The following is a 54864-nucleotide window of genomic DNA, read 5'->3' on the forward strand; positions in this document are numbered from 1 at the left end:
AGGATGAGATTGGCGAGCGTGGTCTTGCCGGCGCCCGACGGGCCAACAATTCCGACCTTCTCGCCCGGCTTGACGACAAGCTCGATGCCGTCGAGCACGCCGCCGCCCTTGCCATAGTGGAAGACGACCTTGTCGGCGCGGATCTCGCCGCCCTTGACCACCAGGTCACCTGCGTCGGGATTGTCGACAAGACCGAGCGGCTGGCTGATCAGCGCCTTGGAGTTTTCCAGCACGCCGAGGTTCCTGAGGATACCGTTGAGCTGCATCATCAGCCGGCCGAGCAGCATGTTGAGGCGCAGCACGAGGCTGAGCGTGAAGGCGACGGCGCCGACTGATATCGCGCCCTCGATCCATAGATGGATCGAGTACCAGGCGATGGCCGTGATCATGACACCCGAAAGTGCCGTCAGCGCCAGGCGCACGCCGGTCAGCCTGCGGGTGAACGGCCGGAGCGCATCGAGATAGATGTCGAAGCCGGAGCGGATGTAGCGGTCGTCGCCGTCGGCGGCGAACAGCTTCAGTGTCTGCACGTTGGAATAGGAATCGACGATACGGCCATTGATCATTGAGCCGGCCTCGGCGGTTGCCTCGGCATGCTTTCGGATCGACGGCAAATAGTGATTTGCGAGGAAGCCGAAGGCGACGATCCATACGACCACCAGTGCGGCGAGCCGCCAGTCGAGGCCGGCGACCACGGCGAGCGTGGTGACGGTGTAGACAAGCATGAACCAGACGACCTCGATGAAGCTTTCCATCAGGTCGCCGGTCGCCTGCCCCGCCTGCCAGACCTTTGTCGCGATGCGGCCGGCAAAGTCGTTCTGGAAAAAGGAGTAGGACTGGCGCGACACGTGGCGATGCGCCTGCCAGCGTACGAGATTGTAGAAGCCGGGCGTGATCGTCTGTTCGTCGACCAGCGCCGACAGGCCGACGACGAGGGTGCGGATGACCAGCACCACGAGCGCCATGAACAGCACTTCGGGGCCCGCGACATCCCACAGTGCCGCCCAGCTGCGGTCGGCAGGCAGTCCGTCAAGGATGTCGACGAGGCGGCCGACGAAATAGAACAGCCCGGCCTCGACGAGCGGCGCGATGCCGCCGATGACCAGCATGGCGAAGAAGGCGAACTTTGCCTGGCCGACATAATGCCAGAGGAAGCCCCAGACAGTTGCGGGCGGCCTGAGGTTTTTCGGCTCCCGGAAGGGATAGACCCAGCTTTCGAACCATTTGTAGATTCTGTTCATCAGCTCTCTGGGCTATCTGGCGGCAACGACTCACTATTTTCGGCCCAACCGATGCACGAGGCAACCGCAGCCTGGCAGGAGAAACGTGCCGCCAAGCCGGGCGAATGTTGGGCGGTGCGTTCACAATGATGTGGGCTGATATCGCCCTTGAAATGAAAGAGGCCTCCGCACTGGCAGAGGCCTCGATCTTTGCCTGCCCTACTCCGCGGCCTGGCCCTTGGCTTCGGCGTCGTTGGCAGCCTCGCCGGCGACGTCGTCGAGCAGGAAGCCGCCGGACTGGCGCTGCCAGAGCGAGGCGTAGATGCCGCCCCTGGCGACCAGCTCGTCGTGGCTGCCCTGTTCGACGATGCGACCCTTGTCCATGACCACAAGGCGATCCATCGCGGCGATGGTGGACAGGCGGTGGGCGATGGCGATGACGGTCTTGCCTTCCATCAGGCGGTAGAGGTTTTCCTGGATCGCCGCTTCGACCTCCGAGTCGAGCGCCGAGGTCGCCTCGTCGAGGATCAGGATCGGCGCATCCTTGAGCATGACACGGGCAATCGCGATGCGCTGGCGCTGGCCGCCGGACAGCTTGACGCCACGCTCGCCGACATGCGCCTCGAAGCCCTTGCGGCCCTTGGGGTCGGCAAGGGTGGCGACGAAGTCGAGCGCTTCGGCGCGCCGCGCCGCCTCAATCATCATCTCTTCGGTAGCGTCGGGACGGCCGTAGAGGATGTTGTCGGCGACCGAGCGGTGCAGCAGCGAGGTGTCCTGAGTCACCATGCCGATGCGGGCACGCAGGCTGTCCTGCTGGACGGCAGAGATGTCCTGCCCGTCGATCAGGATGCGGCCGCCTTCGATGTCGTAGAAGCGCAGCAGCAGGTTGACCAGCGTCGACTTGCCGGCACCGGAGCGGCCGACGATGCCGACCTTTTCGCCGGGCCTGACGGTCAGGCTGAGATCCTCGATGACGCCTTTCTTCTTGCCGTAGTGGAAGCGCACATTGTCGAAGGCGATGCCGCCCTTGTCGACGACGATCTCCTTGGCGTTGGGCTTGTCCTCGACCAGGCGCGGCATCGAGATCGAGGTGATGCCGTCCTGGACGGTGCCGATGCTCTCGAACAGGCCCGAGACCTCCCACATGATCCACTGAGACATGCCCCACAGGCGCAGCACGAGGCCGAGCACGACGGCGACAGCGCCGATCGAGACCGCACCATTGAGCCACAGCGAGATCGACAGGGCGCCGACCGACAGAAGCAGCGTCGAGTTGAGCAGATAGAGCGCGCCATAGAGCGAGGTCACCAGCCGCATCGAGCGGTAGACCGTGTCCATGAACAACGACATGCCTTCGCGCGCGAAAGACGCTTCACGGCGCGAATGCGAAAACAGCTTGACCGTCTGGATGTTGGTGTAGCTGTCGACGACGCGGCCGGTCATCGTCGAGCGTGCATCGGCCTGCTCTTCGGCCAGCTTGCCGAGGCGCGGCACGAAGTAGCGCAGCAACAGCACGTAGCAGATCAGCCAGACGACCAGCGGTGCGGCCAACTTGATGTCGGCAGATCCGACGATGAACAGCACGCCGAGGAAATAGACGATGACGTAGTTGAGCACGTCGATCAGCTTGACCACGCATTCGCGCACGGCGAGCGCGGTCTGCATCAGCTTGGTGGCGATGCGGCCGGCGAATTCGTCCTGGTAGAAGCTCATCGACTGCTTGAGCAGGTAGCGGTGCACCTGCCAGCGGATGCGCATGGGATAGTTGCCCATCAGCGTCTGCTGGTTGACCAGCGACTGCAGCACCACCATGCCCGGCAGCACGACCATGACGATGAAGGCCATGCCGGCGAGCTTCCAGCCTTCATTCTGAAGGAAGGTCTCGCGGTTCTGGGCCGACAGCCAGTCGACGATGTTGCCGAGGAAGCCGAACATCCACACTTCGGCGAGCGCGATCAACGACGTCAGCACGGCGGCGATGACGATGTAGGTCCAGGCGCCCTTGGTGTAGTGCAGGCAGAAGGCGACAAGCGTCTTCGGCGGCTCGACCGGCTCCTCCACCGGGAACGGATTCAGTCTGTTTTCAAACCAGCGGAACATTTCAGTCTCTCAGTTCGGTATGCGCTACGCGGCGAATTCCGCGTGGGACGTATCTTGGAGGGCCACTGGCACGGCCATTATTCGCCGGATCACTGGAATCAAAAGCCGGCGGGGCCATCAGAATGTAGGGGGCCGCTGAGGATTCGGCGAATCCTCAGCGGTTGCCTCCTGACATCGTTCTGGCAGCAGGCCGGGCCGCACCTGAGCGGCCGGCAAGCCGGCCGATCAGGGCAACGAAACGGCCGAAGAGCGGCTTGTAGCTGGGGTCGACGACGACATTCGACATGTCGACATCGGGCAGCATGCCGCGATGCGGCCGCTGGCGAACAGGAGGGTTCGCCTTGGGCTGATGCGCGCCGAGCGCCAGCATCATGGCATGGTGCCTGGCTGCGGCTATCTCGTTGCGGTGGGCAAAAAATGCAGAGTCGTGTTCGTTACGGGCGTTGTGCCCGTTGGGGATATTGGCAAACATCGGAATTGTCCTTCGAAAACCGGATAAGGGCTTCTGCGGACCGCGATGCGAAAATACCTGGAATTGTCAGGAAAAGTCGTCGAACCGGTCCGCCCTCAGGCAGTACGTCGCCCACAGTCGGGGCGGTGTGTGTCAAGCAGCATCATGTACCCCTCCATCGGTTCGGGTTGACAATGCAGGCCGTATACTCCCCTTCGCGGCAGAACGCCACAGCATCATCTTCACTTTTTGCTTGGGCACGACTTGCTGTGGCCTTGCCGCCACAGATTAGGACATCGACATGAACGGCACATTCCGCATCGCGCTCTACCAGCCCGACATCGCCGGCAACACCGGCACCATCCTGCGCATGGCGGCCTGCCTCGGCGTCGCCGTAGACCTGATCGAGCCCGCCGGCTTCGACATTTCCGACCGGGCGCTCAAACGCGCTGGCATGGACTATCTCGAAATGACGGCCCTGACCCGGCACGTCGACTTCGATCGCTTCGAGGACTGGCGGCGCGGCGAAGGCCGTCGGTTGGTGCTGCTGTCGACGAAAGCCACCTTGCCCTACACGGATTTCCGCTTCGAACCAGGCGACATCGTCATGGTCGGCCGCGAATCGGCGGGGGTTCCGGATCACGTCCACGATCTCGCCTTCGAGCGGCTGCTCATCCCGATGCGAGGTGGCGGCCGCAGCCTCAACGTCGCGCTGGCTGCCGCGATGGTGGCCGGCGAAGCGATGCGCCAGCTCGGCTGACAAGGCGGCTGCGAGTCGCAGCGCCGCGGTGGCGAAACAGCCTTCCGGCGCACTGTCGTTCCAGTTGTCTGAAGCCGGGCTCGCCATGTCGTCATCCTTCCTTGCACGGTGGAGGATATCCTCGTACAACCTCAACTAATATTGAGGTCAAGCGGGAATTTTCGATGGCTAGCGAATTGACTGTCGGCGAGGTCGCCAAGCGCAGCGGCGTCGCCGTTTCAGCACTCCACTTCTATGAGACGCGCGGGCTGATCCACAGCCACAGGACTTCCGGCAACCAGCGCCGATATGCGCGTGATGTGTTGCGCCGGGTGGCGGTGATCAGGATCGCCCAGGATGTGGGCATATCGCTTGCAGACATCGCCGCGGCCTTCGCCGCCCTGCCCGACGGCCGCACACCGACGCGCGAGGATTGGAGTCTGCTTTCAACGGGTTGGCGCCACGACCTCGACCACCGCATCGAACAATTGAAGAAGCTGCGCGACGGCCTGACCGACTGCATCGGCTGCGGCTGCATGTCGATCGACAAATGCCCGCTGCGCAACCGCGAGGACAGGCTGGCGCGCCAGGGCCCGGGACCACGGCGGTTGATGGTGACGGATTAGTCCGATGTCGGCAGGCGGCGGATGGTGAACTCGATGACGTCGCCGGGGCGCTCGAACCAGCTTTCGATCTCGGTCCAGTAGGCTTGCTTCGGCCAGCGGGAGAACCACTCCTGCGCCTTGAGTCGCGCGTCGTTGCGCGGCAATACGAAGGTCTCGCGCAGGAACCCGTCGCGCGGCCTGCGCTCACGTTCGGCCCGGCTGCGCTGGAGCCTCTTGGCGAGATCCTCCAGCGGCGGTCTGGTCGGTGTGCCCATAAAGAACTCCTTGACCCATGCGAGAAGGAGATTAGGGATCGCGCCGGACAATTACGAGTCATTTTGTGCGGAGCCTAAATTGCAGCGTCCTGAAATCCCGGCGGGACTGCCGGCCGACATCGAAGACAGGAAGGCGCGCGCCCGCGCCTGGTTCGAGGAGCTGCGCGACCGCATCTGTCTCGCCTTCGAGGCACTCGAGGATCAGGTCGAGGGACCGCTGGCGTCGTGGGCGCCGGGCCGCTTCGAGCGCACGCCCTGGCAGCGCGACGAAGGCAAGGGCGGCGGCGGCATCATGTCGATGATGCATGGTCGGGTGTTCGAGAAGGTCGGCGTGCACACTTCGACCGTGCATGGCGAGTTCTCGCCCGAGTTCCGCAAGCAGATGCCGGGTGCCGAGGAAGACCCGCGCTTCTGGGCCTCGGGCATCTCGCTGATCGCGCACCCACAGAACCCCAACGTGCCGGCCGTGCACATGAACACGCGCATGGTGGCGACCTCGCGCTGGTGGTTCGGCGGCGGCGCCGATCTGACGCCGGTGCTCGACCGCCGCCGCACCCAGGAAGACGCCGACACGGTCGCCTTCCACAAGGCGATGCAGTTTGCCTGCAACAAGCACCCCGGTGTCGCCGACCACCAGAAATACAAGGACTGGTGCGACGAGTATTTCTTCCTGCCGCACCGCAACGAGCCGCGCGGCACCGGCGGCATCTTCTTCGACTGGCAGCATTCGCCTGAGGAAAAGGGCGGCTGGGATGCCGACTTCCGTTTCGTCCAGGACGTCGGCCGCGCCTTCCTCGTCACCTACCAGCATCTGGTGCGGCAGAACTTCAACACCAACTGGACCGATGGCGACCGCGACGAACAGCTGGTGCGCCGCGGCCGTTATGTCGAGTTCAACCTGCTTTATGACCGCGGCACCATCTTCGGGCTCAAGACCGGCGGCAACATCGCTTCGATCCTGTCGAGCATGCCGCCCGAAGTCAGGTGGCCCTGAGCCCGACGCATGGCTGCCCTGCCCGCCGTCGCATTGACGTGCGGGCAGCAAAGCTTTAGAGAGCGCGCTTTCCTTGGCCCTCGTCCTATAGTGACGGGCCTTGCTCTCATTGGAAGATTTTCGTGACGATTTTCGACAACATGGTTCCGGCGCTGGCCGGGGCGCTCGCCGCGCGTGGCTACGAAACGCTGACCCCGGTGCAGACTTCAGTGCTGGCTCCCGAGGCGGAAGGCGTCGACCTTTTGGTCTCGGCCCAGACCGGCTCGGGCAAGACGGTGGCCTTCGGCATCGCCATCGCCCCGACGCTGCTTGACGGCCGCGAGCGCTTCGACCGCGACGGCGCCCCAAGTGCCGTCATCATTGCCCCGACCCGCGAGCTCGCCATCCAGGTGCGCCGCGAGTTCGAATGGCTCTATGCCGGAACCGGCGCGCGCATCGCCTCCTGCGTCGGCGGCATGGACATGCGCAAGGAACGCCGCACGCTTGATGAAGGTGCCGACATCGTCGTCGGCACGCCGGGCCGCCTGCGCGACCACATCACCCGCGGTTCCCTCGACATCTCCGGCCTGCGCGCCGTGGTTCTCGACGAAGCCGATGAGATGCTCGACCTTGGCTTCCGCGAAGACCTCGAATTCATCCTGGCGGCTGCACCGCAGGAACGCCGCACGCTGCTGTTTTCGGCAACAGTGCCGCCGCAGATCGCCCAGATGGCCAAGCGCTTCCAGCGCAACGCGCTGCGCATCACCGCAGCCGGCGAAAGCCGCCAGCACGACGACATCGAGTACCGCATGGTTCTTGTCGCGCCGCCCGAGCGCGAGAACGCCATCATCAACACGCTGCTTTATTTCGACGCCCAGAGCACCATGGTGTTCTGCGCGACGCGCGAAGCGGTCAAGCACTTCTCGGCGCGGCTTGCCAATCGCGGCTTTGCCGTGGTGGCGCTGTCGGGTGAGCTGAGCCAAGCCGAGCGCAACAACGCGCTGCAGGCGATGCGTGACGGCCGTGCCCGCGTTTGCGTGGCGACCGACGTTGCCGCCCGCGGCATCGACCTGCCGAACCTTGATCTCGTCATCCACGCCGACCTGCCGACCAACCCTGATACCCTGCTCCACCGCTCGGGCCGTACCGGCCGTGCCGGGCGCAAGGGCGTGTGTGTTCTGATCGTGCCGTTCCATCGCCGCGGCAGTGCGACCCGCCTGCTCAAGCTGGCGAAGCTCGAGGCAACGACGCAGTCAGCGCCTGGCCCAACCGAGATCGACGCCCGCAACCGCGAGCGCATGCTGGCCGAACTCAACGACATCGAGGCGGCTGGCGAGGACGAGGCGGCGATCGTCGCCGAAGTCCTCGCCGCGCATTCGCCCGAGACGCTGGCTCTCGCCTGGCTGCGCCAGCAGATGGCGTCACGCCCGGCGGCCGAAGAGCTTTCCGACCGCCCGATCCCAGCCTTCGATGCCGCCAAGGCCGAGCGTCCGGACAACCGCTTTACCGACGGTGTCTGGTTCTCCGTCTCGGTCGGCCGCAAGCAGCGCGCCGAGCCGCGCTGGCTTTTGCCGCTGCTGTGCAAAGCCGGTCATGTGACCAAGACCGAGATCGGCTCGATCCGCATCTTCGACACCGAGTCACATTTCGAAATCGTGGCCAACCGCGCCGACAACTACGCCCGGACCGTCGAACAGAACGGCTCTGGCGAAAAGGGCGTCGACATCAAGCGGCTCGCAGGTGCACCTGGCGGCGGCGACAGCGCCGGCAAGCCGAAGAAGCAGCACCGCAAGGGCCAGTACGACCCTTCCGACAAGCCGCCCTTCAAGAAGAAGGCCTTCGAAAAGAAGCCCTACGAGAAGAAGCCGTTCGAAAAGCGCTCCGGCGACAAGCCTGCCTTCGACAAACCCGCTTATGCCAAGCCGGCCTATGACAAGCCCGCTTACGACAAGCCGGCGGGCACCGGCGCGCCAAAGAAGTACAAGCCGAAGAAGAAGTTCGGCGAGTAATCGCCAAGCTCTCACTGGGTCTTACTTTTTCGTAAGGTTCGCACTTGCCACATTCGGCGCCACAAAGAGAGATTTGGGCGCCGAATGTGGCTAAGTCACCGTTTGAAAATATGTTTTTCGTCTAATATGCCTCGACACCGGCACCGCTATTTCTAGCGCCGGGGCCGGGAAACGCCGGCGGTTCGATCTTTTCGACCGCGACGCGACGTGACTGGACGGCCCTTCACCAGGCGGGTCGTTCCGTTCGGACGCCCGCATTCGTCGGAGAGCATGCCATGCGCAAGCTTCTTGTTCCCGCAGCCGCAGCTGCCATTCTCGCAACCTCTGCCGTAGCCTTCGCCGCCGTCCAGCATACGGACGGGACGATCAAGACATTCGACGCCAAGGCGATGAGCCTGACGCTCAACGACGGCACAGCCTTCGTGCTGTCGAAGAAGTTCAAGGATCCTGGCCTCAAGGCCGGCGAAAAGGTCTCGGTCATGTGGGACATGAGCGGAACGAACAAGGTGGCAGCGTCGGTGAAGATCATGAAGTAGCGCCACAGCGCGCGCTGCAAAAAGGGCGGACCACGAGGTTCCGCCCTTTTTCATTGATGCTGCGCTTGAGCCGGCGGAATCATTTTTTCAATGCGCAGCGGCAATGCACTGACAACGCGAGGCTTTTCCGCGAATGCGCGAGCGGGCCATCTCAAACTGTCGGCTGGCATAGTGCTGGGCGCAACCAATTGCCCGATTGCGTGTTATAGTGCACCCCCGAAACGGACGAGGAAGGAGACATCCGATGAAGGAATTTCAATGCGGGTCGCTTGTCCCCGGCTGCCAGTGGCACACCCGCCACGAGGACGAAGCTGAAATCATTCGCCGCGTGGCCGAGCATATGCGCGAGACCCACGGCGAGACCATCATCCGCGAGACGATGATCGAAGCGATTCGCTCGCGTATCGAGAAGGTCCGCGACGCAGCCTGAGCTAGACCTTGAGCCTTTCAGCGGCGCGCTCGAGCAGCGCGTCGCGCGTGAGCGCAAAGCCGCTGTCGACCCACTCCCCCTCCAGAGCCTTGAGCAACGAACCGAGTGCCGCGCCCTCGACGCCGTGCGGTGCCAGGTCGCCGCCGCGTAACGGGAAGTCGGGCTTTTGCCATTTGCCGGTGAAGGACAGCAGGCGGAAGTAGCCGCCGGCCTCGATCAGCGCCTTGTCGTCCTGCTCGGCGCGGCCGCGCGCCGAGGCGAGGTCGAGACGCAGCCGGTCGCCAAAGGCCTCGACATTGCCGCGATAAAGGCGCTTGGCCAGTTCGCCCTCGGTGACAACAGGCTCGACCTTGGCGGTTGCCGCCCACTGGACCAGTCTGTCGGTTTCGACATTGGCGAGCCTGAGGCGGTCGCCGAGCGTCTTCATGCGTGCTGCATCCGGCGGCACGATCGCTTCGAGCCGCAGCAGCGGGTCGGCCTTCCAGCCGAGATCGTTTTCAGCCCGGACCAGCGCGTGGATGGCATCGATGCCCCATTTCTCGCTCTCGGGCAGTGCTGCGGTCAACACGCCAGCCTGGCGCATCCACAACAGCGCGCGCGACGGGTCGGGCGCGCCAAGCAGACGCTTCAGCTCCGACCAGACACGCTCGGCCGATAGCCGCGCGATGCCGTCCTTGAGCCGGGCGCAGGCCTTGAGCCCTTCGGCATCCGGCCGGCCTTTGCCATACCAGGCGAAGAAGCGGAAAAAGCGCAGGATACGTAGATAGTCCTCGCGGATGCGGGTCTCGGCGTCGCCGATGAAGCGCAGCGTGCGGCTTTCGAGATCGGTTAGCCCGCCGACAAGGTCGATCACGCTGCCGTCGGCCAAGGCGTAAAGCGCGTTGATGGTGAAGTCGCGCCGTTCGGCGTCCGCCTTCCAGTCGCTGCCGAAGACGACTTTGGCGCGGCGGCCGTCGGTCTCGACATCGGCGCGCAAGGTGGTGACCTCGAACGGCTTGCCGCCTGCAATAACGGTGATGGTGCCATGCTCGGCGCCGGTGGGCACGGTCTTGAAGCCAGCCGCTTCAGCGCGACGGACGGTCTCGTCGGGCAGATTGGTGGTGGCGATGTCGACATCGGCGACGGGCTCGCCGAGCAGCGCATTGCGCACGGCACCACCCGCGATGCGCGCCTCGCCGCCATCGGCGTTGAGGACAGCGAGCAGCTTCTGCAGCTGCGGGTCGTTCAGCCAGGTTGATCCGGCGATCGTTGCGCTCATGTGTAGAGCCTTTCATAGAGCGCGCGGATGATGCCGGCGGTGACGCCCCAGATGTAACGCTCTTCATAGGGCATGGCGTAGAAGAAGCGCTCCTGGTCCTGCCAGGTGCGGCTGGCACGGCCATGATTGGCCGGGTCCATCAGGAAGCCGAGCGGCACCTCGAAGACATCGTCGACTTCACCCTCGTTGACGGTGAGCTGGAAGCCGGGGCGGACGATGCCGAGCACCGGCGCGATGCGGTAACCGCTGCCGGTGACGTAGTCCGGCAGGCGGCCGATAACATCGATGTAGTCGGAGGTTATGCCGATCTCCTCGACCGTTTCGCGGAGCGCTGCCGCCTCCGGCGATACGTCGGTTGGGTCGATGCGGCCGCCGGGAAAGGCGATCTGGCCGGAGTGGCTCTTCAGCTTCTCGGCGCGTTTGGTCAGGATGACGGTCGAGGCATCGCCATGGTCGACGACAGGGATCAGCACGGCGGCGTCGCGCAGCCGGTCGTGCACGAACAGCTCGCGCATGTCGGGGTTGAGCACATGGTCGCCATAGTCGGCGACGGCATCGTTGAGATGCTCCTGTGCGGCGCGCTGGCGAAAATCCTGCGCCGAATAATGCGCTGGCCGGGAATGAACCATCACGCGCTCAGCCGCTCCAGCCTGTCCCAGGGCATCACGGGGTAGACCTCACCCTTCGAGCGCACGGCAAACATGTCCTTGCCATCGATCTCGATGCGTTCGCCAATTTCGGCGAGCTCATACATGACCGGACGCGCGACAAGCGCCTCGAGGCGACCGCGGACGAGCAAATAGGGCTTGAGCCCGCCGGTCTCGGGCTCGTCGACGAAGCGCAGCGGATGCTCGGGCCCGGCTTCGACGACATCGCCGACATTGGTGCGGAAGGTCAGAACCTGGTCGGTGCCCTCGCCCGTGACGTTCATCTCGACGGCGACGAAATGCGCGTCGACGACGCGGATGCCGACCTTTTCCACCGGGGTGATCAGGTAGGTCTTGCCGTCCTCGTCCTTGCGCAGGACGGTCGAAAACAGCTGCACCAGCGGCATGCGGCCTATCGGCGTGCCGAGATAGAACCAGGTCCCGTCGGGCTTGATTTCCATGTCGAGGTCGCCGCAGAAATCGGGATTCCAGCGCTCGACCGGCGGTAGGCCCTTGCCGGCGCGGGCGGCGCGCGAAATCAGCGCCTCGAGGCCCGCCGCGTCGCCGGCGCGGGTCAGCCCAAGGTCGGTTGCCGCCGCGCGGCTATGGTCAAGGTCGCCAGTCATGGTCACGAAATAGTCACTGTTGTTGCGCTTGTCAGCATAGGCAAGTGATTTAAGTTCAATGCCATGACCTCGCAAAGGTGCGGGCATGGAGATCGCGACGCCCGGGATCGTTTGACCTCTGGGGATTGGGCGGCAGGCACGACGTCCACACGGACGACGCACCGGACCAAGAGGCAAATAATCCTTGTAGATTGACGAAGCGGCGCCCTGTTCTAATGGACGAGAGAGGCACGCTGTAGCATTTTGAGTGAGCGCATCGGCGGTCCGAGAATCGGTTTCGATTTCGGGACCCGGCGCCAGAAGAAGGATCCGGCCCGCATGAGCGTGATGATCAAGGAAACGGCGATGAGCGAGAGCGAGATGATCGCCGCAGCCGAACGTGCGCTTGCCGACATCGCCAAGATCCGCGCCGGCGTCGGCCGCGTCATCTTCGGCCAGGAAAGCGTCGTCGAACGCACGCTGGTGGCGCTTTTGGCCGGCGGCCATGCGCTGCTTGTCGGCGTGCCCGGCCTCGCCAAGACCAAGCTGGTCGAGACACTCGGCATCGTGCTCGGCCTCGACTCGCGCCGCATCCAGTTCACGCCCGACCTGATGCCGTCAGACATTCTCGGTTCCGAGGTGATGGAGCAGGACGACCAGGGCAAGCGTTCCTTCCGCTTCATATCGGGTCCGATCTTCGCGCAATTGCTGATGGCCGACGAAATCAACCGCGCCAGCCCGCGCACCCAATCGGCGCTGCTGCAGGCGATGCAGGAATATCACGTGACGGTGGCCGGCGAACGCCACGACTTGCCCGCGCCTTTCCACGTGCTGGCGACCCAGAACCCGCTGGAGCAGGAAGGCACCTATCCGCTGCCGGAAGCCCAGCTCGACCGCTTCCTGATGCAGGTCGACATCCTTTACCCCGAACTCGAGGCCGAACGGCGCATCCTTCTGGAAACCACCGGCATCGAGGACGCCAGGGCACAGAACGTGCTCGACCCCGAGCGGCTGAAGGACATCCAGCACCTGATCCGGCGCATGCCGGTGCCCGAGACCGTCGTCGAGGCGATCCTCAAGCTGGTGCGCTCGGCGCGACCCGGCCAGGGCAACGCCGAGACCGACAAGCACGTCTCCTGGGGTCCCGGCCCGCGTGCCAGCCAGGCGCTGACTTTGTGCGCCAGGGCGCGCGCGCTCTATGACGGGCGCCTTGCGCCATCGATCGACGACATCCGCGCGCTGGCGGAACCGGTGCTGCAGCACCGCATGGCGCTGACCTTCGCCGCCCGCGCCGAAGGCATGACGGTCCGCGACGTGGTGGCGCGGCTGGTCAAGGACATCTGATGGCGCGCATCGGCGAGGCATCGGCACCGGTTGCGACCAGCGATGCGCTTGCCCGTGGCAGGTTGCGCGCCTCGCTGGTGCCTGACCTCCTGGTCGAGGCCCGCCGCATCGTCAACACTGTGATCGCCGGCTGGCATGGCCGCAAGAAGCGCGGTATCGGCGAGAATTTCTGGCAGTTCCGGCCTTATGTCCAGGGCGAGGCGATGGCCCGCATCGACTGGCGCCGCTCGGCCCGCGACGACCATACCTATGTCCGCGACCGCGAATGGGAAGCGGCGCACACCGTCTGGTTGTGGGCCGATCTGTCGCCATCGATGCTGTATAAATCGAAGACGGCGACCGTGTCGAAGGAATCGCGCGCGCTGGTGCTGGTCTTTGCGCTGGCCGAGCTTCTGTCGCGCAGCGGCGAGCGCATCGCCTGGCCGGGCCTGACCGATCCGTTCAGCGCCCGCAACGGCGCCGAGCGGCTGGCCTCGCATCTGGCGCAAGCCATGTCGCTGCCGGCGAAGCCCGATCTTTCGAGCATCCGCCGTTTCTCCGACATCGTCATCATCGGTGACTTCCTCGACCCGGTCGAAGAGACGATGGCCTGGCTCGACACCTTGGCCCGCCATGGCGCGCGCGCGCATCTGATCGAGGTCGCCGACCCTGCGGAAGAGAGCTTTCCCTATGCCGGCCGCACAGAATTCACCGACCCAGAGACAGGCGAAAAGCTGACCGCCGGCCGCGCCGAGCAGTTGTCGGACGCCTACCGCAACCTCTATTCCGCGCGGCGCGAGGAACTGGCCGCCTGGTGCAAACGGCTCGGCTGGAGCTACACGGTCAACCACACCGACCGCCTTGCCTCGGACGCGCTTGTGCATGTGCATATGGCATTGACCGCCGAAGGCCACGGACCGGGAGGGCGCCGATGAGCTGGCTGCCGCTTTCGTTCGGATTTCCGGCTGTCTTGTGGGGCCTGCTCGCCCTGCCCGTCATCTGGTGGCTGCTCAGGCTGACCCCGCCCAAGCCGCAGGCCGAAATCTTCCCGCCGCTGAAGATCCTGGCGCGGGTGTTCAAGAAGGAAGAGACGCCGCACCAGAGCCCGTGGTGGCTGACGCTGCTCCGCCTGTTGATGGCGGCACTGGTGGTGCTGGCGCTGGCCGAGCCGGTGTTCAATCCGCGCGAAAAACTGCCGACGGGTGGTGCTGCCCTGGCACTTGTGGTCGACAATGGCTGGGCAAGCGCGCCGGACTGGAAGCGTCGCGTTGCTACCGCCGAACGGCTGATCGCCGATGCCGGTGCATCAGGACAGCCTGTCGTGCTGGCCTTCACCGCCGAGAAACCCAATGCCGAGATCGGTCCGTTCGATGCGCAGGCAGCGCTCGACCGGCTGCGCGCCGCCGAACCACGGCCGGTACCGACCGACAGGGGACCGGTCTACGCACGCGTTGCGACCGTCCTGGCGACGCTGCCCGGCACGAGCGTCGCGGTACTCGACGACGGGCTGGCGGGTGCCGGCGACGAACAGGCGTTTGCGACGCTTCTGGGCCAGAACCCGGCCAACGTGCTGTGGGCCTCGCCTGATAGACTCGACACCAAGGGACTGACGGCGGCCGAAAACGAGATGGACGGCTTTGCGCTGACTGCGATCCGCGCGCCGGGCGATCCCGCGCCGGGCGCCGTGACCGCCGGCGCCTTCGACGACAAGGGCCGCCGCATCGCCGACGCGACGCTGACTTTCGCGCCGGGCGAGACGGTGGCGACCGGCACGATGGCCGTGCCTTTCGAACTGCGCAATGATTTCGCCTCGATCGCGCTCGACGGCCAAGGCCAGGCGGGCGCTGTGAGGGTGCTCGACGACAGCTCCAAGCGCCGTCGCGTCGGCCTGCTGTCGCAGTCGGATGCCGAAGATTCACAGCCGCTGCTGGCGCCGCTCTATTACATCCGCCGCGCGCTTGAACCCTTTGCTGACCTGAGCGAACCGACGAGTTCGGATCTCGCCGAAGCGATCCCGCAAATGCTTGAGCAGAAGCCGGCAATGATCGTCATGGCCGATGTCGGCACCATCCCGCCGCAGGCGCGCGAGAAGCTGCTGACCTGGCTCAAGGAGGGCGGCACGCTCGTGCGCTTCGCCGGCTCGCGCCTCGCTGCTGCCGGCAATGACGAGGAGTTGCTGCCGGTGCGGCTCAGGCTCGGCGAACGTTCGCTCGGCGGCGCCCTGTCGTGGACGGCACCGCAACCGGTCAGCGACTTCCCTGGCACCGGCCCGTTTGCCGACCTGTCGCCGCCCAACGAGGTGACTGTCAGCAAGCAGGTGCTGGCCGAGCCGACACCCGACCTCGCCGCAAGCACCTGGGCCAATCTCGCCGATGGCACGCCGCTTGTGACGGGTGCCCGACGCGGCAAGGGAACGCTCGTGCTGTTCCACATCGCACCGCAGGCGACGTGGTCGAACCTGCCGATCTCGGGCAGCTTCGTCGAGATGCTGCGCCGCATCGTGCAGCTGTCGCGCAACCAGGGCACGGCAACCACAGGCGCCGAGGGCAAGCCGGCGTCGCTGGCGCCCTACCGGATGATTTCCGCCGACGGCCGCATCGTGCCGCCGACGCCGGATGCCCGGCCCCTACTCGCAAGCGCCGGCGCCCTGCCCGTCACGCTCGAAAACCCGCCCGGCCTCTATGGCAGCGAAGAAGGCGTGCTCGCCCACAATCTGCTGAAACCCGACAGCACGCTGTCGCCACTGGTGCGGCCGCAGGTTTCTGCACCGGTGACCGAAATACGCTACGCTTTCGACGAATCGCGCGACCTGAAAGGCTCGCTTGTGGCAGCAGCACTGGCATTGATGGCGCTCGACACGCTGGCCGTGCTGTGGATGGGCGGCATGTTCTCACGCCGTGGCGCGAAGCGCGGGCGGACCGCCGGCACAACCGCGGCAGTGCTGCTCTGCCTCGGCGCGCTGATGGCGCAGCCCGATCTGGCTCGTGCCGACGATGCCAAGCCGGGCGACGTCGAGGCGGTCGAGGCGATCTCGAAAACCCGCATCGCCTATGTGTTGACGGGTGAGTCCTCGGTCGACGCGATCAGCCGTGCCGGCATCACCGGCCTGACCAGATTCCTGGTCGAAAAGACAGCGCTCGAACCGGGCGAGCCGGCCGGCGTCGACATCGCCAAGGACGAGCTTGCCTTCTACCCGCTGATCTACTGGCCGATCGATCCGGCAGCCGCGATGCCGAGCGAAGCGGCGATCGCCCGCGTCGACGCCTACATGAAACAAGGCGGCACCGTGCTATTCGACACCCGCGACCAGTTCGCCAACGGCATCGGCGCCGACGCCGCGAGCCCGGCCACCGAGCGGCTGCGCGATATCCTCTCCAGCCTCAACGTGCCGCCGCTAGAGCCGGTGCCGGCCGACCACGTGCTGACCAAGGCGTTCTTCATCCTTCCCGAATTCCCCGGCCGCTTCAATGGCAGCCCGCTTTGGGTCGAGGCGTCGCTCGAGGCGTCGAACGCCGAGGGCCGGCCGGTGCGCACCGGCGACGGCGTCACCCCGATCATGATCACCGCCAATGATTTCGCAGGCGCCTGGGCGATCGACGAGAATGGCGATCCGATGCTGCCGACGGTGCCGTCGGATCCGATGCAGCGTATTTACGCGCTGCGTGCCGGCGTCAACATTATGATGTACATGCTGACCGGCAACTACAAATCCGACCAGGTGCACGTACCGACACTGCTCGAACGGCTGGGGCAGTAGCATGAACTGGTCCGTCGCCTTCGAGCCCCTGCTGTCATGGCCGATTTTGGCCGCCCTGCTCGTGCCCCTCGCCCTGCTCGCGCTTGTCGGCCTGTGGTTTCGCCAGCGCGGCGCATGGCTGCGTCTGGTGGCGCTCGGCGCGCTGGGGCTGGCGCTGGCCAACCCGGTGATCCTTGACGAGGAGCGCGAGCCGCTGAAAAGCGTCGTCGCCATAGTCGTCGACCGCAGCCAGAGCCAGGACATCGGCGACCGCACCGCGCAGGCCAATGCGGCGGTCGAGGGCCTCAAGGAACGGCTGGCACGCTTCAGGCAGTTCGAAGTGCGTGTGGTCGAGGCCGGCCGTGCCGACGCCGCCGACGACCGCACAGAAACGCGGCTGTTTGCGGCGCTCGAAGGTGCGTTCCGCGATGTGCCGCCTTCGCGTATCGGCGGTGCCGTGATGGTCACCGACGGCCAGGTGCACGACGTACCCGGCACGCCCGCGATCAGCGCGCCACTGCACGCTTTGATCACCGGCGAGGACAACGAACGCGACCGCCGCATCCGCTTCGAGAACGCGCCGCGCTTCGGCATCGTCGGCAAGCCGCTCGATATGACCTACCGGGTGATCGACACCGGTGGCGAGGCAGGCTCGGTCGACGTGCGGGTCTCGATCAACGGCAACCAGGTGTCGGTGCAGCGCGCTTTTGTCGGCCAGGAGATGCCGCTGCAGATCACGGTGCCCTCGGCCGGACGTAACATCGTCGAGCTGTCGATCGACCGCGTTCCGGGCGAACTGACCGACACCAACAACCGCGCCATAGCGCTCGTCGACGGCATCCGCGAGAACCTGCGCGTGCTTCTGGTCTCGGGCGAACCGCATGCCGGCGAGCGCACCTGGCGCAACCTTTTGAAGTCGGACGCCTCGGTCGACCTGGTGCATTTCACCATTCTGCGGCCGCCGGAAAAACAGGACGGAACGCCGATCAATGAGCTGTCGCTGATTGCGTTTCCGACGCGCGAGCTGTTTGTCGAGCGCATCAACGACTTCGACCTGATCATCTTCGACCGCTACCAGCACCGCGACGTGCTGCCGATCCTTTATTACGACTACATCGCCGAATACGTCGAAAAGGGCGGCGCGCTGCTGATCGCCGCCGGCCCCGAATATGCCGGCGAGCAGTCGATCGCCAATACGCCGCTGATCTCTGCCCTGCCCGCAATGCCCAATGGCGACGTCATCGAAAAGGCGTTCTATCCGCGCCTGACCGAGCTCGGCCAGCGCCATCCGGTGACGCGCGGACTCGAAGGCTCGGCGCAGGAGCCGCCGCGCTGGAGCCGCTGGTTCCGCCAGATCGGCATCGAACAGCCGGAGGGCGAAGTGGTGATGAAGGGGGCCGATGACAGGCCCCTACTCCTGCTCGACCGCAAGGGTGAAGGCCGGGTCGGCATGTTCCTGTCCGACCAGGGCTGGCTGTGGGCGCGCGGCTTCGAGGGCGGCGGCCCGCATGTCTCGCTCTACCGCCGCATCGCGCACTGGCTGATGAAGGAGCCTGAGCTCGAGGAAGAGCGCCTGACCGCCGACGGCCGCGGCATGGTGCTCGACATCCGCCGCCAGACGATGCGCGACGAGGCCGGCCCCGCCCGCGTCATCACGCCGTCGGGCAAGACCCTCGACGTCCAGCTCGCCAAGAGCGACCCCGGCATCTTCACCGGCAGCGTCGAGGTCGGCGAGATCGGCCTGTATCAGGTCGGCAATGGCGACCTGACAGCACTTGCCCATGTCGGGCCGGTCAACGCGCCTGAATTCGCCGATGTGGTGTCGACCGAGAACGTGCTGCGTCCGGCGGCCGAAGCAACCGGCGGCGATGTGCGCCGCCTCGCCGCAACAGGCATTTCGGCCCTGTCCAACGGAATCTCGCTGCCAAGCATTGTGCCGGTGCGCGGCAACGCCGATGCCTCCGGCCGCGACTGGCTCGGCTTCCGCACCACCGACGACAGCGTGCTGAAGTCGGTGTCGCGGGTGCCGCTGTTCGGCGGCTTCCTCGGGCTGGGTTTGCTGCTGCTGGCGCTCGGCGGGATGTGGTACCGCGAGGGGCGCTAGCCCCTCGAAATCAGTCAGCGCAGACGGTTGTCTTCCATCATTTGCAACTCGCGACGTCGCGAGCCGTCGCTGTCGGCGAGCCGCAGCCGTGCGATCTCGTCCTTGCGCGCGGTCAGCTTGGCCGGCTTGACCAGCGGCACGGGCACCTTGACGGCTGAAATCTTCGGCCTTCTCGTGAACATCATGGCTTGTCCTCGCATGGGGAATGCAGTCCGCCGCGAAGGACCAACGGTCCTGCGGGAAAGCAACTGCCAATTGTCTGCTAGTGCTGAAACCGTATCAGCATTCCATGCTCGCCGCCATACGGACGGCATCGAAATAAATATAGGAATAAAACCTATCTTGTAAAAAGCACCTTACATAAACCGTAATTAAGGTGTAGACGTAATCTATCGTTTTTTGGGCCAGCTTGGCTATCGCGGCGTCAGAGGTTCTCGACCCGCCAAACTCTTTCCAAATAGTCGATCTATTGATGTGCGGCAATACTTGCCGCGCGACGACTTTTCTCATTCGAAAGATACTCACATGAACACTGGAACCGTGAAGTTCTACAATGGCCAGAAGGGCTTTGGCTTCATCGAGCAGGCCGGCGGCGGCAAGGACGTTTTCGTCCATGTCAGCGCGCTCGAGCGTGCCGGCTTCTCCGGCCTGGCCGAAGGCCAGAAGCTGAATTTCGAGCTGGAGCGCGACAACAAGGGCCGCGAGTCGGCCACCAATCTTCAGCTGCTCTGATTTCATTTGATCGGATCGACGGGGCTGACCACGGATGTACTGGCAGCGCCCATCCGATCCGATCCGAGCACGCTTGAAGCGGGGAAAGCGGGGCATTGCTCCGCTTTTCGTTCATTTCGGGAGGCATCGATGACCGGGCGTACCAAACGTTCAACCGTCCATTTCGACAGGCCGTTCGCCTTGCGCGGGATCGAGGAGGTCCAGCCGGCAGGCGACTACGACATCGACCAGGACGAAGAGATGATCGACGGCATCTCGTGGATCGCCTACCGGCGCGTCGCCACCTACATTCACCTGCCCGCCCGCTCATCCAACCTGCTGACCAGCCAGGTTCTCGCCATCGACTATGCCGAACTCGAAGCCGCGCTGCGGCAGGACCAGGAAAAAGCCGCATGATCAGGTTCACAAAAGGACCGGCTTCGGCCCCGCGCGTGGAAAAGCCGTCGCATCGCTTCACCGTCGGCCAGATGGTGCGGATCAAAAGCCGGATCGGCATCGCGGTGAAGGACGCCGAAACCTTCCACGTCAAGGCGACGCTGCCGGCCAAGGACGGCTCGCCGCAATACCGCATCCGCAGTGACCGCGAAAACCACGAACGGGTGACCACGGAAGACAATCTCGAGGGGGTCGAAGCGGTCGCCGAATAAGCCCGCTTCGCAACAGGAAGGACACGACCATGGCCAAGGGCCAGCAACGCAGCAACCGCGAAACCAGGAAGCCCAAGAAGGAAAAGGTCGAGGTTAAAGCCGCGTCCGCCTTCGGTTCGCAGGTCAAGCAGGCGGAGACCACTTCCTACAAGGGCAAGCCGAAAGGCTGACCTATCCGCAAAAGCGGCTGGAGGCAGATGTGAATTTCGTCATCGAATTCTATCGCCTGCGCGAAGAAGACGGCGCACAGGCGACGCTCGACAGGGTTTCGCTCGAGGCGCCCGATATCGATGCAGCCGTCGATGTCGCCAGCTCGCTTTTCCATACGCTCGCCATGCCGCAGGTGCCGGACCAGGTCCGCATCTGCGACTGGGGCGGGCGCGAACTTTACGTCGGCCCGGCCTCGGGCATGGAGCCAGCAACGCTGTAGCGGATTGGCGATAGTCCGCCTGCAGGCGCCCTGGCTCCGCTTTGGCTCTGGGCATTCGACGTTCGAAAGCCAATTCTAGGCTTTCCGTCCGCTGCGCGGGCCGCTCCTCACTCCTCCGGCTCTGTCGTGAACTGCAGCGGATAACCCTTGGCCTTGCCGGCCTCGGTGGCGCGAGTGGCCTTGGTCTCGGCGACATCCCTGGTGAACACGGCGACGACGCAGACGCCACGCTGGTGGGCGGTGATCATCACCCTGTAGGCCTGATCCTCCGACATACGAAATTCGCCCTTCAGCACCGTGACGACGAAGTCGCGCGGCGTGAAGTCGTCATTGACGAGGATGACCTTGTGCAGCTTCGGCCGCTCGGTCTTGGGACGGAGTTTGGTGCGTGGAGCCGTGGTGGTTTCGGGCATGGCAATCGCGCCTCGTGCTCGCCTGCCCATAGTATGGGATCGATCGCAGCGCGCCGCAACGATTTCGGAACCCGCCGCCCTGCCCGGCCATTGTGCTTGCAGGCGCTGCGAGATCCCCGGAAGAAAAATCGGACGACATTGTAGGATTGGGCAGCAGTCGTTCGTCCTTGCAACGTCATAACACGAGGAGAAGAAGCATGTCTTATGTCGATGGGTTCCTGCTCGCCGTGCCGAAAGGCAAGATCGAGGCCTACAAGGAGATGGCGCGGCTCGGAAGCGAGGTCTGGAAGGACCACGGCGCAATCGCCTATGTCGAGTGCCTGGCCGACGACGTGCCCTATGGCGAAGTCACCTCGTTTCCCCGCGCGGTGCAGGCCACCGACGACGAGATTGTCGTCTTCTCATGGGTCGTCTACCGCTCGCGCGAGGACCGCGACGAGATCATGAAGAAGGTGATGGCCGATCCGCGCATGAAAGGCGAGCCGTCGGAATGGCCGTTCGACGGCAAGCGCATGATCTATGGCGGCTTCCAGCCGTTCGTCGAAAGTTGATCACGCTCGAAGTAATGGCGGTTGCCGGCAGCAGCCGGCGGCCGCCCGCTTGACCGCACCAACCGTTCCGTGAATAACAGCAACCCGCATAGGCTGAATGCGCAACCAGCTTCGCGCATAGGTAGTTGATGCACGCTGAGATGGAACCGTTCGATGCAGCGCCTTTCGACCTTTGATGTTCCCGCGCGCGACCGCCTGGCCTACCTGCACGATTTTGTCGCCCGCCATGTCGCCGGCCTGCGCTTCCGGCCGGAGGACGCCGACAACTTTGCCTTCGACGTTTCCGCCTATTTCCTCGACGCCGGCACGACCGTCGGCACCGCCTGCTATTCGGCCGTGCTCGGCGAGCGCCCCAAGGACCTGATGGCAGCCGACGGCCGCCAGGATTATTTGATGACGATCCACACCACCGACTATGAGGTGGCGGTGGCAGGCAAGCCGCCCTTGTCGATCAAGGCCGGCGACATCACGCTACTCAACGAAGCGACGTCAATGGCCTTCGCCTTGCCCAACACGCTGCTGAAGGTGGTGTCCCTGAACGAGGCAAGGCTGGCAGCGCTCGCACCGCGCATTCGCCAGAAGGCGTTTCATCATATCCGTGCCGACGCCGCCGGTGCCGGGCTTCTGACCGGTTATGCCGACCTGTTGCGGTCGCAGGCGCCTGAGGGCGAGGCCGGGCGACGGCTTGCCGGCAACCACATCTACGATCTCGCAGCCCTCGTCGTGCAGGGCGCGACCTCGGCCAACACCGAGCCGGTGCGTGCCAGCCTCGGTGCTGCCCGGCTGCAACTGGTCAAGGCCGAGATGCTGCGCCGGGTGACCGACCCGGAGCTTACCGTCACCACGATCGCACGGCGCCAGGGCGTAACGCCTCGCTACATCCAGCGGCTGTTTGAGCAGGAGGGGCTGACCTTCTCCGAGTTCCTGCGCGATGCGCGGCTCGACCTCGCCTACAACGCACTCGATCTTGCCAGCGCCAGCACGGTGTCAGCGATCGCCTTCGACGCCGGCTTCAACGACCTGTCGCATTTCAACCGGGCCTTCAGGCAGCGCTTTGGCGCGACGCCGTCGGAAGTGAAGGCCGCAGCCCTGCGCCGCTGCCAGTAAGACGCCGTGCGTCCGGACGGACGCACGAAGACGCTCCACCTCATTGAAATCTGCGCATCGGCCCGGAAATCGTTTCCGGTTTTCGGGCCGATGCGTTTGCCTCACAGGCCTGTTCGCTCCAGGCCGCACCTGTTCGCCCCACGCCAAGACGGCGTCCCTGCTGTCGTCGTAAATCGGCGCCGTGGCGGACCGATGCATCCGACGGGCGGGGGCGCTCTTCGAACGCATGCGAGGCCGGCCATCGCCGGACCGTCGACTGGGCAGAGTCGACGGTCCGCGCATGGCCCGCCCCACGGAGTTCGCGCCTTCTCCAGCGAAATCGAGAGATCCATGAAAAGAGCGATTGCATTGATGATGTGCGGCGTGCTCGCCGCCTGCAGCCAGACGACATCGACCACCAGCACCACGACAACAGCGGGCGCACCCAAGACGGCAGGCCAAGTCGCCTCCAAGGGCAAGAAACTGACGGCGGCGCAGCGCTGCGAGGAAGCGATGCGCAAGGCGACCCAGGCGCAGACAAATGCCGCCATGCTCGGCGGCGCGCTGTCGATGGTCGGCGGCTTCGGCGGACTTGGCCGCGGCGGCGCAATCGCCGGCTCGGTGGCCTCGGTCGGCGGCTCGCTGATGCAGGCCAAGGCGCAGAACGACGCCGACAAGGCGCTCGATGCGGAGTGCATGGGATGAGCGCCGCCCTCAGACGCCGCATCACCGGTGGACTGCTGGCGGTCAGCCTGGCGCTTGGCGCACTCGTGCTGCCCGCCTGGGCATTGACGCTGGAAGAGGCCGGCAAGGTGGTGCAGCTATTGGGCGAACTTGAGCCCGAACTTGGCCGCCTCGCCTATGACGAGGAAGAAGCCGACCAGTGGTTCGACGACGATGCCGGGCTCGAAGGCCGTATCACCAAGGCTGGCTTTACCAGGGAAAGCTGGAAGGAAGCGCTCGGCGCCACCTTCCGCGGCTATCTCGCGACGATCGCCGCCGAGCGCTTCGAAGCGACGTTCTCGGGGCTGACTGAAAAGGTCGACGCCAGCGACCTGAACGCCGAGCAGAAGGCCGAGATGCGAAGCTTCGTCGAGGAAAAGATCGCCGAGACACGCGCCCTGCGCGCCGAAGGCGAGCAATATTTCGACGTGGTGCAGCCTTATGCCGTCAGGCTGAACGAGCTTCTGGGTGATGAGGAAGAGTGAGAGGTTTTTCCTTCTCCCCGTTCACGGGGAGAAGGTGGCCCGAAGGGTCGGATGAGGGGCAGCTCCACGTCCGGACAACTGCGTGCCGGCATCTTCTCCCGTGAACGGGGAGAAGAAAGCTGTCACCGCCTCAGCACCGCGCTCAGCACATCACGAATGCCAATCGCGCCGACGAAGCGGGACTGGTCGTCGAACAGCGCCACGGGCGATGTCTGCGAACGGTGCATGGCGAGCATGACCAGCTTGAGCGACGTGCCTGGCTTGGCCCAGAAGACGTGCGAGGCCTCGTCGCCAGACTTGTCGATGTCGTCGACCGAAACCCAGACGGCCGGCTGGCCGTTGCGCTCGGCGGCAGCGACCAGGCCCCGCGCATCGATCTTGAAGCGCGTCGTCTTGCGCCGGTCGAGCCAGACCCAGCCCTCGCCGGCATCTTCCAGGTCGCGGCGGTCGCGCATGACGTTCCATGCGGTCAGCACCGACAGCGGGTTCACATTGGCGATGAAGTCGCGGACATAGTCGTTGGCGGGCCGGAGCACGATGTCTTCGGGCGGCCCGGACTGGACGATGCGGCCGCCCTCCATGATGGTGATGGTGTTGCCGATCTTGAGCGCTTCCTCGAGATCGTGGCTGACGAAGATGATGGTCTTCTTCAGCGTCTTCTGCAGCTGCAGCAGCTCGTCCTGCAGCTTGGTGCGGATCAGCGGGTCGAGCGCCGAGAACGGCTCGTCCATCAGCAGGATCGGCGCTTCGGTGGCGAAGGCACGGGCCAGGCCGACGCGCTGCTGCATGCCGCCCGAGAGCTCATGGGCGTACTTCTTGGCCCAGGGCGTCAGGTTGACGAGGTCGAGCTGCTTGCCGACCTTTGCCTTACGCTCGGCGTCGGGCATGCCGGCAAGCTCAAGGCCGAGGCCGACATTCTCCTCGACGGTGCGCCAGGGCAGCAGGCCGAACTGCTGGAACACCATGGCGACCTGATGCTGGCGCAGGCGGCGCAAGGTCGCCTCGTCGCAGGAGACGACGTCGACCATTTTGTCGCCGTCCTTGACCATGACCGAACCGCGCGAAACGATGTTGAGCCGGTTGACGGCGCGCAGCAGCGTCGACTTGCCGGAGCCGGACAGGCCCATCAGGACCGAGATCTCGCCCTCGTTGATGGTCAGGTTGGCGCCGGCGCAGCCCAGCACATTGCCGGTCTTTTCGAGGATCTCGGCGCGGGTAGCACCCTTGTCGAGCATGGCGAGCGAAGCGGAGGTGTCGGCACCGAAGACGATATCGACATTCTTGAAATCGACGGCAACGTTCATTTCTTGCCTCCCACGCCGATGCGCGTCATGCGGTCGAGAACGATGGCCAGCACGACGATAGCCAGGCCCGCCTCAAGTCCGAGGTCGATCTTGCGCGAGCCGAGCGCGCGGTTGATTTCGGTGCCGAGGCCGCCGGCGCCGATCAGCGCGGCGAACACCACCATCGACAGCGACAACATGATGCACTGGGTGAGCCCCGCCATGATCGTCGGCAGCGCCGCCGGCAGCTCGACCTTCCACAGCAACTGGCGCTTGGTGGCGCCGAAGGCCTGGCCGGCCTCGATGATCGCGGTGGGCACCGAGGTGACGCCGAGATGGGTCAGGCGCACCGCCGTCGGGATAACGAAGATGATGGTGACGATCAGGCCGGGTGCGTTGCCGAGGCCGAACAGGGTGAGCACCGGGATCAGGTAGACGAAGGTCGGCAGCGTCTGCATCAAGTCGAGGACCGGCAACATGATCCGGTAGACCTTGGGCTTGTGCGCGGCCCAGATGCCAAGCGGCACGCCGATGGCCATCGAGGCGGCAGCGGCCGCGACGACCAGCACCAGCGTTTCGACTGTCTGCTTCCACAGGCCCTGATTGATGATGAACAAGAGGCCGAGCGCAACGCCGATTGCCAGCGCCCGCGAGCGCTGCAGGTACCAGGCAAGCAGCGCGACCAGCGCTACGACAGCGACCGGCGGCAACAGCAGGAGCCCGTCGACGAGCCCGTCGAGCAACAGGTTGAGCCCGTTGGAAAAGCCGCGGAAGATGGCGTTGAAATTGTCGGTCAGGAAGGTGAAGAACGCCTTGCCCCACAGGCCGATCGGAATCTTGTAGGCGGCCAGCAAGTTCGATACCGGATCCATCTGTCCCCTCTCTATTGCTTTCGCAGGCACCGGTCGCGCCGGCGCTTCTCGCTTAACTTGATACGAAAAAGGGCAGCTGTCTCGCTTCGCTGCCCTTCATCATGTCATTTGCAGGCAGGGATGCCGGCTTAGCTCGCCAGCGCCGCCTTCACCGCAGCCGTTGCGTCGCCGCCGTCGAAGGTGGTGACGCCGTCGAGCCACTTGGTGGCGGCATCCGGATTGGCCTTGAGCCAGTCCTTGGCGACATCGTTGGCGTTGCCGCCCTTGAGGATGCCGTCCATCATGGTGCCTTCCATCTCAAGGTTGAACTTGAGGTTGCCAAGGAACTTGCCGACATTCGGGCACTCGGCGACATAGCCCTTGCGGACGTTGGTGCTGACGGTGGCAGCGCCAAAGCCCGAGTCACCCATGCCGTCGAGATAGGCGATCTTCATCGCGCCCATAACCGGATGCGGCGTCCAGCCGAGGAAGGCGATCCACTCGTTCGACTTCATCGACTGCTCGGCCTGAGTCAACATGCCGGCTTCCGACGATTCGACCAGCTCGAAGCCGGTGAGATTGTTCTCGGGCTTGGAGATCATGTCGAGGATGATGCGGTTGCCGTCATTGCCGGCTTCGATGCCGTAAATCTTGCCGCCGAACTTGTCCTTGAACTTGCCGAGGTCGGTCAGCGTCTTGACCCCGCCTTCGGCGACGTAGCTCGGCACGACGATGCCGTAGCCGGCACCGGACAGGTTTTCGCCGATGGTCTCGACCGAGCCGTCGGCGACATATTCCTTGATGTCGGCGGTCATCGACGGCATCCAGTTGCCCAGGAAAACGTCGAGATCCTTGTTCTTCAACGAGGCGTAGGTGACCGGCACAGAGAGCTGGATGACCTCCGGCTCGTAGCCCAGTGCGGTCAGAAGCACCGAAGCGACGCCGGTTGTGGCCTGGATGTCGGTCCAGCCGACATCGGACAGACGCACCTTCTTGCAGCTTTCGGCATCGCCCGCAAAGGCAGCACCGGCAGTCATGACCGCCGACACGCCGACAGCGGCGGCGAGTAGTTTCATGCGCGACATATGGAATCTCCCATTCGTATTTTTGACGGCAACGCGGTATTGTTGTTGTTCGTCTTTGTCGCGAGCCAAACACCATTTTCCTTTGGATTCAAGTGACATGACGCAACGACAGACGCCGCCGGCTGATCCATCAGCGACATCGCAGAGGTTTTTTGCGGTGGATGGCAGGGCTGGCCCCTCCCCGCGCCCAACGGCTTCTGATTAGAAGAACCATGGCCAAGCTCTATTTTCATTACGCCACGATGAATGCCGGCAAGACGACGATGCTGCTGCAGGCGTCCTACAACTACCGCGAGCGCGGCATGACGACGATGCTGTTCGTCGCCGGCCACTACCGCAAGGGCGACACCGGCTACATCTCCTCGCGCATCGGGCTGGAGGCCGGCGCCGAGATGTTCCGCGGTGGCGACGATCTTTATGCTCGCATCGCCGAGCATCACCAGCACACCACAGTGCACTGCATCTTCGTCGACGAGGCGCAGTTCCTGGAGGAAGAGCAGGTCTGGCAGCTGGCGCGCGTCGCCGACCGGCTGGGCATACCGGTCATGTGCTACGGCCTGCGCACCGACTTCCAGGGCAATCTGTTTTCGGGCTCGCGCGCGCTTCTCGCCATCGCCGACGACCTGCGCGAGGTGCGCACAATCTGCCGCTGCGGCCGCAAGGCGACGATGGTCGTGCGGCTCGGCCCGGACGGCAAGGTCGCCCGGCAGGGCGAACAGGTGGCGATCGGCAAGGACGTCTACGTCTCGCTCTGCCGGCGCCACTGGGAAGAGGAAATGGGCCGCGCCCAGCCCGACGACTTCATCGGATTTGCCACGCCAGGCTAAGTGGCTTCGGCTTAATTGCTTTCGCCTGCCACTGCTTGTCTTTCAATCGCAAGATGCGCCACATATATTCGGCGCCACTGTCCCGCATTCGACACCGGAGGAACTTATGGCAACGCTGCAGAATTTCGATGCCGAGATCGCCAAGACCAAGCAGGTCGTGGAGGACATGCGGAGCAAGATCGAGCAATCGGGCACCGTGCTCGACAAGATCGCCACGACTGACGCCAAGATCGGCGCCTCCGATTTCGACATCGAGAATGCGCGAATCCAGGATGTGCTCAAGCAGCAGAAGGTGATGGAAGGCAACATCGCCGACCTGATCATCGGCCTGGAAGACGCCACCAACGTCTTCGGCTCGGAATTCGAGAGCATGAAGAGCTTCACAGGCTGGGAAACCTTCGTCGGCATCTTCTCCGATTCCAGCAAGCAGCGCATGCGCACCGACCGCGTCCGCAACATGTCGCTGGCCGGCAACCTGCAGGAACTGCTGGTCAAGTCGGACACCATCGTCGGCATCCTGAAGGCGCAGAAGCAGGTGCTCGACGAGCGCTACAAGACTTCCGAGGCCAGCCTTTCCCAGGTGATCGAGCGCCGCAAGGTGACGATGTCCAATCTCGAAGCGACCCAGAAGCGCATCGAGGAGCTGAACCCGCTGCTGCTCGACATCGAAAACAAGATCGCGGCCTCGACCAGCCAAAAGGAGCGCACCGAGCTCGAATCCGAGCGCTCCAAGCTCGCCACCGAATACAACGAGAAGCAGGCCAAGGAGCAGGAGATCCTGGCCGAGAGCCAGACGCTCGAACGCTACACCTCGATGTTCCAGACCTTCGTCGATTCGTTGAACAACCAGATCGCGGCTCAGGCGACGCTGATCAACAAGCTGACCATCGATACCGAGCAGCGCATCGTGCTCTACAAGGCGCTCGAAGACTCGCTGAAGACAGCCGCACAGCAGGACGTGGCCCACAAGATCAACACGCTGGGCTCCAAGGTCGACAACACCGCCGAGGAGACGATGGCCGGCATCGGCGCTGCCGCCCAGAAGCACATCGGCGACCTGCTCGAACTGCACGAGAAGAACATGGTGGCGACCGCCGACATCCAGCGCCGCAAGAAGCTGGCCGACGACGCGTTTGCCCGCCGCTTCGATGAGGTGCTGAAGAAGCACAATGCTTCGGACTACGTGCAGAGCTGAGGCGGCAACATAGATAAAGCTTCGCGCTCTATGACACCCCCCTCTGTCCTGCCGGACATCTCCCCCGCAAGGGGGGAGATCAGCAGTAACCTCCGCCTCGCCCATTTTCGAATGTCCAGGATTGGCCGAGGCCGGACTGAAGGCCGATCTCCCCCCTTGTGGGGGAGATGTCCGGCAGGACAGAGGGGGGTGGGACAGAACGCAAGCACAGCAGGCACGGCAGCATGACCCCCACCGACGATCCCGCAGTCCGCTATTTCGACGCGATTGCGGCGGCACTGAGCGGGCTCGAAATCTTCATGCGCGACGACCGCTCGCCGCTCTACCGGCACGGCATCGTGGCAAAGGTGGCGGCTGCCTACATCGCGCGGCTGGAACGCTCCTTCGCCTGCTGGCGCAACCGGCTGGGCTTCATGGAGACGTTTAAGATCAGTCGCGCCGAAAGCGGCTTCCCGGTGTTCCAGAACGTGCTCGAACTGGAAAACGACCGCAAGACGGCGGCACAGCGGCTGGCCAGCATCCCGCCATCAGGCGAGTTGCGCGAGGAGATGGCCGACTTCATCCTGCGCCACAAGGAATTTCCCGAGGCGCTGCAGCGCTCGATGGCCGAGCGGCTCTATCTCGAGGACGTCAAGGATGGCTCGACCTTCTCGCCCTTCATCTTGGCGCAGACCGCCAAGGTGTCTGTCAATCCGAAGTCGATGCGGCCTTATTATCTCGTCCACTGGGGCAGCTTCGACGGTACCGCCAACCTGCCGCTGATCTACATGGCGACCGTCGAGGATTCGTCGGAGGCAATGGTCGAGCAACTGGTCGACGCCGAAAGCGGCAAGCTCAACGAGCGGATCGAAATCCCGCTGCCGGTGGACGGCCTGCTCAATCCCGACCTTGCCCACCGCTTCGACGACTTCACCGAGAAGAACTCGGCCTATTCGCTGTCGCCCCTGACGGTGGCGACAAACCTCGACAAGGATTTTCCCGACCTGCACCCCAAGCAGCTCAGGCGCATGGTGCTCGGCCCGTTCTATTCGGCCGGCATCACCGAGCACAATTCGACCGTGAGCGAGGTGCTGTCCAAGGTACGCAAGGCCGAAAACGCCTGGCTTCTGACCTGGACCATCCAGGAGGTCTATTCCAAGGCGGAAAAGCCCGGCCGCAAGGGCCTGTGGTCGAGCGAACCGTCGAGCGAGGAGTTCTTTATCAACACCGACGACCTCGAAGCCGCGCGCCAGGGCGTGTCGAGCTACGAGAAACACGCGCTGATCCCGCACGAGGCCTACCAGGCGCTTTATGCCGCCGGCGAGGCCGAGAAGATTTTCGCGGGTTACAAGGTGCACATCCTGTCAAAGGGGCAGGTGATCTCGGATGTGTAGCGCGCGAACAGCTAGCGTTGGCGCAGCCCCTCACCCTTACCCTCTCCCCGTGAAGAACGGGGAGAGGGAGGCATCGACGTTGCGGCCAGCCTCCTTCTCCCCGTCCTTACGGGGAGAAGGTCTGGCAGGGGATGAGGGGCAGCGCCAACGCTCCCCTGAACGAGCGAGGATTTTATGGACACCGGCCTGACCACGATTTCCGAAGCCGACATCGAAAAGCACCGCGCCACCGCGCAGAGCTTCATCACCCGCATCGTCGTGCTGGAAGATTCCTCCGGCCAGTCGGGCACGGCACTTGCCGGCACCAACCGGCGCTTCGTCTCGACAGTTTCGGCCGGCTCGATCCGCAAGACGCGCGAGGTCGAGCTGCAGAAGACTGTCACGGCGATCCGCCCCGACGACCAGCTGATGTCGATCCCGCAGCACACGCTTTTGTTCCGCGCCCGGCGCGGCATCGCCGTTGCGCTTGCCGTCTCCGACGTGTTCTCGCGCTCGACCGATCTTGAGGCACTACAGGCCAAGAACGCGCGCAGCCCGCTTGAGGGCGATGAAGCCAGCCACTTCAAGAAGCTGCTGTCGGCCTCGGCCTATGTCGCCGGTTTCACCCTTGCCTCCTACCTCGCCCAGCTGATCGACAGCGACGGCGAGGCACCCAATGACGTCAGCGAACCCGACTTTCTGTTCGACACGCCGCAGGACGCCGTGAAGTCGATCATCTCCGGCCTCGACCGGGCACTGTCGGGCGCCAAGGACGACGCTGATCTTCTGACGCGCGGCCGCGCCTTCGCTCGCGTGGCCATCGAGGGCCTGCTCCAGCGCAAGGGCCGCTTCGACGGGCTCGGCGCCTTCGAGAACGCCCATATCCGCATCGATGCCGACGACTTCACCCTCGACGGCTTCGACGTGGTGCCGGGCAAGAAGTCGAAGCCGCTGGTGATGACCTTCAAGAAGCCGCAAGAGGTCGTCGGCAACCACATCGCAAAATTCCAGTCGGTCCGACTGGCCAAGATGCTGATGGCCTATGACTTCGAGCGCGAGCTGAACCCCTTCGTCGAGCTCGGCGGCTTTTTGTTCACCTTCATCGGCGACGGCGCGCCGGGCACCGGCAAGACGACGCTGATCCAGATGATCGCCGGCCTGGTCAACAATTACTGCCAGGTCGCCGGCTATCCCTTCGCCTATGAGAATTTCGGCGTCGACCAGATCTCTTCCTACCAGGGCAAGTCGGGGCAGAACTGCCGCCAGTTCATCAACAACGTGCTGAACCCGCGCGCCATCGGCTTCGGCACCATCGACGACATCGACCAGGTGGCGGCCAAGCGCTCAGACGACCGCGCTTCTGCCGGCCAGCAGGAAATCACCGGCGTTCTGATGGATGCCTTTGCCGGCGCCGGCACCGTGGTGCGCGGCAACTGCTCCTTCGGCATGTTCTCCAACTATCCCGAGAATGTCGACGACGCGCTGCGCCAGCGCGCCGGCGCCCGCTGGCTGGTCGACGGCCCGCAGACCCGCGACGACTACATAGACATCTTCGTGCTGCTCGCCGGCAAGAACCACAAGATCCCGCTCGGCGAGCACGAGCTCTATGCCGCGCAGGAAATCCAGCGCGCCGTCACCGAGGCCTATGAAGAGCATGCCAAGCCGCAGGAAGACGGGCTGGAAAAGGTCTACGACCGCTTCATGAAGGACAATGGTGCGCCCAAGACGCTGGCCGACGTCGGCACCTATCTGCACATGATCAAGGAAGCCGAGCCGCGCTTCACCGGCCGCGCCATCAAGAACGTCACCGATGCGATTAAGATGCGCGCCATGGACATCGAGCTGCCGGAGGAGTGGTTCGAGAAGCCTGAGACCTTCATGCACAAAGGCTACGACGAGAAAAAGGCGATGATCGAGGAGCTGCGCGGCCCGTTCTCGATGGACATGGTGATGCAGGAGATCAATCGCTACGCCGACTCGGAATTCCGCTACTCCGACAAGTCGGACGACGCCGCGGTGTCCAAGCTGCTGCGCGACGCAAGGCTGCGCGAACGTGCGGCGAAGGAGATGGAGGAGCTGAAGGCGAAGGGGCTGTGGAATGCTTGAAGCGCGCCAACCTTCCCTACTCCCCTTGAACGGGGAGAAGGAATAATGGACCTTCTCCGCGACAACGAGCTCATCTACGGCCGCCTGCTGCCGGTCGACGAACCGCATCTGATCGACCGTTACAACAAGGCGCTGAAGGCGTTCGGGCTGGAGCCGACGAAGCTCAAGAGCTTCGAGATCGACCGCACCGGCTTCTCGCCCGAGATCGCCGAGGAGCTGGGCGACTACCAGTATCTCGACCCCAACGAGGTCAACCGCCGCTTCATCATCCTGACGCCGTCGCAGATCGACCTGCCGGTGGTGCACACGGCGTTTTCCAACACCTCGCAGTTGCTGTTCGAGTTCATGTCCAAGAACCAGCGCGCCATCGACGCGCTGACGATCAAGGACGTGATCTACGGCGAGATCGAGGATTCCGTATCCAAGGTCGAGGACATCGAGGACCTTTTATCGATCAACCAGGTCGAGTTCCGCGTTCTGTCGGCCGAAGACGTGCTCGGCAAGGCGGCCGAGCTCGGCAAGCTTGTCGACAAGCTGAAGCAGGAGCCCGAGGCCTGGCGCGACGACGCCATGCTCCAGCGCATGGTCGAGCTTGCCAAGATCTGCGGCGACATCCGCGAGAACGCGCTGGTGCCCGACCAGGTGATCTTCCGCCACAACGCGTTTTGGACCAGCCATTTCGGCGGGCTCTATGTCTTCGTCGACCCTGACGTGACAACCGTCATTTCCGACCCGTCGGCGCCCGGCTTCCGCCGCTCGCGGCCGTGGCAGGTGAGCTACCTCTCGATCAAGGACGCCGACAAGGTGTTCAAGTTCCTGGCCTCGACTGGCCGGCTCGACCTGCCCCGCGCCTCGTGGATCGAAAGCTCCGGCTATCTCGAGCATCGCGCCGAAATGGCGGTGCGCGCGCTGATCCGCGAGGCCGAGCCGAAACGCGACATCGGCAAGGTCGACAAGGTCTGGCTGCAGACCTGGATCCACAGCCATGCCGATGCGATCAACCGCGACGGCACCTTCCCCTTCCTCAACGGCGCCAAGCGCGAAATCGCCCAGCTCGGCCAGTTGCGGCTGGAAGAGGTGTTTCCGCTGCACCGCTTCCTCGTCGTACGCGCCAAGACCGACCATCCTGACGCCTGGCTGACCAACCGGCTGATCTCCGAATTCGTGCCGTCGGATTTCGTCTCGCGCTATGTCTTCAACAAGCAGGGCTTCTACAAGGACTATGAAGAGCTCAACGAGACCTGGCGATCCAATGTTGTGGACACGCTGAAAAGCACATATCTGAAAGACAAGGCGGCGTTCCGCGCACAGCTCTACGGCCTGACCGACTGAGGGGGTTCCATATGCTTGATCCGATCGTGAATTTCTTCACCCGGATATTCCAGCTGATCGGCCGCGGCCTCGGCTTCGTCATCGGTATATTGCTGTGGCCATTCATGTGGCTCGGGCGCTGGTACCTGCAGCGCGGCTTCGTCCTCAAGGCCGTGGTTGGCGCTGCGATCGCCGGCCTTGTGGCGCTCTACGGCTACTTCATCTGGAACACACAAGCCTGGACGAATTTCGATCCCGACTATGTCGCCAAGCATAATTTCGAAAACCGCAACGTCTCGGCCGGCGAGCAGATCGTCGCCGGCGGCGGCACCGACACGGCCAAGACCTGCGGCCGCTCGGCGATCGCCGACATCTCCGCCGAGCTGACCAACTTCAACGTCAACGAGAACGCCTGGATCTCGTCGATGATCCTCTACAAGACCGGCCTGTTCGGCCTGCCCTGGGATCACACGCCATTCCTCGACAACAAGGCCTCGTTCCAGCGCGGCATCAACCAGGCCATCCGCCGCACGACAACCGAACTCGCCGACAATCTCGGCCGCGTGCGCGGCACCAGCCAGGTCGATTCCGACCTGCAGGATGCCCGCGGCAACATGCAGTTCGACGAATACACTTGGTATTTCGGCCTGACGCCATTCGGTCCGAAGACGCCGACGCCGAGCTACTACCGCTCGGCCATCAAGAGCCTCAACAATTTCAACGGCCGGCTGGAGAAGTGCCAGGCGGTGTTCGACGCCCGCGCCGACAATCTGATCCAGTTCATCGACCGCATCTCCAACGACATCGGCGCGACATCGGCGATCCTCAAGGACCGGGCCGAGAACTTCAACAATGGCTGGTTTGACCCGCGCGCTGACGACCGCTTCTGGTTCGCCTACGGCCAGCTCTACGGCTATTACGGCCTGCTCAAGGCGACCCATGCCGACTTCGAGGACGTGCTGCGCACCCGCAACCTCGACAATCTGTGGGACACGATGGAGCAGCAGACGCGCTCGGCGCTGAACATCCAGCCCTTCATTGTCTCCAACGGCGCCGAGGATGGCTGGTTCATGCCCTCGCACCTGATCACCATGGGCTTCTACATCCTGCGCGTCCGCTCGAACCTGGTCGAGATCAGCAACGTGCTGAGCAGGTAAGCGAGTAGCGAATAGGGAGTAGCAGGGTAACGCAGCACGCTCGTCGCGCCCGCAGCCTTCCTTGCTCTCTATTTTCTATTCGCTATTCCCTACTCCCTAGTCGCTCTCTTGCCCCTGTCGCAATCCGTGCATTGGGCGGCTGTTTTGAGACGGCAGGCGAGACCGATGTCGCGCTTCTATGGCGGCGACTGCGATGGCCGTGGCGCCATCGGGACAATCACTGCGGAGGAGCCGTCATGGCCGAATTCAAGACCGACATCGAGATCGCGCGTGCGGCGAAGAAGAAGCAGATCCAGGAGGTCGGCGCCAAGGTCGGCATTCCGACCGAGCACTTGCTGCCTTATGGCCACGACAAGGCGAAGATCTCGGCCGAGTTCATTGCCAATGCGCGCAAGAACAAGGACGGCAAGCTGATCCTTGTCACCGCCATCAACCCGACGCCGGCAGGTGAAGGCAAGACCACGACCACGGTGGGCCTCGGCGATGGCCTCAACCGCATCGGCAAGAAGGCGATCGTGTGTATCCGCGAAGCGTCGCTCGGGCCGAACTTCGGCGTCAAGGGTGGTGCTGCCGGTGGTGGCTATGCCCAGGTCGTGCCGATGGAGGACATGAACCTCCACTTCACCGGCGACTTCCACGCCATCACCACCGCGCATAACTTGCTCTCGGCGCTGATCGACAACCACATCTACTGGGGCAACGAACTCGGCATCGACACCCGCCGCGTCGTCTGGCGCCGGGTGATGGACATGAACGACCGCGCATTGCGCGAGATCAACTGCTCGCTCGGCGGCGTCGCCAACGGGTTTCCGCGTGAAGCTGGCTTCGACATCACGGTGGCTTCGGAAGTCATGGCGATCCTGTGCCTGGCGACCGATCTGAAAGATCTCGAAAAGCGCCTCGGCGACATCATTGTTGCCTATCGCCGCGACAAGACGGCCGTTTATGCCCGCGACCTCAAGGCCGATGGCGCGATGGCGGTGCTTCTGAAGGACGCGGTCCAGCCGAACCTGGTGCAGACGCTGGAAAACAACCCGGCCTTCGTCCATGGCGGCCCGTTCGCCAACATCGCGCATGGCTGCAACTCGGTGGTCGCCACCACCACAGCCCTCAAGCTCGCCGACTATGTCGTCACCGAAGCCGGCTTCGGCGCAGACCTCGGTGCCGAAAAGTTCTTCGACATCAAGTGCCGCAAGGCGGGCCTCAAGCCGGCAGCCGCCGTCATCGTGGCCACCGTGCGCGCCATGAAGATGAATGGCGGCGTCAAGAAGGAAGAGCTCGGCAAGGAGAATGTCGAGGCGGTGAAGAAGGGCTGCGCCAACCTTGGCCGCCACATCGAAAACGTCAAGCAGTTCGGCGTGCCGGTTGTCGTGGCGATGAACCACTTCGTCTCCGACACCGACGCCGAAATCGCGGCGATGAAGGACTATGTCGCCGGCATGGGTGCGGAAGCGATCCTGTGCAAGCACTGGGCCAAGGGTTCGGCCGGCATCGAGGAGCTCGCCCACAAGGTGGTGCAGCTGGCTGAAAGCGGCGCATCGCAGTTCTCGCCGCTCTACCCCGACGAGATGAAGCTGTTCGACAAGATCGACACCATCGTCAAGCGCATCTACCGCGGCTCGGAGGCGATCGCCGACAAGTCGGTGCGCGACCAGCTCCATGCCTGGGAACAGGCCGGCTACGGCCATCTGCCGGTGTGCATGGCCAAGACGCAGTACTCGTTCTCGACCGACCCGAACCTGCGCGGCGCGCCAACCGACCACGTCGTGCCGGTGCGTGAAGTGCGCCTGGCAGCCGGTGCTGGCTTCATCGTCGCCATCTGCGGTGAGATCATGACCATGCCCGGCCTGCCCAAGGCACCGTCGTCCGAGAAGATCTTCCTCAACGAACAGGGCCAGATCGAAGGACTGTTCTGAGGACAAACCAACATCCCAAACGACGGGGGCGAGGCCGCAAGGCCCCGCCCTTTTCTTTTCGGAACACTCACTCTGATCGAGACGCAGCTCCGTCCATTCGCCGGTGTAGTTCCCGACGAAACTGCTCGCATCTCCCGGAAATGGCTAAGCAGCCTGGCGCCGTGCCCAGGCCTTCATCGCCGTCGGCAGCCAGCGGGCGAAGCCCGGCGCGAGCGTCTCGTAACGCCTGGCGAAGTCAGGGTGGTCGTAGATGTCGGCAAGGCCGGCATAGGCATCGATCGTACAAGGCTGGGGCCACATGCGACTGACCCAGCGGTGGTGGCGTTCGACCAGCATGTCGAGTTCGCGCGCCTCGGGCACGATCCCCTTCTCCATCGCCGAGGCCAATGACTGCTCGATATCACGCAGCTCGGCCATCGCGGCCTTGCTCTGCTCTTCCGTGAGCTTCGGCGCTTGGCCCATGGACTTACGCATCGGCTCGCCATAACGCTCGACCAGCCAGTCCTCATATTCTTCCTGTTTGTCGGAAAAGCCCTTGTACAGTTCTGCATGCTTCATCGCGCGATCTCCTTCGAGTTTGGCGATCGTGCGGTCGATCGTCCTGACAAGCTGGCGGTAGCGGCTTGCCTCGGCTTCGAGCCGCCGGCGCTGCTGCTGCAATGCCGTGAGCCGATTGAAACCGGGGGCATCGAGGATGGCAGCGACCTCGCCGAGCGGGATGCCGAGTTCGCGGTGAATGAGCACCTGCTGCAGCCGCAACAGCTCCTCTTCGCCATAGCTGCGATAGCCGTTTGCGCCGACATGAGCGGGCTTGAGCAGACCGATGTCGTGATAATGATGCAGCGTCCGGACCGTCACGCCGGCAAGCCGCGCCAGTTCACCCACAGTATATGCCTTCATCCGACCATGCCTCCGCAGGACCGGATGAGTAGTCCCTCACGCCGCGTGAAGGTCAAGGCGTGCAAAAATCGCGTTTGAAAAATGAAAACAGCCGCCGCGACTTCTCGCGGCGGCCGGCAGTCCTGGGAGTTATGCTCAGAAGATAGTGTCGATCGGCAGCCCCAGCGCCATGGCGCCGGCATATTGCGCCTGCGGGCCAGCCTGGAGCGGGTGGAAGCGTGCGGCCTGCATGTCGCGAAAGCGGCGTTCGAGGCCCTTGTCGCGGTAGAAGGACGAGCCACCGGCGAGTTCCATCGCCAGTTCAACGACCTCGAGGCCATGGCTGGCGACCAGCGAGCGGCCGATCATCACCTCGTTGACGCTTTCCGCCGACGGGCTGTTGCGCCCGACCTCCTCGATCATCGCGCGATGGGCCATCTGGGCGGCACGCAGCGCCGTATCCATGCGGCCGGCGAGGTTGAGCACCGTCTCGCTCGTCGGCTTCTTCTTCGCGATCTCCAAAGCAATGTCGCGCGCGCTTTCGGCGACGCCGAGGTAGACGGCGTAGATCAGCGGGAAGGCGACGGTGGCGATGATCTGGAACACCGGGTGCCAATGGCCCGCCGCACGCGAGAAGGCGACGGAAGCATCGGGGATGAACAGCCCCTCGATGACGACATCGTTGGAACCGGTGCCGCGCATGCCGAGCGTGCGCCAGTTGTCCATCACGCTGACCTCGGGAGCGCGCATCGGCACGCCGAAATGGATGACCTTTTCGCTGCCGTCCTCGGCACAGGTGATGGCCCCGGTCATCAGGATGTCGCCCGCGGCAGCACCCGAGGTGAAGACCTTGCGCGCGGTGATGCGGTAGCCACCCTCGACCTTCTCGGCCTTGCCCGAGCCGCCGATCCAGTCGGATCCGCCTGACGACAGCAGGATCAGGTTCTCGGCGGCGACACGCTTGAGCAGCGGTTCGACGGCGGCGACCTTCTGGTGGCGCCAGCGCCAGGCGGGGATCGCCACCTGATGGGTGTGCATGGCAAAGGCGAGCGCAGTCGAGCCGCAGGCCCGTGCCATGATGCGCAGCATTTCGGCAAGTTCGGCGATGTCGGCGCCGCCACCGCCCAGTTCGAGCGGCACGCCGGCGCTGGCGAGGCCGGCCTTTTTCAAGAGGGCATAATTGTCGGCGACGAAGATGTCGCCCTCGTCAAACTGCCGTGCCCGCTCGGAAAGGGCCGGAACCAGATCGTGGGCCGCAGCAACCACATCGATCGGCATTGCACCTGTCACGCCGGCAGGTGCCAGCGCAGCGTTATCAAGACTTCTCATCAAGTCGTCTCCTGTTGACCGGCAGGTCAGGCGCAAGGATCGCGCCAAGAGCCGCTGCGGTCCAGTTCAGGAACTGTACCGGTGCGCGAGGCTGTCATCCCTATGGGCTAGGTGCGAGCATGCTGGTTTTGCGCTATAAGGCGCGGTCCTCCTGCGAATGGTGCAAGATGAGCGATCGCGGCGGTTACGGCCAGTTTTGCCCGGTTTCGATGGCGTCGGAGGTGCTGTGCACCCGCTGGACGACGCTGGTTGTGCGCGAAATGCTGATGGGATCGAGCCGTTTCAACGACTTGCGCCGCGGCGTGCCGCGGATGTCGCCGGCGCTTTTGTCCAAGCGACTGAAGGAACTTGAGCGCGCTGGTGTGATCCAGACCGAGCGTGGCGGCGCAGGCAGCGTCGAATACCGGCTGACCGAGGCCGGCGAGGACCTGCGGCCGATCATCCTCGGCCTTGGCGACTGGGGCCATCGCTGGGTGGAATCCCAGCTAACCCTCAGGAATCTCGACCCTTCGCTCCTGATGTGGGACATGCGCCGCAACCTCAACCCGCAGCCTCTGCCGCCAAAACGTTGCACGATTCACTTTCTGTACCCCGAAGTGGCGAAAGCACAGCAGAATTGGTGGCTGGTGGTCGCCGACGGGGCAGTCGACCTCTGCAACTCCGATCCCGGCTTCGACATTGACCTCGAGGTCAGGGGATCGCTGCGCAGCATGACATCGGTTTGGATGGGCCTGTCCAAGCTCAACCAGGAACTCGATTCAGGCCGGCTGGAGCTCGATGGTGACGACAAGATCGCCCGCGCCATGCAGGCGTGGCTCGGCCTGAGCAGCTTCGCGCCACTGGCGCGCCGGGCGCCCTAGCTCGCGGCCCAGGCCTGATACTCGTGCATCAAGGGCTCGAGTTCTTCCATTTCAGGGAATTCGTCGAAGCTCCTGACCGCACCCGTTGCGGCGAAAGGCATTTTCGTCCTGGTGAAGGTTTCCATGAACGGGCGGAACCAGGTGGCATCGTCCAGCATGGTCGGCCGCACATTGACGAACCAGTCGACCCCGACGACGCGGGTAAACATCCACGTCTTGCAATGGTCGCAGAACTGGTGGTGCAACTGCTCGCCATGCGCTCCTCCGACGACGGTTTCGCCCTTGGTCACGGCAAAGCCGTCAGCAGGCACCATCGCCGTCAGCGAATAGGCCGAGGACGACATCTTCTGGCAGCCGGGGCAATGGCAGGCGGCGGTGCAGATCGGCGCCTTGGACATCTCGATCTCGACGCGGCCGCAGCGGCATGAACCCTTGAGCGGCAGTGGAATGGACGACATGGCAGCCCCCTTGCATGATGCTTCGCGCATCCTGCAACCCCAGCGTTCCGAAGCATAGGGCCAGCTTCTCGCTTCCGGTGCGACGTGCCATCGCAGGGGCCGTCGGCCCTCCCCGTAAGAGGAGAGCCGGGTCGGCTTGATCGCGTCAGGCGGCGATCAGGGCGCGTGCCTTGAGGATCTCGACGCAGGCGTTGGCGGCTTCCTTGCCCTTGACCTTGAAGTGGTCGAAGAAGAAGCGGTGGTGCTCGGCGCTGTCATGGTAGTTGTGCGGGGTGAGCACCGCCGACAGCACCGGAACGCCGGTCTGAAGCTGCACGTTCATCATACCATCGAGCACGGCATGCGCGACGAAGTCGTGGCGGTAGATGCCGCCATTGACGACGAAGGCCGTGCCGAGGATAGCCTGGTAGCGGCGGGTCTCGGCCAGCGTCTTTGCAAACAGCGGGATCTCGTAGGCGCCGGGCACGTCATAGACGTCGACGGCGAAACGGCCGCCCGACAGCTTCTCGATCTCGGAGCTGAAGGCCTTGACGCATTCGTCGACGATGTCGGCATGCCAGCGCGCGCGGATCACGGCAACGCGGGTCGTATCGAAGTCTTTCGGGGATTGCTGATTCATGGGTCCATCCTTCCGTTTCGAACCAGAATCAGGACGCACGAGACGGAATCCCGGCGGCTTGCGCCTCCGCTTTCCCGTTCGTTCTCTTCCATCCGGACTATGACCGTCGGCTCCGGAATCACACCGGATCTGCTGACCCTCCCGTTGCCGGGAAGCGCTCGCGGGCTTGGGTTCGAAAACCCTTACCGCCGGTGGGGACTTTCACCCCGCCCTGAGAACATTAACGCCTCCGATATGGCGGCGCGGAACGGCCCTGTCAATGACAGGAATAATAGTTTCTCTATCCACCGATCGGCCTGGCCGGATTGCCGACGACGGTGGCGCCCGCCGCAACACTTTTGGTCACTACCGAGCCCGCGCCGACGATGGCATCGTCGCCGATCTCGATGCCGCCGAGGATGATGGCGCTGCCGCCGATCCAGACATTCCGACCGATGGTGACCGGCCGGCCGATCTCCAGTCCGGCGCGGCGCAAGGCCGGGTCCCGGTGATGCTCCGGGCAATAGACCTGCACACCGGGGCCGAACATCGTGCCGTCGCCGATCTTTACAGGCGCGGTGTCGAGGATGGTGCAGCCGGCATTGAGGAACACGCCCACGCCCAGATGGATGTTGAAGCCATAGGCGCAGTGGAACGGCGCTTCGATGCGGCAACCAGCGCCTGCCGAGCCGAGCAACGCTCGCAGCCTGGGCGCGATGTCGCCGCGTTCGACAGGCGGCAGCGAGCGGTGCTCGAAGACGGCCTCGGCCGCCACCATGCGCAGTGCGTCGAGTTCGGCGTCGACGCAGTTGTACCACGCGCCGGCCGCCATCTTTTCGCGTTCGCTCTGAACCATGTCAGTGTCCCTTCCTGCTTGTCCAGCCAAACCACAGAACCGGCCATGCTGCAAAGGTCGAAGCCTGCCGGCTCTGGCGAAACCGGATGGCTGTGCTAGCCTCCTGACAAAGTGCACTTCCAGACCAGACACATCCACGGGGGACGAAGGATGATCTACCTGCTCGCGCTTCTCATCGGCATTGTTGCCGGCCTCCGGGCCATGACAGCACCGGCCGCCGTCGCCTGGGGCGCCTGGCTCGGCTGGCTGCCACTGGCCGGCACCTGGGCCGGCTTCATGGGCCACTGGATCGCGGTCGCCATTTTCACCGTGCTGGCCATCGTCGAATTGATCACCGACCAGTTGCCGTCGACACCGAGCCGCAAGGTGCCTGTGCAGTTCGGCACACGCATCGTCATGGGCGCGCTGACTGGCGCCGTCATCGGAACCGTCGGCGGCGTCGTCATTGGCGGACTGGCAGCCGGTGTCATCGGCGCGATCCTCGGCACGCTCGGCGGCGCGGCCGTGCGGGGAAGCCTCGCAAAATCGTTCGGCAAGGACCTGCCGGCAGCCTTGATCGAGGATGCGGTGGCGGTACTCGGCGCGCTCTGGATCGTGAGCATCGTTGCATGAGCGCGGCGCACAAATTCGACGCCATCATCATCGGCTGCGGCCAGGCCGGTCCGCCTTTGGCCGGACGGCTGACGGCGGCGGGGCAGACGGTGGCGCTGATCGAGCGCAAGCTTGTCGGCGGCACCTGCATCAACACCGGCTGCAAGCCGACCAAGACCATGGTGGCAAGCGCCTATGCCGCCCATCTCGCCCGCACCGGCGCCGACTATGGCGTCTCGACAGGCAGCGTTTCGGTCGACATGAAGGCGGTCAAGGCGCGCAAGGACAAGGTGACAGTCGATTCACGCAGCGGGCTGGAAGACTGGATCGGCGGCATGAAAGGCTGCACGCTCTATCGCGGCCACGCCCGTTTCGAAGGGCCGCACGAGGTGCGTGTCGGTGACGAGTTGCTGCATGGCGAACGCATCTTCATCAATGTCGGTGGCCGCGCCAACATCCTCGACATGCCCGGCATCGGCGACGTCACTTATCTCACCAACACATCGATGATGGAGGTGGATTTCCTGCCGCGCCATCTCGTGGTTGTCGGCGGCAGCTATATCGGACTGGAATTCGCCCAGATGTTCCGCCGCTTCGGCTCTGAGGTGACGGTCGTCGAAAAGGGCCCGCGGCTGATCTCGCGCGAGGACGAGGATGTTTCCGAGGCGGTGAAGGGCATTCTCGAGCACGAGGGCATCGCCCTCAGGCTCAACGCCGAATGCATCAGCTTTGCGCGCCATGCCAATGGCGTGCAGGTCGGTGTGGACTGCACATCAGGCGACCGCGCCGTGGTCGGTTCGCATGTGCTCCTCGCCATCGGCCGCAAGCCGAACACCGACGACCTCGGCCTCGACAAGGCTGGCGTCGCCATGGACAAGCGCGGCTACATCGAGGTCGACGACCAGCTAAGGACCAATGTCCCGCACATCTGGGCGATGGGCGATTGCAACGGCAAGGGCGCCTTCACCCACACCGCCTACAACGACTTCGAGATCGTCGCCGCCAACCTCCTGGACAACGATCCGCGCAAGGTCAGCGACCGCATCGAGGCCTATGCGCTTTACATCGACCCGCCGCTCGGCCGCGCCGGCATGACGGAGACAGCCGCGCGCAAGTCCGGCCGCAAGGTGCTGGCAGGCGAACGGCCGATGACACGTGTCGGCCGCGCCGTTGAAAAAGGCGAGACGCAAGGCTTCATGAAGATCCTTGTCGACGCCGACACAAGGCAGATCCTCGGCGCCTCGGTGCTGGGCACCGGCGGCGACGAGGCGATCCATGCGGTGCTCGACCTGATGTATGCCAAGGCGCCGATCGAGACCTTGCAGCGCGCGGTCCACATCCACCCGACGGTATCGGAGCTTCTGCCGACGATCGCCATCGAGCTGAAGCCGCTGGCCTAGGAACGGCCCGCGCCGTCGACCGGGACGGGCCAACTCTGTTCGGCCTATTCGAAGGCCGCGCGCGCCTTGGCCTCCAGCCACTCGGCCATCTGGCGGTATGGCACCGGACCATAGCTGATGCGGGCGACGCCAAGCTCGGCCAGCTTCGTCTTCGGCGGCACATGGGCGAGCGCGATGATGTTCACGGGCAGCGAGACCGCCTTGCAGAGCTTGCCGATCAGCGCCTCGTTGCCGAGGCCCGGCGCGAAGAAGCCGTGCGCGCCAGCCTTGGCATAGGCCTCGGCGCGTTCGATCGCGGCATCGACCAGCGCGTCATTGTGCTCGTCGGGCTTAGCCTTCAGGAAGATGTCGGTGCGAGCGTTGATGAAGGCCGGAATGCCGGATGCCTTGACGGCATCGGCGGCTGCCGTAATGCGCTTCACCTGGACGGCGATGTCATGCAGGCCGCTGCCGCCGACGATCTGGTCCTCGAAGTTGAAGCCGATCACCCCTTCTGCAAGCGCCCGCGTCACGGTCGCGGCGACCGCCTCGGGCTCGACGCCATAGCCGCCCTCGAGATCCATCGTGACCGGCAGCTCTGTGGCGGCGACGATGCGGCGCATGTTGTAGAGCGCCAGGTCGAGCGGAATCTTCTCGCCATCGGCAAAACCGAAGGCGGCGGCAACCGGCCAGCTGCCCGTGGCAATCGCCTTGGCGCCGGCCTTGGCGACGATGTTGGCGCTACCCGGATCCCAGATGTTGTAGAGAACCACCGGGTCGCCCTTCACATGCAGGGCATGAAAGGCCTTGGCCTTGTCGATCTGGCTGGTCATGGAATCTTGCCTCCTTGGATGAGTGAGGGCCGGAACCTATCAGCGTGAGGCATTCTGGCCATAGCACAGAAGACGGTAAGTGAGTTGCCAGAAACGGGGGTAATCGCTGCTGCCTGCGTTGGAACCATCGCGGCAGCTGTCAGGGCACGGCATGGCGCTGCACGCAATATTTGGCCGAGGCGCAGGGTCTGGACCCCAGATTGGTCAGGGCCACCGCGGCCGTTTCCATGCCGTGACGGACGAGCGGCGGTTACGGTCCCGAGCAGCGGAACGATGTCCAGCCCTCAGCTATCCGAACCCGCCGCAAGCAGCCGCTGCTCCAAGCGCGTGAGCATACCAAGCGCGATCTTTAGTTCCGCTGTGTCCTCGTCGGCCAGGAGCTCGGTACGCAGGCGTTCGAGGATCTGCTCGATCTCTTCGACGCGGCTGCGGCCGGCATCGGTCAGCGACAGGATCTTGGCGCGGCGGTCGCCGGGGTCGCCGCTGCGCGTGATCAGGCCGTCGGCGGCGAGCAGATCGACGATGCGCACCAGCGACGGGCCCTCGAAACCGAGATGGTCGGCGATCACGCCCTGGCGGATGTTGTCGCCCAGCCGCGACAGCGTCAGCAACGGCATGGCGGTGGCATGCGACAAGCCGCAATCGTCGAGCGCGCGGTCCGCCGCATGGCGCCAGAGCCGGGCCACGGAGAGCAGGCTCCTGCCGAAACCGGCGCGGTCGGAAGCGTCGTTGGACATTCAAGAAAGATAACATATTATCTATTAGGATGCGATCAGATTCTCGGCCGGAGCCCGGCCGCGGCGTCTGTGCGGAGATAGAGGCGAGGAGTTCTCCGCAGAGCGCCGACATGACGATCGCGTCCGACGCTGCCCGCCCGGGCGGCTGGTTTTCGGTTCAATCTTCGCGAGACATCGACATGGCAGAACAACAGACATCCAGAGGCAGCGGCGGCTGGCTTCTGGTTCTTTTCGGCCTGCTCATGGTCATCATCGGGGCACCGCTCGTCTATGGCGGCGTCCAACTGATCGGCCTGGGCGGTTCCTGGTACTACGCGCTCGCCGGTCTCGGCGTCATCGCCTCCGGCATCCTCTACATCATGCGCCGCAAGGCCGGCCTCTGGCTCTACGGCCTGGTGTTCGCGGCGACGATCGCCTGGGCGCTGTGGGAATCCGGCCTGGAATTCTGGCCGCTGATCCCGCGCCTCGTGGCGCCTGCCGTGATCGCCATCCCGGCGCTGTTGCTCGCCCCCCTCTTCCCGACAAGCTCCGGCAAACGGGCTCCTTTCGCGCTTGCCGCCCTGCTGGTCGCGGCACTTGCGGCCACCGCCTTTTACGGCTTCACGCCGCATGGCGTGACCCGCAACGCGCTGGCTTCGGCAGAACCTGCCCCTACCGTACCTCCGGCAGCCGCCAGCGCCACCGACTGGCGCCACTATGGCCGCACGCCTGCAGGCACGCGATACGCGCCAATCGACCAGATCAACCGCGACAACGTCGACAAGCTCGAGGTCGCCTGGACCTTCCAGTCGGGCGATGTCCCCGCAGGCACCGCGCAGGACCAGAGCACGCCGCTTTTCGTCAACGACACGCTCTACACCTGCTCGCCCAACAACATCGTCCATGCGCTGAATCCGGATACGGGCGAAGTGAAGTGGAAGTTCGACCCCAAGGCCAAGTCGCCGCTGTGGCAGCGCTGCCGAGGCGTCAGCTACTATGAGCCGGGCACGACGCCGGCCGAGGCCAACGCAGCCCCCGCCGACCCGCTGGCGCCGGCAAGCGTCATTGCCGCGACGCCTGATATGCCAGCCGCTGCACCCAATGCCTGCGCTGCCCGCATCGTCATGACCACCATCGACGCCCGCCTGATCCAGCTCGACGCCAAGACCGGCGAGCTTTGCCAGGATTTTGGCAATGGCGGCATCGTCGATCTCAAGAGCGGCATGGGCGAGATAAAGGACGGCTTCTACTTCCAGACCTCGGCCCCCACAGTGGCGCGTGACCTGATCATGGTCGGCGGCTGGGTGTGGGACAATGTCGAGACTGGCGAGCCCTCCGGCGCCGTGCGCGCGTTTTCGGCTCGCACCGGCGAGCTGGTCTGGGCCTGGGATCTCGGCAATCCTGCGATCACCAAGCTGCCGCCGGAAGGCGAAAGCTACACGCGCGGCACGCCCAACGTCTGGTCGACGCCGGCCTATGACGAAGCGCTTGGCCTCGTCTACCTGCCGACCGGCAACGCGACGCCCGACTTCTTCGGTGCGCACCGCTCAAAGGCAGCCGAGGACTACACCGCCTCGGTCGTCGCCCTCGACATCGCCACCGGCAGCGAGCGCTGGAAGTTCCAGACGGTGCATCACGACATCTGGGACTACGACGTTCCCGCCCAGCCGGCGCTCTACGACGTGCCGGATGGCAAGGGTGGCACCGTTCCGGCGCTGATCCAGATCACCAAACGCGGGCAGATCTTCATGCTCGACCGCCGCGACGGCAAGCCGATCGCCGAGGTCGAGGAGCGCGCGGTGCCACAGACCGGCGGCGTACCGGAGGACTTCCTGTCGCCGACGCAGCCCTATTCGGTCGGCATGCCGGCGATCGGCGCTGAGCCCTTCACCGAGGCCAAAATGTGGGGTGCGACGCCCTACGATCAGCTCTACTGCCGCATCGAGTTCAAGAAGATGCGCTACGAGGGCGAATTCACGCCTCCCGGCCTGACCCGCTCGATCATCTATCCCGGCTATTATGGCGGCATGAACTGGGGCAGTGCAGCGATTGATGAGGCCCGAGGCCTTCTGATCGTCAACGACATCCGCATGCCGCAGTTCGCGCAGCTGATGCCGCGCGAGGAGACCGACAACTATGGCGGCTCGGCAGCCCATGACGGCCTGTCGCAGCAGAAGGGCACGCCTTATGGCGCCATGAAGAACGGCTTCATGTCGCCTCTCGGCGTTCCCTGCCACCAGCCGCCTTACGGCACCTTCACCGGCATCGACCTGAAGACCCGCCAGATCGTCTGGCAGGTTCCGGCCGGCACGCTGGAGGACACCGGTCCGCTCGGCATGAAGACGGGCCTGCAGATCCCGATCGGCATGCCGACGCTCGGCGGTCCCATCGCCACCTCCGGCGGTCTCGTCTTCTACGCCGGCACGCAGGACTATTATCTGCGCGCCCTCGACGTCACTACCGGTGAGGAGCTGTGGAAGGGTCGCTTGCCTGTCGGCGCCCAGTCGACGCCGATGACCTTCGTCTCGCACGAAAGCGGGACGCAATATGTGGTCATCTCCGCCGGCGGTGCGCGCCAGTCGCCCGATCGCGGCGACTACATCGTCGCCTACAGGCTGCCCAAGCAGAACTAGGTTCTCAGGGTATCGACACCAGAAGGGGCGCCTCGGGCGCCCCTTTTTTCATTCCTGGCCGGCGAAGGCGGCGGAGCCGCGCCGCATCGGCAACCGCCAGCCGAGCCGTACGCCGAGGGTGGCGACCGCGATCAGGACCATGCCAACGCCCTGGGCGATGCCGATGGGGTGGCCGTAGACGGCCCAGTCGATGATGATGGCGACGACGGGATAGATGAAGGTGAGCACGCCGATAACAGGCGTCGTCAGCCTAGGATAGGACGAGAACATCATCACATAGGCGATGCCGGTGTGCAGCACGCCGATGCCGACAAGCCAGCCCCAGGACGTCAGCGCAATTGGATCGGAAAAGTTGGCGAAGGGCGCCAGCATGACCACGCCGACCGTTGTCTGGCACAGCACCGTTATCTCCGGCCGCTGCTCGCCCAAGCCCTTGGCCAGGATCGTCACCACCGCGTAGAGAAAGGCGCCGCCAAGCGCCATGGCGATGCCGATCATCCAGGTGGTCGTGACCGGATTGTCGGAGACGATGAGGCCGCTGGCCAGCACGACGCCGAAGAAGGCAGCCGCCATCCAGGCGACCTGGTCGGCGGTGATGCGCTCCTTGAGGAACAGGACGCCGATCAGCACCACGAAGAACGGCTGGATGTGGTAGACGATGGTCATCACCGCAATCGAGGTCTTGGCGAAACCGGCGAAGAAGGCCGTCCAGCTCAGCACCATGCAGACGCCACAAAGCGCCGCGCGCGCCAGGCGGCCCCAAGACAGCAAGCTGTCAGGAAGATAACCACGCACGAGGCACCAGACGCCGAGGAACAGCGAGCCGAACAGGCAGCGCCAGAACACCGTCGTGACGGGATCCACGCCCGCCTCGGTGACGAAGGCGCCGACTGTGCCGGCGATCGCCATGGCGATTGCGAGGTTGAGGGCGGGAAAGCGGGAGGCGTTGGTCATGCGCGTCATCCGGTGGCGATGGCCAAGCAAGCTCCGATTGACGAATTCATTCAAACGAATAGATTTGGCGAACCCTATTCGAAATGCTGATACCGCCATGGCGATGCCGCTCGACCTCGACCTGCTCAGGACCTTCGTCGCCGTTGCCGACAGCGGCAGCTTTTCCAATGCCGCGGCGCGCGTCGGCCGCAGCCAGTCGGCCATCAGCATGCAGATGCAGCGGCTGGAGCAGACCGTCGGCAAGAAGCTATTGGTGCGTGGGCCGAAGGCCGTGACCACCAACGCCATCGGCGAGGAGCTTCTGGTCTATTCCAGGCGGTTGCTGAAACTGTCCGACGAAGCCTGGGCCAGCGTCACCCGGCCCGAGGAAGCCGGCAGCGTGCGGCTCGGCGTGCCGGACGACTATGCCGCCTTCCTGCTGCCGACGGTGCTGTCGCGCTTCGCTGCCGCCCACCCTCTGGTGACGGTGGAGTTGATCTGCGAACAGTCGACCTCGCTGGTGAAGACCTTCGCCGACGGCAAGCTCGACCTCGCCATCATCACCCGGGGACCGGAGCAAGCGGTCGAGGTGCTGCAGCGCGAACGGCTCGTTTGGGTCGCCTCGCCCAACCACGTCGCCTGGGAGATCGATCCGCTGCCCGTCGCGCTGTTCGAACCGGGCTGCGTCGCGCGCAAGAGCGTGCTGCAGGTGCTGGGTGCCGCCGACCGGTCGTTTCGTTGCACCTATTCCAGCGCCAGCCTGCTCGGGCTGGTCGCCGTGGTCCAGGCGGGTCTTGCGGTCGCCGGCCTTGCCCAGCGCAGCGTGCCGTCCGGCCTGCGTGTCATTGGCGAAGCCGAGGGCCTGCCGCCTTTGCCGGAAATGGAAATCGGCATCCTGCGCAATCCGCAGACAGCCAATTCGGCGGTCGACAGGCTCTACGAGTTCCTCCGGCGCGACCTCACCCAGCAGTCCTGATCGCCACCGCTTGCGCCTAACGTATGCCTGCCATGCGCCCTGTGCATTGCTGCAATGCATCAACGTCGCTTGTGCCGTGACAGACATGAGGAAAATGTAGATCTAAATCGTTTCAGCTCCCCCGAGTCCGCTCATGCCCTTGCCGATCCTCGCTCTGGCCGTTGCATCCTTTTGCATCGGCACCACCGAATTCGTGATCATGGGCCTGTTGCCTGAGGTCGCTGCCGACCTCGGCGTGTCGATCCCGGCCGCAGGTCTTCTGGTCACCGGCTACGCGCTCGGCGTCGTCATCGGCGCTCCGATCATCGCGGTGGGCACGGCGAAACTGCCGCGCAAGCCGGTGCTGATCGGGCTCGCCATGATGTTCGTGCTCGGCAACCTGCTCTGCGCCATCGCCCCCACCTACTGGACGCTGATGATCGCCCGCGTCATCACCGCCTTCGGCCACGGCGCCTTTTTCGGCATCGGCTCGGTGGTGGCGGCAAGCCTGGTGCCGGCCAACAAGCGCGCCAGCGCCATTGCCCTGATGTTTGCCGGTCTGACGCTTGCCAATATCCTCGGTGTACCAGGTGGCACGGCTCTCGGCGAAGCCTATGGCTGGCGCGCGACCTTCTTTGCCGTCGTCGTCATCGGCCTGCTTTCGGTCGTAGCCATCGCCTTCCTCGTGCCGGCGGGCGTCGCCCCTCCAGGCAAGGGCGGCGTCGCGGGCGAGGTCAAGGTGCTGGGCAAGCTGCAGGTGTGGCTTGCCATGATCATCTCGGCGCTGGCCTCCGGCAGCCTGTTTGCCGTCTTCACCTACATCAAGCCGATCCTGACCGACGTCAGCGGCCTCTCGGTCGAATCGGTCACCTGGGTGCTGCTGCTATTCGGCGGCGGCATGACCATCGGCAACATTATTGGCGGCAAGCTGGCCGACTGGAAGCTGATGCCCACAGCCATCGGCGCGCTGGTGGTGATGGCGGCGATCCACGTCGCCTTCGCCGAGCTCAGCTACTCCGCGCCCGCCGCGATCCTGCTCGTCTTCATGTGGGGCGTCATCACCTTCGTCATCGTGCCGCCGATGCAGATGCGGGTCGTCGAGACCGCCTCGGAGGCGCCGAACCTCGCCGCAACGCTCAACCAGGGCGCCTTCAACGCCGGCAACGCTGCCGGCGCCTGGGCCGGTGGTGCCGCGATCTCGATGGGCGTGAGTTATGCCGACCTGCCCTTCGTCGGTGCGGCCATCGCACTGTCCGCCTTCGGCGTCGCGCTGTTTTCCTTCGCGCTCGACCGGCGTGACGCAATTCAGCAGGCGGCATGACGCTTTAGCGATTGTCAGCAACCCGTCGCTACTGTAGCCACGACAGCGATGGTTCCTGCTGCCTGACTCGGGCACGGGATTAAATGGGAACACGGTGAGACGTCGCTTTGACGCGAAACCGTGGCTGCCCCCGCAACTGTGAGCGGATAGCAAATCGGAAACACGCCACTGGCCATTAGGCCGGGAAGGCTCCGAGGCGCGATCACCCGCAAGCCAGGAGACCTGCCATCATCCGATTAACTCAACCGGCCGGGGTGTGCCGCGGAGATGATGATGGTTGCGACTGCCTTTTTCGGTACCGGCGCGCTCACCGGATCGTTCTGCCACCTCCGCCCGATCGCGGAGACAGGGCATGCTCGATCGCGTCTACGCCGCTAGCCGCCTCGTAGGCACCACCCCGGCACTGCTCGAACTCGAAGGCGTCAGCTGGGGCCCGCGCGTCTCGCAGCGCATTCTCGAGCCGGTGAGCCTTGCGGTTGCCCCAGGCGAATTGCTCGCCATCGTCGGCCCCAACGGTGCCGGCAAGTCGAGCCTGTTGCGCTGCCTCTACCGCTACCACAAGCCGACGACGGGCACCGTCCGCCTCGACGGCACCGACATCTGGAAGATGAAGCCGCGCGACTGCGCCCGCCGCATCGCCACAGTGCTGCAGGAAAGCGCCTCCGACTTCGGCCTGACCGTCGCCGAGATCATCGAGCTGGGCCTGACCCCGCATGTCACGAGCTTCGGCACCAGCGACGACGACTACGACCAGGTCGAGGCGGCCCTTGCCCTGCTCGGCCTCACCGCACTCGCCGCGCGCGACTTCGGCTCGCTGTCAGGCGGCGAGAAGCAGCGGGTAATGATTGCGCGGGCGCTGGTTCAGAAGCCGGACCTTCTGATCCTCGACGAGCCGACGAACCACCTCGACATCCGCCACCAGCTCGAGGTGCTGGAGCTGCTTGGCAATCTCGGCTGCACCGTCATCGTCTCGCTGCACGACCTGGCGCTCGCCTCGGCCCATGCCGACCGCGTGCTGGTGATGGACGCCGGCCGCGCCATCGCCTGCGGTGCGCCCGCCGACATCCTGACGCCCGATCGCATCCGCGACAGCTTTTCCGTCGGTGCCACCCTCGACGACCATCCCATCACCGGCCGCCCGCGCTTTTCCTTTCACCTCGAACGCTGACAGAAACCAAGGAGCCTCCATGCGCCTGCCCATCATCGCCGCCGCCCTGCTCGCCACCTGCGCCTCATCAATGACCAGCGGCTTCCCCGTCACCATCAAGAGCTGCAACCGCGACGTGACCTTCGAGGCAGCGCCCAAGCGCGCCGTCTCGCACGACGTCAACCTGACCGAGATGATGCTGGCGCTCGGCCTCGCCGACCACATGGCCGGCTATTCCGGCGTCTCCGGCTGGAAGACGCTGAGCGAGGAGCTGCGCAAGGGCGTCGGCGAACTGCCCGAACTCGCCCCGCAATACGTCACCAAGGAAGTGCTGCTCGGCGCCGACACCGACCTGTTCTTCGCCGGCTGGAACTATGGCATGAAGGTCGGCGGCGACGTCACCCCCGAGACGCTCGCGCCCTTCAAGATCGCGGTCTACGAGCTGACCGAGAGCTGCATCCACATCATGAAGAAGGACAAGTCGTCGCTTCAGGACATGTACGCCGACCTGCTCAATCTCGGCGCGATTTTTGGCGTGCGCGAAAAGGCCGAGGCGCTGGTGTCAGGTTACGAGAAGGAGCTAGCCGACTTCCAGGCGTCGCTGCCCAAGCTCGACAAGCCGGTCAGCGTGTTCCTCTACGATTCAGGCGAGCAAAAGCCCTTCACCGCCGGCCGCTACGCTATGCCGACCGCGATCATCGAGGCTGCAGGCGGCAAGAACATCGTCGACGACGTCGAGTCGAGCTGGGTCGAGATCGGCTGGGAGCCCGTCATCGAGCGCAATCCCGACATGGTGGTGATCGTCAATTACGGCGAGGTGACTGCAGAGCAGAAGATCGAGTTCATGCGCACCAACCCGGCCTTCAAGGACATAGAGGCGGTGAAGAACAACCGCTTCTTCGTGCTCGAATATAATGAGGCGACGCCGGGACCGCGCAACATCGCGGCCATCAAGCGGCTGGCCGCCGCGATGCGGGCCGACTGATCCGTGTCGCACCGCCACCTCGTCGCCGGGCCAAGGCACGTCCTCATCCACGCCTTGCCGGCCCTGATCCCGGGGCTGGCCGTGGTGCTCGTCGTCAGCATGATCATCGCCGTCGGCGTCGGCCCGGTCGCGATCCCGCTCGAGACCGTATGGGGCGTGATCGCCAACAAGCTGATACCGGGAAGCGTCGAGGCGGCCTGGTCGAGCGGCCGCGAGAACATCGTCTGGGACGTGCGCGCGCCGCGCGTCATCCTGGGCGCCGTGGTCGGCGCCTCGCTGGCGCTGGTGGGCGGCGCCTTGCAGTCGGTGACGCGCAACCCGCTCGCCGATCCGCACCTGCTCGGCATCTCGTCGGGCGCGGCCTTTGGCGCAATCATGGCGCTGATCCATTCCGGCATGGTGCTCGGCACCATCACTGTGCCGGTCTTCGCCTTTGCCGGCGCGCTGGCGGCGACGGCGCTGGTGCTCGCAATCGCCAACCTTGCGCGGGCGCAATCGGCCGGCCAACTGATCCTCGCCGGCGTCGCAGTGAGCTTCATCATCTCGGCCGCCGGAAACCTTTTGATCTTCATCGGCGATCCCAAGGCAGCGCATGTGGCTATTTTCTGGATGCTCGGCGGCCTCGGCCTCGCGCAGTGGAGCCACCTGCCCTATCCACTGGCAGCCCTTTTGCTCTGCGGCGTCTGGCTGATGACGCAGACGCGCAACCTCAACGCCATGACGCTGGGCGACGAAAGTGCAACCGCGCTCGGCATTCCGGCACAGCGCTTCCGGCTCAAGGTCTTCGTCGTCTGCGCGCTTCTGACTGGCTGCGCCGTTGCTTACTCGGGTGTCATCGCCTTTGTCGGACTGATGATCCCGCACATCGTGCGCTTCTTCGTCGGCGGCGACTATCGCCGGGTGCTGCCTTTGTCGGCGCTTGTCGGCGCCATCTTCCTGATCGCCGCCGACATGGCGGCGCGGACGGTGGTGCCACCGCAGGACATGCCGCTCGGCATCGTCACCGGACTGATCGGCGGCATCGCTTTCGTCGTCCTGATGCGGCGGCGGACAACAAATTGAGGGTCAGTTGGTAATGCAATGCAAGACGACGCAAATCCGGTTGCACGGCCCGGAATTCGCCGCTATTCATTCCGCCATGAACACGACTTCGCTCCAGAATATTTGGTGGCGGGCCAGCTGACAGCGGCCTCTTGAAGCGCGTGCGCGTGAAAATTGTGATGGCCGCAA

At 64.5% G+C, this 54864-nt stretch carries 55 protein-coding genes and 2 riboswitches (1 of these 57 running past the window's edge); of the genes, 35 read left to right on the plus strand and 20 right to left on the minus strand.

The features are described from left to right. The 3 genes from ACSQ3E_RS03515 to ACSQ3E_RS03525 all read right to left on the minus strand — a co-directional run. Positions 1–1241: the 5' portion of an ABC transporter ATP-binding protein gene (locus ACSQ3E_RS03515; RefSeq protein WP_436121631.1), read on the minus strand. 637 nt of this gene lie to the left of the window's left edge; 1241 of the gene's 1878 nt are visible here — the first part of the coding sequence; it begins with the start codon at positions 1239–1241; its stop codon lies beyond the left edge, outside the window. A 198-nt stretch (positions 1242–1439) separates the two neighbouring features. After that, entirely contained in the window at positions 1440–3320 is a 1881-nt protein-coding gene (locus ACSQ3E_RS03520) for an ABC transporter ATP-binding protein (RefSeq protein WP_436121632.1), read from the minus strand. Between the two features lie 154 nt (positions 3321–3474). Then, positions 3475–3792, minus strand: coding sequence for a hypothetical protein (locus ACSQ3E_RS03525; RefSeq protein WP_436121633.1), 318 nt, complete (start codon positions 3790–3792; stop codon positions 3475–3477). A 280-nt stretch (positions 3793–4072) separates the two neighbouring features. On the opposite strand from ACSQ3E_RS03525, the gene ACSQ3E_RS03530 reads away from it, so the two are divergent. Both ACSQ3E_RS03530 and soxR read left to right on the plus strand, forming a co-directional pair. Continuing rightward, positions 4073–4531: a tRNA (cytidine(34)-2'-O)-methyltransferase gene (locus ACSQ3E_RS03530; RefSeq protein ID WP_436121634.1), complete on the plus strand. Its 459-nt coding sequence runs from the start codon at positions 4073–4075 to the stop codon at positions 4529–4531. Positions 4532–4695: 164 nt separating this feature from the next. After that, positions 4696–5136 (plus strand): redox-sensitive transcriptional activator SoxR, encoded by a 441-nt coding sequence (gene soxR / locus ACSQ3E_RS03535; RefSeq protein WP_310316107.1) that lies wholly within the window; start codon positions 4696–4698, stop codon positions 5134–5136. On the opposite strand, the gene ACSQ3E_RS03540 is transcribed toward soxR, so the two are convergent. Next, entirely contained in the window at positions 5133–5390 is a 258-nt protein-coding gene (locus ACSQ3E_RS03540; RefSeq protein WP_184766810.1) for a hypothetical protein, read from the minus strand. The two genes, soxR and ACSQ3E_RS03540, sit on opposite strands and share 4 nt — an antisense overlap. A gap of 79 nt (positions 5391–5469) precedes the next feature. Between ACSQ3E_RS03540 and hemF the strand changes: the two genes are divergently transcribed. From hemF to ACSQ3E_RS03560, 4 genes are all read left to right on the plus strand, one after another. Further along, positions 5470–6384, plus strand: a complete 915-nt coding sequence (gene hemF / locus ACSQ3E_RS03545) for an oxygen-dependent coproporphyrinogen oxidase (RefSeq protein ID WP_436121635.1) — start codon at positions 5470–5472, stop codon at positions 6382–6384. 122 nt (positions 6385–6506) lie between these two features. Beyond that, positions 6507–8372: a DEAD/DEAH box helicase gene (locus ACSQ3E_RS03550; RefSeq protein ID WP_436121636.1), complete on the plus strand. Its 1866-nt coding sequence runs from the start codon at positions 6507–6509 to the stop codon at positions 8370–8372. A 275-nt stretch (positions 8373–8647) separates the two neighbouring features. Next, positions 8648–8908: a DUF1344 domain-containing protein gene (locus tag ACSQ3E_RS03555; RefSeq protein ID WP_436121637.1), complete on the plus strand. Its 261-nt coding sequence runs from the start codon at positions 8648–8650 to the stop codon at positions 8906–8908. A gap of 244 nt (positions 8909–9152) precedes the next feature. Further along, complete coding sequence (locus ACSQ3E_RS03560; protein ID WP_115731123.1) at positions 9153–9338, plus strand: DUF1059 domain-containing protein; 186 nt, start codon at positions 9153–9155, stop codon at positions 9336–9338. A 1-nt stretch (position 9339) separates the two neighbouring features. On the opposite strand, the gene ACSQ3E_RS03565 is transcribed toward ACSQ3E_RS03560, so the two are convergent. Genes ACSQ3E_RS03565 through ACSQ3E_RS03575 form a run of 3 tightly spaced genes read right to left on the minus strand, consistent with a single transcriptional unit; the run spans position 9340 to position 11869 of the window. After that, positions 9340–10596 carry a CCA tRNA nucleotidyltransferase gene (locus tag ACSQ3E_RS03565; protein WP_436121638.1) on the minus strand — a complete coding sequence of 419 codons (1257 nt, stop codon included), beginning with the start codon at positions 10594–10596 and terminating at the stop codon, positions 9340–9342. After that, complete coding sequence (locus ACSQ3E_RS03570; protein ID WP_436121967.1) at positions 10593–11225, minus strand: CoA pyrophosphatase; 633 nt, start codon at positions 11223–11225, stop codon at positions 10593–10595. The genes ACSQ3E_RS03565 and ACSQ3E_RS03570 overlap by 4 nt, the downstream gene beginning before the upstream one ends. Beyond that, positions 11225–11869, minus strand: a complete 645-nt coding sequence (locus tag ACSQ3E_RS03575) for a DUF1285 domain-containing protein (protein WP_436121639.1) — start codon at positions 11867–11869, stop codon at positions 11225–11227. Before ACSQ3E_RS03575 ends, ACSQ3E_RS03570 begins: the two co-directional genes overlap by 1 nt. Before the next feature lie 318 nt (positions 11870–12187). Here ACSQ3E_RS03575 and ACSQ3E_RS03580 point away from each other — a divergent pair, with 318 nt between their 5' ends. The 4 genes from ACSQ3E_RS03580 to ACSQ3E_RS03595 are packed head-to-tail and all read left to right on the plus strand — an operon-like array spanning position 12188 to position 19011. Then, positions 12188–13192, plus strand: coding sequence for an AAA family ATPase (locus ACSQ3E_RS03580; RefSeq protein ID WP_310316086.1), 1005 nt, complete (start codon positions 12188–12190; stop codon positions 13190–13192). Beyond that, complete coding sequence (locus ACSQ3E_RS03585) at positions 13192–14106, plus strand: DUF58 domain-containing protein (RefSeq protein WP_436121640.1); 915 nt, start codon at positions 13192–13194, stop codon at positions 14104–14106. The genes ACSQ3E_RS03580 and ACSQ3E_RS03585 overlap by 1 nt, the downstream gene beginning before the upstream one ends. Then, positions 14103–16928, plus strand: a complete 2826-nt coding sequence (locus tag ACSQ3E_RS03590) for a DUF4159 domain-containing protein (protein WP_436121641.1) — start codon at positions 14103–14105, stop codon at positions 16926–16928. Before ACSQ3E_RS03585 ends, ACSQ3E_RS03590 begins: the two co-directional genes overlap by 4 nt. Before the next feature lies 1 nt (position 16929). After that, complete coding sequence (locus ACSQ3E_RS03595; RefSeq protein ID WP_436121642.1) at positions 16930–19011, plus strand: hypothetical protein; 2082 nt, start codon at positions 16930–16932, stop codon at positions 19009–19011. A 14-nt stretch (positions 19012–19025) separates the two neighbouring features. On the opposite strand, the gene ACSQ3E_RS03600 is transcribed toward ACSQ3E_RS03595, so the two are convergent. Next, positions 19026–19196, minus strand: coding sequence for a hypothetical protein (locus ACSQ3E_RS03600; RefSeq protein WP_310316073.1), 171 nt, complete (start codon positions 19194–19196; stop codon positions 19026–19028). A gap of 340 nt (positions 19197–19536) precedes the next feature. On the opposite strand from ACSQ3E_RS03600, the gene ACSQ3E_RS03605 reads away from it, so the two are divergent. From ACSQ3E_RS03605 to ACSQ3E_RS03625, 5 genes are all read left to right on the plus strand, one after another. Continuing rightward, positions 19537–19743: a cold-shock protein gene (locus ACSQ3E_RS03605; protein WP_067959320.1), complete on the plus strand. Its 207-nt coding sequence runs from the start codon at positions 19537–19539 to the stop codon at positions 19741–19743. Positions 19744–19872: 129 nt separating this feature from the next. Then, positions 19873–20139, plus strand: coding sequence for a hypothetical protein (locus ACSQ3E_RS03610; protein WP_436121643.1), 267 nt, complete (start codon positions 19873–19875; stop codon positions 20137–20139). Next, positions 20136–20390, plus strand: a complete 255-nt coding sequence (locus ACSQ3E_RS03615; protein ID WP_432287357.1) for a hypothetical protein — start codon at positions 20136–20138, stop codon at positions 20388–20390. The genes ACSQ3E_RS03610 and ACSQ3E_RS03615 overlap by 4 nt, the downstream gene beginning before the upstream one ends. 29 nt (positions 20391–20419) lie before the next feature. Then, complete coding sequence (locus tag ACSQ3E_RS03620) at positions 20420–20560, plus strand: hypothetical protein (RefSeq protein ID WP_310316060.1); 141 nt, start codon at positions 20420–20422, stop codon at positions 20558–20560. A 29-nt stretch (positions 20561–20589) separates the two neighbouring features. Continuing rightward, positions 20590–20820 carry a hypothetical protein gene (locus ACSQ3E_RS03625; protein ID WP_310316057.1) on the plus strand — a complete coding sequence of 77 codons (231 nt, stop codon included), beginning with the start codon at positions 20590–20592 and terminating at the stop codon, positions 20818–20820. A 107-nt stretch (positions 20821–20927) separates the two neighbouring features. Here the strand turns inward: ACSQ3E_RS03625 and clpS are convergent, their stop codons facing one another. Continuing rightward, positions 20928–21233, minus strand: coding sequence for an ATP-dependent Clp protease adapter ClpS (clpS, locus tag ACSQ3E_RS03630; RefSeq protein WP_436121644.1), 306 nt, complete (start codon positions 21231–21233; stop codon positions 20928–20930). A 197-nt stretch (positions 21234–21430) separates the two neighbouring features. On the opposite strand from clpS, the gene ACSQ3E_RS03635 reads away from it, so the two are divergent. The 4 genes from ACSQ3E_RS03635 (at position 21431) to ACSQ3E_RS03650 (ending at position 24078) form a co-directional block, all read left to right on the plus strand. Further along, the gene (locus ACSQ3E_RS03635) at positions 21431–21784 is read left to right on the plus strand and encodes a DUF1428 domain-containing protein (protein WP_310316049.1); all 354 of its coding nucleotides are present in this window, start codon (positions 21431–21433) and stop codon (positions 21782–21784) included. A 153-nt stretch (positions 21785–21937) separates the two neighbouring features. Further along, on the plus strand, positions 21938–22891 hold the full coding sequence (locus tag ACSQ3E_RS03640; RefSeq protein WP_436121645.1) for a helix-turn-helix transcriptional regulator: 954 nt from the start codon (positions 21938–21940) through the stop codon (positions 22889–22891). A gap of 330 nt (positions 22892–23221) precedes the next feature. Continuing rightward, positions 23222–23575, plus strand: coding sequence for a hypothetical protein (locus ACSQ3E_RS03645; RefSeq protein WP_436121646.1), 354 nt, complete (start codon positions 23222–23224; stop codon positions 23573–23575). Further along, the gene (locus ACSQ3E_RS03650) at positions 23572–24078 is read left to right on the plus strand and encodes a hypothetical protein (RefSeq protein ID WP_436121647.1); all 507 of its coding nucleotides are present in this window, start codon (positions 23572–23574) and stop codon (positions 24076–24078) included. Before ACSQ3E_RS03645 ends, ACSQ3E_RS03650 begins: the two co-directional genes overlap by 4 nt. Positions 24079–24200: 122 nt before the next feature. Here the strand turns inward: ACSQ3E_RS03650 and choV are convergent, their stop codons facing one another. From choV to choX, 3 genes are all read right to left on the minus strand, one after another. Beyond that, positions 24201–25382 carry a choline ABC transporter ATP-binding protein gene (gene choV / locus ACSQ3E_RS03655; RefSeq protein ID WP_436121648.1) on the minus strand — a complete coding sequence of 394 codons (1182 nt, stop codon included), beginning with the start codon at positions 25380–25382 and terminating at the stop codon, positions 24201–24203. Continuing rightward, positions 25379–26233 (minus strand): choline ABC transporter permease subunit, encoded by an 855-nt coding sequence (gene choW / locus ACSQ3E_RS03660; RefSeq protein WP_310316032.1) that lies wholly within the window; start codon positions 26231–26233, stop codon positions 25379–25381. The genes choV and choW overlap by 4 nt, the downstream gene beginning before the upstream one ends. Before the next feature lie 128 nt (positions 26234–26361). After that, positions 26362–27297, minus strand: a complete 936-nt coding sequence (gene choX, locus ACSQ3E_RS03665; RefSeq protein ID WP_436121649.1) for a choline ABC transporter substrate-binding protein — start codon at positions 27295–27297, stop codon at positions 26362–26364. Positions 27298–27509: 212 nt separating this feature from the next. Here choX and ACSQ3E_RS03670 point away from each other — a divergent pair, with 212 nt between their 5' ends. The 7 genes from ACSQ3E_RS03670 to ACSQ3E_RS03700 all read left to right on the plus strand — a co-directional run bounded on the left by ACSQ3E_RS03670 (position 27510) and on the right by ACSQ3E_RS03700 (position 37161). Continuing rightward, positions 27510–28124 (plus strand): thymidine kinase, encoded by a 615-nt coding sequence (locus tag ACSQ3E_RS03670; RefSeq protein WP_310316026.1) that lies wholly within the window; start codon positions 27510–27512, stop codon positions 28122–28124. A 106-nt stretch (positions 28125–28230) separates the two neighbouring features. Then, positions 28231–29319 (plus strand): hypothetical protein, encoded by a 1089-nt coding sequence (locus tag ACSQ3E_RS03675; RefSeq protein ID WP_310316023.1) that lies wholly within the window; start codon positions 28231–28233, stop codon positions 29317–29319. 224 nt (positions 29320–29543) lie between these two features. Then, positions 29544–30692, plus strand: coding sequence for a hypothetical protein (locus ACSQ3E_RS03680; RefSeq protein ID WP_436121650.1), 1149 nt, complete (start codon positions 29544–29546; stop codon positions 30690–30692). Between the two features lie 174 nt (positions 30693–30866). Continuing rightward, complete coding sequence (locus ACSQ3E_RS03685; RefSeq protein WP_436121651.1) at positions 30867–32777, plus strand: AAA family ATPase; 1911 nt, start codon at positions 30867–30869, stop codon at positions 32775–32777. A 45-nt stretch (positions 32778–32822) separates the two neighbouring features. Beyond that, positions 32823–34109 (plus strand): DUF6638 family protein, encoded by a 1287-nt coding sequence (locus ACSQ3E_RS03690; RefSeq protein ID WP_436121652.1) that lies wholly within the window; start codon positions 32823–32825, stop codon positions 34107–34109. An 11-nt stretch (positions 34110–34120) separates the two neighbouring features. Further along, positions 34121–35245: a DUF2333 family protein gene (locus ACSQ3E_RS03695; RefSeq protein ID WP_310316007.1), complete on the plus strand. Its 1125-nt coding sequence runs from the start codon at positions 34121–34123 to the stop codon at positions 35243–35245. A 236-nt stretch (positions 35246–35481) separates the two neighbouring features. Further along, complete coding sequence (locus ACSQ3E_RS03700; protein ID WP_436121653.1) at positions 35482–37161, plus strand: formate--tetrahydrofolate ligase; 1680 nt, start codon at positions 35482–35484, stop codon at positions 37159–37161. A gap of 144 nt (positions 37162–37305) precedes the next feature. Here ACSQ3E_RS03700 and ACSQ3E_RS03705 read toward each other — a convergent pair whose 3' ends face one another. Both ACSQ3E_RS03705 and ACSQ3E_RS03710 read right to left on the minus strand, forming a co-directional pair. Continuing rightward, positions 37306–38061: a MerR family transcriptional regulator gene (locus ACSQ3E_RS03705; RefSeq protein ID WP_436121654.1), complete on the minus strand. Its 756-nt coding sequence runs from the start codon at positions 38059–38061 to the stop codon at positions 37306–37308. Between the two features lie 135 nt (positions 38062–38196). After that, positions 38197–39318, minus strand: a complete 1122-nt coding sequence (locus tag ACSQ3E_RS03710) for an acyl-CoA dehydrogenase family protein (RefSeq protein WP_436121968.1) — start codon at positions 39316–39318, stop codon at positions 38197–38199. Positions 39319–39536: 218 nt separating this feature from the next. Here ACSQ3E_RS03710 and ACSQ3E_RS03715 point away from each other — a divergent pair, with 218 nt between their 5' ends. Next, a complete protein-coding gene (locus ACSQ3E_RS03715; RefSeq protein ID WP_184769837.1) occupies positions 39537–40229 on the plus strand; it encodes a winged helix-turn-helix transcriptional regulator in 693 nt (230 codons plus the stop codon). Here the strand turns inward: ACSQ3E_RS03715 and ACSQ3E_RS03720 are convergent. From ACSQ3E_RS03720 to ACSQ3E_RS03730, 3 genes are all read right to left on the minus strand, one after another. After that, positions 40226–40687 carry a GFA family protein gene (locus ACSQ3E_RS03720; RefSeq protein ID WP_436121655.1) on the minus strand — a complete coding sequence of 154 codons (462 nt, stop codon included), beginning with the start codon at positions 40685–40687 and terminating at the stop codon, positions 40226–40228. The genes ACSQ3E_RS03715 and ACSQ3E_RS03720 overlap by 4 nt on opposite strands. Before the next feature lie 145 nt (positions 40688–40832). Then, positions 40833–41306, minus strand: a complete 474-nt coding sequence (locus ACSQ3E_RS03725; protein ID WP_310321773.1) for a 6,7-dimethyl-8-ribityllumazine synthase — start codon at positions 41304–41306, stop codon at positions 40833–40835. 76 nt (positions 41307–41382) lie between these two features. Then, positions 41383–41529, minus strand: a riboswitch (FMN riboswitch). Between the two features lie 57 nt (positions 41530–41586). Next, positions 41587–42141 (minus strand): sugar O-acetyltransferase, encoded by a 555-nt coding sequence (locus ACSQ3E_RS03730; RefSeq protein WP_436121656.1) that lies wholly within the window; start codon positions 42139–42141, stop codon positions 41587–41589. 150 nt (positions 42142–42291) lie between these two features. Here ACSQ3E_RS03730 and ACSQ3E_RS03735 point away from each other — a divergent pair, with 150 nt between their 5' ends. Then, on the plus strand, positions 42292–42753 hold the full coding sequence (locus tag ACSQ3E_RS03735) for a DUF4126 domain-containing protein (RefSeq protein WP_436121657.1): 462 nt from the start codon (positions 42292–42294) through the stop codon (positions 42751–42753). Then, a complete protein-coding gene (locus ACSQ3E_RS03740) occupies positions 42750–44132 on the plus strand; it encodes an FAD-containing oxidoreductase (RefSeq protein ID WP_436121658.1) in 1383 nt (460 codons plus the stop codon). Before ACSQ3E_RS03735 ends, ACSQ3E_RS03740 begins: the two co-directional genes overlap by 4 nt. Before the next feature lie 44 nt (positions 44133–44176). Here the strand turns inward: ACSQ3E_RS03740 and ACSQ3E_RS03745 are convergent, their stop codons facing one another. After that, on the minus strand, positions 44177–44944 hold the full coding sequence (locus tag ACSQ3E_RS03745) for an isocitrate lyase/PEP mutase family protein (protein WP_436121659.1): 768 nt from the start codon (positions 44942–44944) through the stop codon (positions 44177–44179). Between the two features lie 284 nt (positions 44945–45228). Further along, the gene (locus ACSQ3E_RS03750; RefSeq protein WP_436121660.1) at positions 45229–45681 is read right to left on the minus strand and encodes a MarR family winged helix-turn-helix transcriptional regulator; all 453 of its coding nucleotides are present in this window, start codon (positions 45679–45681) and stop codon (positions 45229–45231) included. A gap of 179 nt (positions 45682–45860) precedes the next feature. Here ACSQ3E_RS03750 and ACSQ3E_RS03755 point away from each other — a divergent pair, with 179 nt between their 5' ends. Beyond that, positions 45861–48293: a membrane-bound PQQ-dependent dehydrogenase, glucose/quinate/shikimate family gene (locus ACSQ3E_RS03755; RefSeq protein WP_436121661.1), complete on the plus strand. Its 2433-nt coding sequence runs from the start codon at positions 45861–45863 to the stop codon at positions 48291–48293. Positions 48294–48341: 48 nt separating this feature from the next. On the opposite strand, the gene ACSQ3E_RS03760 is transcribed toward ACSQ3E_RS03755, so the two are convergent. After that, complete coding sequence (locus ACSQ3E_RS03760) at positions 48342–49247, minus strand: DMT family transporter (protein WP_436121662.1); 906 nt, start codon at positions 49245–49247, stop codon at positions 48342–48344. 97 nt (positions 49248–49344) lie between these two features. Here ACSQ3E_RS03760 and ACSQ3E_RS03765 point away from each other — a divergent pair, with 97 nt between their 5' ends. The 5 genes from ACSQ3E_RS03765 (at position 49345) to ACSQ3E_RS03785 (ending at position 54696) form a co-directional block, all read left to right on the plus strand. Then, positions 49345–50202 carry a LysR substrate-binding domain-containing protein gene (locus ACSQ3E_RS03765; RefSeq protein WP_436121663.1) on the plus strand — a complete coding sequence of 286 codons (858 nt, stop codon included), beginning with the start codon at positions 49345–49347 and terminating at the stop codon, positions 50200–50202. Between the two features lie 133 nt (positions 50203–50335). After that, the gene (locus tag ACSQ3E_RS03770) at positions 50336–51502 is read left to right on the plus strand and encodes an MFS transporter (protein WP_436121664.1); all 1167 of its coding nucleotides are present in this window, start codon (positions 50336–50338) and stop codon (positions 51500–51502) included. Between the two features lie 32 nt (positions 51503–51534). Beyond that, positions 51535–51746: riboswitch (cobalamin riboswitch) on the plus strand. A 108-nt stretch (positions 51747–51854) separates the two neighbouring features. After that, complete coding sequence (locus tag ACSQ3E_RS03775) at positions 51855–52670, plus strand: ABC transporter ATP-binding protein (RefSeq protein ID WP_436121665.1); 816 nt, start codon at positions 51855–51857, stop codon at positions 52668–52670. A 19-nt stretch (positions 52671–52689) separates the two neighbouring features. Continuing rightward, entirely contained in the window at positions 52690–53634 is a 945-nt protein-coding gene (locus ACSQ3E_RS03780; protein WP_436121666.1) for an ABC transporter substrate-binding protein, read from the plus strand. Between the two features lie 99 nt (positions 53635–53733). Next, on the plus strand, positions 53734–54696 hold the full coding sequence (locus ACSQ3E_RS03785) for a FecCD family ABC transporter permease (RefSeq protein WP_436121969.1): 963 nt from the start codon (positions 53734–53736) through the stop codon (positions 54694–54696). The last annotated feature ends 168 nt before the right edge of the window (positions 54697–54864 follow it).

Source organism: Aminobacter sp. LjRoot7 (genome assembly GCF_964252895.1).
In the GTDB taxonomy this organism is placed as follows: domain Bacteria; phylum Pseudomonadota; class Alphaproteobacteria; order Rhizobiales; family Rhizobiaceae; genus Aminobacter; species Aminobacter aminovorans_B.

Coding starts and splice junctions, on each gene's coding strand:
- ACSQ3E_RS03770 (WP_436121664.1), top strand. CDS start 50,336: ATGCCCTTGCCGATCCTCGCTCTGGCCGTTGCATCCTTTTGCATCGGC.
- ACSQ3E_RS03675 (WP_310316023.1), top strand. CDS start 28,231: ATGGCAACGCTGCAGAATTTCGATGCCGAGATCGCCAAGACCAAGCAG.
- ACSQ3E_RS03710 (WP_436121968.1), bottom strand. CDS start 39,318: ATGCCGATCGATGTGGTTGCTGCGGCCCACGATCTGGTTCCGGCCCTT.
- ACSQ3E_RS03530 (WP_436121634.1), top strand. CDS start 4,073: ATGAACGGCACATTCCGCATCGCGCTCTACCAGCCCGACATCGCCGGC.
- ACSQ3E_RS03595 (WP_436121642.1), top strand. CDS start 16,930: ATGAACTGGTCCGTCGCCTTCGAGCCCCTGCTGTCATGGCCGATTTTG.
- ACSQ3E_RS03690 (WP_436121652.1), top strand. CDS start 32,823: ATGGACCTTCTCCGCGACAACGAGCTCATCTACGGCCGCCTGCTGCCG.
- ACSQ3E_RS03555 (WP_436121637.1), top strand. CDS start 8,648: ATGCGCAAGCTTCTTGTTCCCGCAGCCGCAGCTGCCATTCTCGCAACC.
- ACSQ3E_RS03620 (WP_310316060.1), top strand. CDS start 20,420: ATGGCCAAGGGCCAGCAACGCAGCAACCGCGAAACCAGGAAGCCCAAG.
- ACSQ3E_RS03580 (WP_310316086.1), top strand. CDS start 12,188: ATGAGCGTGATGATCAAGGAAACGGCGATGAGCGAGAGCGAGATGATC.
- ACSQ3E_RS03640 (WP_436121645.1), top strand. CDS start 21,938: ATGCAGCGCCTTTCGACCTTTGATGTTCCCGCGCGCGACCGCCTGGCC.
- ACSQ3E_RS03670 (WP_310316026.1), top strand. CDS start 27,510: ATGGCCAAGCTCTATTTTCATTACGCCACGATGAATGCCGGCAAGACG.
- ACSQ3E_RS03740 (WP_436121658.1), top strand. CDS start 42,750: ATGAGCGCGGCGCACAAATTCGACGCCATCATCATCGGCTGCGGCCAG.
- ACSQ3E_RS03755 (WP_436121661.1), top strand. CDS start 45,861: ATGGCAGAACAACAGACATCCAGAGGCAGCGGCGGCTGGCTTCTGGTT.
- ACSQ3E_RS03645 (WP_436121646.1), top strand. CDS start 23,222: ATGAAAAGAGCGATTGCATTGATGATGTGCGGCGTGCTCGCCGCCTGC.
- ACSQ3E_RS03585 (WP_436121640.1), top strand. CDS start 13,192: ATGGCGCGCATCGGCGAGGCATCGGCACCGGTTGCGACCAGCGATGCG.
- ACSQ3E_RS03520 (WP_436121632.1), bottom strand. CDS start 3,320: ATGTTCCGCTGGTTTGAAAACAGACTGAATCCGTTCCCGGTGGAGGAG.
- ACSQ3E_RS03525 (WP_436121633.1), bottom strand. CDS start 3,792: ATGTTTGCCAATATCCCCAACGGGCACAACGCCCGTAACGAACACGAC.
- ACSQ3E_RS03730 (WP_436121656.1), bottom strand. CDS start 42,141: ATGGTTCAGAGCGAACGCGAAAAGATGGCGGCCGGCGCGTGGTACAAC.
- ACSQ3E_RS03725 (WP_310321773.1), bottom strand. CDS start 41,306: ATGAATCAGCAATCCCCGAAAGACTTCGATACGACCCGCGTTGCCGTG.
- ACSQ3E_RS03745 (WP_436121659.1), bottom strand. CDS start 44,944: ATGACCAGCCAGATCGACAAGGCCAAGGCCTTTCATGCCCTGCATGTG.
- ACSQ3E_RS03600 (WP_310316073.1), bottom strand. CDS start 19,196: ATGATGTTCACGAGAAGGCCGAAGATTTCAGCCGTCAAGGTGCCCGTG.
- ACSQ3E_RS03570 (WP_436121967.1), bottom strand. CDS start 11,225: ATGGTTCATTCCCGGCCAGCGCATTATTCGGCGCAGGATTTTCGCCAG.
- ACSQ3E_RS03605 (WP_067959320.1), top strand. CDS start 19,537: ATGAACACTGGAACCGTGAAGTTCTACAATGGCCAGAAGGGCTTTGGC.
- ACSQ3E_RS03610 (WP_436121643.1), top strand. CDS start 19,873: ATGACCGGGCGTACCAAACGTTCAACCGTCCATTTCGACAGGCCGTTC.
- choX (WP_436121649.1), bottom strand. CDS start 27,297: ATGTCGCGCATGAAACTACTCGCCGCCGCTGTCGGCGTGTCGGCGGTC.
- ACSQ3E_RS03750 (WP_436121660.1), bottom strand. CDS start 45,681: ATGTCCAACGACGCTTCCGACCGCGCCGGTTTCGGCAGGAGCCTGCTC.
- ACSQ3E_RS03735 (WP_436121657.1), top strand. CDS start 42,292: ATGATCTACCTGCTCGCGCTTCTCATCGGCATTGTTGCCGGCCTCCGG.
- ACSQ3E_RS03775 (WP_436121665.1), top strand. CDS start 51,855: ATGCTCGATCGCGTCTACGCCGCTAGCCGCCTCGTAGGCACCACCCCG.
- ACSQ3E_RS03720 (WP_436121655.1), bottom strand. CDS start 40,687: ATGTCGTCCATTCCACTGCCGCTCAAGGGTTCATGCCGCTGCGGCCGC.
- ACSQ3E_RS03685 (WP_436121651.1), top strand. CDS start 30,867: ATGGACACCGGCCTGACCACGATTTCCGAAGCCGACATCGAAAAGCAC.
- ACSQ3E_RS03615 (WP_432287357.1), top strand. CDS start 20,136: ATGATCAGGTTCACAAAAGGACCGGCTTCGGCCCCGCGCGTGGAAAAG.
- ACSQ3E_RS03705 (WP_436121654.1), bottom strand. CDS start 38,061: ATGAAGGCATATACTGTGGGTGAACTGGCGCGGCTTGCCGGCGTGACG.
- ACSQ3E_RS03565 (WP_436121638.1), bottom strand. CDS start 10,596: ATGAGCGCAACGATCGCCGGATCAACCTGGCTGAACGACCCGCAGCTG.
- ACSQ3E_RS03700 (WP_436121653.1), top strand. CDS start 35,482: ATGGCCGAATTCAAGACCGACATCGAGATCGCGCGTGCGGCGAAGAAG.
- ACSQ3E_RS03560 (WP_115731123.1), top strand. CDS start 9,153: ATGAAGGAATTTCAATGCGGGTCGCTTGTCCCCGGCTGCCAGTGGCAC.
- clpS (WP_436121644.1), bottom strand. CDS start 21,233: ATGCCCGAAACCACCACGGCTCCACGCACCAAACTCCGTCCCAAGACC.
- ACSQ3E_RS03540 (WP_184766810.1), bottom strand. CDS start 5,390: ATGGGCACACCGACCAGACCGCCGCTGGAGGATCTCGCCAAGAGGCTC.
- ACSQ3E_RS03590 (WP_436121641.1), top strand. CDS start 14,103: ATGAGCTGGCTGCCGCTTTCGTTCGGATTTCCGGCTGTCTTGTGGGGC.
- ACSQ3E_RS03715 (WP_184769837.1), top strand. CDS start 39,537: ATGAGCGATCGCGGCGGTTACGGCCAGTTTTGCCCGGTTTCGATGGCG.
- ACSQ3E_RS03650 (WP_436121647.1), top strand. CDS start 23,572: ATGAGCGCCGCCCTCAGACGCCGCATCACCGGTGGACTGCTGGCGGTC.
- ACSQ3E_RS03780 (WP_436121666.1), top strand. CDS start 52,690: ATGCGCCTGCCCATCATCGCCGCCGCCCTGCTCGCCACCTGCGCCTCA.
- ACSQ3E_RS03680 (WP_436121650.1), top strand. CDS start 29,544: ATGACCCCCACCGACGATCCCGCAGTCCGCTATTTCGACGCGATTGCG.
- ACSQ3E_RS03760 (WP_436121662.1), bottom strand. CDS start 49,247: ATGACCAACGCCTCCCGCTTTCCCGCCCTCAACCTCGCAATCGCCATG.
- ACSQ3E_RS03635 (WP_310316049.1), top strand. CDS start 21,431: ATGTCTTATGTCGATGGGTTCCTGCTCGCCGTGCCGAAAGGCAAGATC.
- ACSQ3E_RS03575 (WP_436121639.1), bottom strand. CDS start 11,869: ATGACTGGCGACCTTGACCATAGCCGCGCGGCGGCAACCGACCTTGGG.
- ACSQ3E_RS03695 (WP_310316007.1), top strand. CDS start 34,121: ATGCTTGATCCGATCGTGAATTTCTTCACCCGGATATTCCAGCTGATC.
- choV (WP_436121648.1), bottom strand. CDS start 25,382: ATGAACGTTGCCGTCGATTTCAAGAATGTCGATATCGTCTTCGGTGCC.
- ACSQ3E_RS03785 (WP_436121969.1), top strand. CDS start 53,734: ATGATCATCGCCGTCGGCGTCGGCCCGGTCGCGATCCCGCTCGAGACC.
- ACSQ3E_RS03765 (WP_436121663.1), top strand. CDS start 49,345: ATGGCGATGCCGCTCGACCTCGACCTGCTCAGGACCTTCGTCGCCGTT.
- choW (WP_310316032.1), bottom strand. CDS start 26,233: ATGGATCCGGTATCGAACTTGCTGGCCGCCTACAAGATTCCGATCGGC.
- soxR (WP_310316107.1), top strand. CDS start 4,696: ATGGCTAGCGAATTGACTGTCGGCGAGGTCGCCAAGCGCAGCGGCGTC.